This window comes from Pseudooceanicola nanhaiensis DSM 18065 (genome assembly GCF_000688295.1).
In the GTDB taxonomy this organism is placed as follows: domain Bacteria; phylum Pseudomonadota; class Alphaproteobacteria; order Rhodobacterales; family Rhodobacteraceae; genus Pseudooceanicola; species Pseudooceanicola nanhaiensis.
Map to the genome: position 1 here is coordinate 567,766 of NZ_JHZF01000013.1, position 55,498 is coordinate 623,263.

56 protein-coding genes (2 of these 56 running past the window's edge) are annotated in these 55,498 nt (G+C 69.8%); 35 read left to right on the plus strand and 21 right to left on the minus strand.

What is annotated here, in order from left to right; translation table 11 throughout:
- The 4 genes from Q344_RS0112740 to eutB form a co-directional block, all read right to left on the minus strand.
- Positions 1-1,017 carry the 5' portion of an NAD-dependent succinate-semialdehyde dehydrogenase gene (locus Q344_RS0112740; RefSeq protein WP_028287057.1) on the minus strand. 468 nt of this gene lie to the left of the window's left edge, so 1,017 of the gene's 1,485 nt are visible here — the first part of the coding sequence; it begins with the start codon at positions 1,015-1,017; the stop codon falls past the left edge of the window.
- Positions 1,018-1,147: 130 nt separating this feature from the next.
- Complete coding sequence (locus tag Q344_RS0112745; protein ID WP_028287058.1) at positions 1,148-1,642, minus strand: Lrp/AsnC family transcriptional regulator; 495 nt, start codon at positions 1,640-1,642, stop codon at positions 1,148-1,150.
- A complete protein-coding gene (locus Q344_RS0112750; protein WP_028287059.1) occupies positions 1,639-2,628 on the minus strand; it encodes a cyclodeaminase in 990 nt (329 codons plus the stop codon). The genes Q344_RS0112745 and Q344_RS0112750 overlap by 4 nt, the downstream gene beginning before the upstream one ends.
- Positions 2,618-3,598, minus strand: coding sequence for a hydroxyectoine utilization dehydratase EutB (gene eutB / locus Q344_RS0112755; RefSeq protein ID WP_036539189.1), 981 nt, complete (start codon positions 3,596-3,598; stop codon positions 2,618-2,620). Before eutB ends, Q344_RS0112750 begins: the two co-directional genes overlap by 11 nt.
- Before the next feature lie 182 nt (positions 3,599-3,780).
- Here eutB and Q344_RS0112760 point away from each other — a divergent pair, with 182 nt between their 5' ends.
- Genes Q344_RS0112760 through Q344_RS23900 form a run of 3 tightly spaced genes read left to right on the plus strand, consistent with a single transcriptional unit; the run spans position 3,781 to position 6,792 of the window.
- Complete coding sequence (locus Q344_RS0112760; RefSeq protein WP_028287061.1) at positions 3,781-4,965, plus strand: M24 family metallopeptidase; 1,185 nt, start codon at positions 3,781-3,783, stop codon at positions 4,963-4,965.
- Entirely contained in the window at positions 4,962-6,128 is a 1,167-nt protein-coding gene (gene argE / locus Q344_RS0112765) for an acetylornithine deacetylase (protein WP_028287062.1), read from the plus strand. Before Q344_RS0112760 ends, argE begins: the two co-directional genes overlap by 4 nt.
- Positions 6,121-6,792, plus strand: a complete 672-nt coding sequence (locus Q344_RS23900; protein ID WP_036539190.1) for a GntR family transcriptional regulator — start codon at positions 6,121-6,123, stop codon at positions 6,790-6,792. The genes argE and Q344_RS23900 overlap by 8 nt, the downstream gene beginning before the upstream one ends.
- Before the next feature lie 162 nt (positions 6,793-6,954).
- Here the strand turns inward: Q344_RS23900 and Q344_RS0112775 are convergent, their stop codons facing one another.
- The 4 genes from Q344_RS0112775 to Q344_RS0112790 form a co-directional block, all read right to left on the minus strand.
- Positions 6,955-7,476, minus strand: a complete 522-nt coding sequence (locus tag Q344_RS0112775; RefSeq protein WP_028287063.1) for a hypothetical protein — start codon at positions 7,474-7,476, stop codon at positions 6,955-6,957.
- Positions 7,473-8,003 carry a permease gene (locus tag Q344_RS23905; protein ID WP_036539191.1) on the minus strand — a complete coding sequence of 177 codons (531 nt, stop codon included), beginning with the start codon at positions 8,001-8,003 and terminating at the stop codon, positions 7,473-7,475. Before Q344_RS23905 ends, Q344_RS0112775 begins: the two co-directional genes overlap by 4 nt.
- 183 nt (positions 8,004-8,186) lie before the next feature.
- On the minus strand, positions 8,187-8,606 hold the full coding sequence (locus tag Q344_RS0112785) for an SHOCT domain-containing protein (protein WP_211249917.1): 420 nt from the start codon (positions 8,604-8,606) through the stop codon (positions 8,187-8,189).
- Positions 8,607-8,831: 225 nt separating this feature from the next.
- On the minus strand, positions 8,832-10,226 hold the full coding sequence (locus tag Q344_RS0112790) for an aspartate aminotransferase family protein (RefSeq protein WP_028287065.1): 1,395 nt from the start codon (positions 10,224-10,226) through the stop codon (positions 8,832-8,834).
- Between the two features lie 140 nt (positions 10,227-10,366).
- Here Q344_RS0112790 and Q344_RS0112795 point away from each other — a divergent pair, with 140 nt between their 5' ends.
- From Q344_RS0112795 to dxs, 9 genes are all read left to right on the plus strand, one after another.
- Complete coding sequence (locus tag Q344_RS0112795) at positions 10,367-11,452, plus strand: polyamine ABC transporter substrate-binding protein (RefSeq protein WP_028287066.1); 1,086 nt, start codon at positions 10,367-10,369, stop codon at positions 11,450-11,452.
- Between the two features lie 64 nt (positions 11,453-11,516).
- Positions 11,517-12,638 (plus strand): ABC transporter ATP-binding protein, encoded by a 1,122-nt coding sequence (locus tag Q344_RS0112800; protein WP_028287067.1) that lies wholly within the window; start codon positions 11,517-11,519, stop codon positions 12,636-12,638.
- Positions 12,639-12,702: 64 nt separating this feature from the next.
- Positions 12,703-13,596, plus strand: a complete 894-nt coding sequence (locus tag Q344_RS0112805; RefSeq protein ID WP_028287068.1) for an ABC transporter permease subunit — start codon at positions 12,703-12,705, stop codon at positions 13,594-13,596.
- A 316-nt stretch (positions 13,597-13,912) separates the two neighbouring features.
- Positions 13,913-14,728: an ABC transporter permease gene (locus Q344_RS0112810; protein ID WP_028287069.1), complete on the plus strand. Its 816-nt coding sequence runs from the start codon at positions 13,913-13,915 to the stop codon at positions 14,726-14,728.
- Complete coding sequence (locus Q344_RS0112815; protein WP_028287070.1) at positions 14,725-16,053, plus strand: NAD(P)/FAD-dependent oxidoreductase; 1,329 nt, start codon at positions 14,725-14,727, stop codon at positions 16,051-16,053. Before Q344_RS0112810 ends, Q344_RS0112815 begins: the two co-directional genes overlap by 4 nt.
- A 42-nt stretch (positions 16,054-16,095) precedes the next feature.
- Entirely contained in the window at positions 16,096-17,022 is a 927-nt protein-coding gene (locus Q344_RS0112820) for a histone deacetylase family protein (RefSeq protein ID WP_028287071.1), read from the plus strand.
- 249 nt (positions 17,023-17,271) lie between these two features.
- A complete protein-coding gene (locus tag Q344_RS0112825) occupies positions 17,272-17,517 on the plus strand; it encodes an exodeoxyribonuclease VII small subunit (protein WP_028287072.1) in 246 nt (81 codons plus the stop codon).
- A 10-nt stretch (positions 17,518-17,527) separates the two neighbouring features.
- Positions 17,528-18,391: a polyprenyl synthetase family protein gene (locus Q344_RS0112830; RefSeq protein WP_036539573.1), complete on the plus strand. Its 864-nt coding sequence runs from the start codon at positions 17,528-17,530 to the stop codon at positions 18,389-18,391.
- A 22-nt stretch (positions 18,392-18,413) separates the two neighbouring features.
- Entirely contained in the window at positions 18,414-20,342 is a 1,929-nt protein-coding gene (gene dxs / locus Q344_RS0112835; RefSeq protein WP_028287074.1) for a 1-deoxy-D-xylulose-5-phosphate synthase, read from the plus strand.
- 63 nt (positions 20,343-20,405) lie between these two features.
- Here the strand turns inward: dxs and Q344_RS23910 are convergent, their stop codons facing one another.
- Together Q344_RS23910 and Q344_RS0112845 are read right to left on the minus strand one after the other, a co-directional pair.
- Entirely contained in the window at positions 20,406-21,053 is a 648-nt protein-coding gene (locus Q344_RS23910) for an exopolysaccharide biosynthesis protein (RefSeq protein ID WP_084178400.1), read from the minus strand.
- Positions 21,054-21,096: 43 nt separating this feature from the next.
- Positions 21,097-21,963, minus strand: coding sequence for an SDR family oxidoreductase (locus Q344_RS0112845; RefSeq protein ID WP_028287075.1), 867 nt, complete (start codon positions 21,961-21,963; stop codon positions 21,097-21,099).
- A 96-nt stretch (positions 21,964-22,059) separates the two neighbouring features.
- On the opposite strand from Q344_RS0112845, the gene Q344_RS0112850 reads away from it, so the two are divergent.
- Positions 22,060-23,529 carry an AMP nucleosidase gene (locus Q344_RS0112850; protein ID WP_036539194.1) on the plus strand — a complete coding sequence of 490 codons (1,470 nt, stop codon included), beginning with the start codon at positions 22,060-22,062 and terminating at the stop codon, positions 23,527-23,529.
- A gap of 139 nt (positions 23,530-23,668) precedes the next feature.
- Entirely contained in the window at positions 23,669-23,956 is a 288-nt protein-coding gene (locus Q344_RS0112855) for an HU family DNA-binding protein (RefSeq protein ID WP_028287077.1), read from the plus strand.
- 75 nt (positions 23,957-24,031) lie between these two features.
- Here the strand turns inward: Q344_RS0112855 and cls are convergent, their stop codons facing one another.
- A complete protein-coding gene (gene cls / locus Q344_RS0112860) occupies positions 24,032-25,477 on the minus strand; it encodes a cardiolipin synthase (RefSeq protein ID WP_028287078.1) in 1,446 nt (481 codons plus the stop codon).
- Between the two features lie 160 nt (positions 25,478-25,637).
- On the opposite strand from cls, the gene Q344_RS0112865 reads away from it, so the two are divergent.
- Entirely contained in the window at positions 25,638-26,519 is an 882-nt protein-coding gene (locus Q344_RS0112865; RefSeq protein WP_028287079.1) for a DMT family transporter, read from the plus strand.
- A gap of 55 nt (positions 26,520-26,574) precedes the next feature.
- On the opposite strand, the gene Q344_RS0112870 is transcribed toward Q344_RS0112865, so the two are convergent.
- Positions 26,575-27,117: an acyl-CoA thioesterase gene (locus tag Q344_RS0112870; protein ID WP_028287080.1), complete on the minus strand. Its 543-nt coding sequence runs from the start codon at positions 27,115-27,117 to the stop codon at positions 26,575-26,577.
- A 124-nt stretch (positions 27,118-27,241) separates the two neighbouring features.
- Between Q344_RS0112870 and Q344_RS0112875 the strand changes: the two genes are divergently transcribed.
- The gene (locus Q344_RS0112875) at positions 27,242-27,529 is read left to right on the plus strand and encodes a YggT family protein (RefSeq protein WP_028287081.1); all 288 of its coding nucleotides are present in this window, start codon (positions 27,242-27,244) and stop codon (positions 27,527-27,529) included.
- A 171-nt stretch (positions 27,530-27,700) separates the two neighbouring features.
- On the opposite strand, the gene Q344_RS0112880 is transcribed toward Q344_RS0112875, so the two are convergent.
- On the minus strand, positions 27,701-28,351 hold the full coding sequence (locus Q344_RS0112880; protein ID WP_028287082.1) for a carbonic anhydrase: 651 nt from the start codon (positions 28,349-28,351) through the stop codon (positions 27,701-27,703).
- Positions 28,352-28,523: 172 nt separating this feature from the next.
- On the opposite strand from Q344_RS0112880, the gene Q344_RS0112885 reads away from it, so the two are divergent.
- The 3 genes from Q344_RS0112885 (at position 28,524) to Q344_RS0112895 (ending at position 31,224) form a co-directional block, all read left to right on the plus strand.
- Entirely contained in the window at positions 28,524-28,907 is a 384-nt protein-coding gene (locus tag Q344_RS0112885; protein WP_028287083.1) for a hypothetical protein, read from the plus strand.
- 110 nt (positions 28,908-29,017) lie between these two features.
- Positions 29,018-30,400: a leucyl aminopeptidase family protein gene (locus Q344_RS0112890; protein WP_028287084.1), complete on the plus strand. Its 1,383-nt coding sequence runs from the start codon at positions 29,018-29,020 to the stop codon at positions 30,398-30,400.
- The gene (locus Q344_RS0112895; protein WP_028287085.1) at positions 30,397-31,224 is read left to right on the plus strand and encodes a C40 family peptidase; all 828 of its coding nucleotides are present in this window, start codon (positions 30,397-30,399) and stop codon (positions 31,222-31,224) included. Before Q344_RS0112890 ends, Q344_RS0112895 begins: the two co-directional genes overlap by 4 nt.
- Positions 31,225-31,256: 32 nt before the next feature.
- Here the strand turns inward: Q344_RS0112895 and Q344_RS0112900 are convergent, their stop codons facing one another.
- Positions 31,257-31,604, minus strand: coding sequence for a DUF2794 domain-containing protein (locus Q344_RS0112900; protein ID WP_028287086.1), 348 nt, complete (start codon positions 31,602-31,604; stop codon positions 31,257-31,259).
- Between the two features lie 146 nt (positions 31,605-31,750).
- On the opposite strand from Q344_RS0112900, the gene pcaF reads away from it, so the two are divergent.
- The gene (gene pcaF / locus Q344_RS0112905; RefSeq protein ID WP_028287087.1) at positions 31,751-32,947 is read left to right on the plus strand and encodes a 3-oxoadipyl-CoA thiolase; all 1,197 of its coding nucleotides are present in this window, start codon (positions 31,751-31,753) and stop codon (positions 32,945-32,947) included.
- 363 nt (positions 32,948-33,310) lie between these two features.
- On the opposite strand, the gene Q344_RS0112910 is transcribed toward pcaF, so the two are convergent.
- Positions 33,311-34,486 carry an acyl-CoA dehydrogenase family protein gene (locus Q344_RS0112910; RefSeq protein WP_028287088.1) on the minus strand — a complete coding sequence of 392 codons (1,176 nt, stop codon included), beginning with the start codon at positions 34,484-34,486 and terminating at the stop codon, positions 33,311-33,313.
- A 73-nt stretch (positions 34,487-34,559) separates the two neighbouring features.
- Positions 34,560-36,158: a Y-family DNA polymerase gene (locus Q344_RS0112915; RefSeq protein ID WP_244881788.1), complete on the minus strand. Its 1,599-nt coding sequence runs from the start codon at positions 36,156-36,158 to the stop codon at positions 34,560-34,562.
- A gap of 190 nt (positions 36,159-36,348) precedes the next feature.
- Between Q344_RS0112915 and Q344_RS0112920 the strand changes: the two genes are divergently transcribed.
- The gene (locus Q344_RS0112920) at positions 36,349-37,005 is read left to right on the plus strand and encodes an SGNH/GDSL hydrolase family protein (RefSeq protein ID WP_028287090.1); all 657 of its coding nucleotides are present in this window, start codon (positions 36,349-36,351) and stop codon (positions 37,003-37,005) included.
- A gap of 12 nt (positions 37,006-37,017) precedes the next feature.
- Here Q344_RS0112920 and Q344_RS0112925 read toward each other — a convergent pair whose 3' ends face one another.
- Positions 37,018-37,764: a phosphodiester glycosidase family protein gene (locus Q344_RS0112925; RefSeq protein ID WP_028287091.1), complete on the minus strand. Its 747-nt coding sequence runs from the start codon at positions 37,762-37,764 to the stop codon at positions 37,018-37,020.
- Entirely contained in the window at positions 37,764-38,189 is a 426-nt protein-coding gene (gene rbfA / locus Q344_RS23915) for a 30S ribosome-binding factor RbfA (protein ID WP_036539198.1), read from the minus strand. Before rbfA ends, Q344_RS0112925 begins: the two co-directional genes overlap by 1 nt.
- Positions 38,190-38,316: 127 nt before the next feature.
- Here rbfA and dapB point away from each other — a divergent pair, with 127 nt between their 5' ends.
- Positions 38,317-39,123: a 4-hydroxy-tetrahydrodipicolinate reductase gene (gene dapB / locus Q344_RS0112935; protein WP_028287092.1), complete on the plus strand. Its 807-nt coding sequence runs from the start codon at positions 38,317-38,319 to the stop codon at positions 39,121-39,123.
- 56 nt (positions 39,124-39,179) lie between these two features.
- Positions 39,180-39,533 (plus strand): hypothetical protein, encoded by a 354-nt coding sequence (locus Q344_RS0112940; protein ID WP_028287093.1) that lies wholly within the window; start codon positions 39,180-39,182, stop codon positions 39,531-39,533.
- An 84-nt stretch (positions 39,534-39,617) separates the two neighbouring features.
- Here the strand turns inward: Q344_RS0112940 and Q344_RS0112945 are convergent, their stop codons facing one another.
- Positions 39,618-39,803 (minus strand): DUF1674 domain-containing protein, encoded by a 186-nt coding sequence (locus Q344_RS0112945; RefSeq protein ID WP_028287094.1) that lies wholly within the window; start codon positions 39,801-39,803, stop codon positions 39,618-39,620.
- Between the two features lie 717 nt (positions 39,804-40,520).
- On the opposite strand from Q344_RS0112945, the gene Q344_RS25560 reads away from it, so the two are divergent.
- From Q344_RS25560 to Q344_RS0112980, 7 genes are all read left to right on the plus strand, one after another.
- Entirely contained in the window at positions 40,521-41,789 is a 1,269-nt protein-coding gene (locus Q344_RS25560; protein WP_028287095.1) for an RsmB/NOP family class I SAM-dependent RNA methyltransferase, read from the plus strand.
- A 111-nt stretch (positions 41,790-41,900) separates the two neighbouring features.
- Complete coding sequence (locus tag Q344_RS0112955) at positions 41,901-43,655, plus strand: heparinase II/III family protein (protein WP_028287096.1); 1,755 nt, start codon at positions 41,901-41,903, stop codon at positions 43,653-43,655.
- A 17-nt stretch (positions 43,656-43,672) separates the two neighbouring features.
- The gene (gene purH / locus Q344_RS0112960; RefSeq protein ID WP_028287097.1) at positions 43,673-45,274 is read left to right on the plus strand and encodes a bifunctional phosphoribosylaminoimidazolecarboxamide formyltransferase/IMP cyclohydrolase; all 1,602 of its coding nucleotides are present in this window, start codon (positions 43,673-43,675) and stop codon (positions 45,272-45,274) included.
- A 10-nt stretch (positions 45,275-45,284) separates the two neighbouring features.
- Positions 45,285-45,755 carry a signal peptidase II gene (gene lspA, locus Q344_RS0112965; protein WP_028287098.1) on the plus strand — a complete coding sequence of 157 codons (471 nt, stop codon included), beginning with the start codon at positions 45,285-45,287 and terminating at the stop codon, positions 45,753-45,755.
- A gap of 52 nt (positions 45,756-45,807) precedes the next feature.
- Entirely contained in the window at positions 45,808-46,329 is a 522-nt protein-coding gene (locus Q344_RS0112970) for a DUF3035 domain-containing protein (protein ID WP_028287099.1), read from the plus strand.
- Between the two features lie 138 nt (positions 46,330-46,467).
- Positions 46,468-47,808 (plus strand): M16 family metallopeptidase, encoded by a 1,341-nt coding sequence (locus Q344_RS0112975; protein WP_028287100.1) that lies wholly within the window; start codon positions 46,468-46,470, stop codon positions 47,806-47,808.
- The gene (locus Q344_RS0112980; protein ID WP_028287101.1) at positions 47,805-49,121 is read left to right on the plus strand and encodes a M16 family metallopeptidase; all 1,317 of its coding nucleotides are present in this window, start codon (positions 47,805-47,807) and stop codon (positions 49,119-49,121) included. Before Q344_RS0112975 ends, Q344_RS0112980 begins: the two co-directional genes overlap by 4 nt.
- 11 nt (positions 49,122-49,132) lie before the next feature.
- On the opposite strand, the gene Q344_RS23920 is transcribed toward Q344_RS0112980, so the two are convergent.
- Positions 49,133-49,750, minus strand: coding sequence for an SH3 domain-containing protein (locus tag Q344_RS23920; RefSeq protein ID WP_051630610.1), 618 nt, complete (start codon positions 49,748-49,750; stop codon positions 49,133-49,135).
- Complete coding sequence (locus tag Q344_RS0112990; RefSeq protein ID WP_028287102.1) at positions 49,747-50,568, minus strand: ABC transporter permease; 822 nt, start codon at positions 50,566-50,568, stop codon at positions 49,747-49,749. Before Q344_RS0112990 ends, Q344_RS23920 begins: the two co-directional genes overlap by 4 nt.
- Positions 50,569-50,700: 132 nt before the next feature.
- Between Q344_RS0112990 and cysQ the strand changes: the two genes are divergently transcribed.
- From cysQ to Q344_RS0113015, 5 genes are all read left to right on the plus strand, one after another.
- Positions 50,701-51,498 (plus strand): 3'(2'),5'-bisphosphate nucleotidase CysQ, encoded by a 798-nt coding sequence (cysQ, locus tag Q344_RS0112995; protein ID WP_028287103.1) that lies wholly within the window; start codon positions 50,701-50,703, stop codon positions 51,496-51,498.
- A complete protein-coding gene (locus Q344_RS0113000; RefSeq protein ID WP_028287104.1) occupies positions 51,498-52,298 on the plus strand; it encodes a 3-deoxy-manno-octulosonate cytidylyltransferase in 801 nt (266 codons plus the stop codon). The genes cysQ and Q344_RS0113000 overlap by 1 nt, the downstream gene beginning before the upstream one ends.
- Positions 52,295-53,542: a glycosyltransferase family 2 protein gene (locus tag Q344_RS0113005; protein ID WP_028287105.1), complete on the plus strand. Its 1,248-nt coding sequence runs from the start codon at positions 52,295-52,297 to the stop codon at positions 53,540-53,542. The genes Q344_RS0113000 and Q344_RS0113005 overlap by 4 nt, the downstream gene beginning before the upstream one ends.
- A gap of 180 nt (positions 53,543-53,722) precedes the next feature.
- On the plus strand, positions 53,723-54,613 hold the full coding sequence (locus Q344_RS0113010; protein ID WP_028287106.1) for a UTP--glucose-1-phosphate uridylyltransferase: 891 nt from the start codon (positions 53,723-53,725) through the stop codon (positions 54,611-54,613).
- A gap of 23 nt (positions 54,614-54,636) precedes the next feature.
- Positions 54,637-55,498, plus strand: partial view of a glycosyltransferase family 4 protein gene (locus Q344_RS0113015; RefSeq protein WP_028287107.1) — the 5' portion only. Its footprint extends 365 nt past the window's final position; only the first 862 of its 1,227 coding nucleotides appear in the window; its start codon is at positions 54,637-54,639; its stop codon lies beyond the right edge, outside the window.

Sequence of the window (55,498 nt, forward strand, 5' to 3'; positions counted from 1 at the left end):
GATATCCGGATCGTCCATCCCGTGGCCGACCGTCAGCCGACCCGTCGCCTCGGCGAACCGCGCGCAGAAGTCGTCATAGACCGACCGCTCCACGTAGATCCGGTTCGCGCCGAGGCAGTCCTGCCCCGAGGTCGCCCATTTCGCCTTCATCGTCTCCTCGACGGCGTTGTCCATCTCGGCATCCGCGAAGACGATCACCGGGGCGTGGCCGCCCAGCTCCATCACCAGCGTCTTCACCGTCTCGGCGCTCTGCCGGTAGAGCAGACGCCCGACCTCGGTGGAGCCGGTGAAGGACAGCACCCGCACGCGGGCATCCTTCGTCCAGGGCTCCACGATCTCGGCCGGCTGGCCCGTCACCACGTTGAAGACGCCCGCCGGGATCCCCGCGCGTTCCGCCAGTTCCGCCAGCGCCAGCGCCGAGAACGGCGTCTCCTTCGACGGATGGCAGACCACCGTGCAGCCGGCCGCCAGCGCCGCCCCTGCCTTCCGCGTGAGCATCGCCGCCGGGAAGTTCCACGGGGTGATCAGCGCCGCGACCCCCACGGGTTCGCGCCAGAGCTCCACCTCGGCGTCCTCCAGATGCGAGGTCACGCCCTCGATGTTCGGCCGCTTGGCCTCCTCCGCGTAATATTCGAGGAAGTCCCCGGCATAATCGATCTCGCCCCGCGCCTCCGAGAGGGGCTTGCCCTGCTCCAGCACCATGATCCGGGCGAGGTCCTCGCGGTTCTCCTGCATCAGCCGGAACCACTTCCTGAGCATCGCGGAGCGCTCCTGCGGCAGGGTCATCGACCAGGACCGGAACGCCGCCTGCGCCGCATCGACCGCTTTCGCGCTGTCCGCCCCCGTCAGCTCCGCCACGTCGCCCAGCCAGGCGCCGTCGGCGGGGTTCGTCACCGAGAAGGTCGCGTTGGACGCCGCGCCGGTCCACTTGCCGCCGATGTAGGAGAAGGAGCGCACCAGCCGGGGATCCGAGACCTCGGCGAGGGGCGATTTGGGAAGAGCGTGGTGCAGGGACATGGACAGGGCCTCCATCACAGGGTTTGCCAGGAGTGGTTTCCCCGTGGTGATGCCATATTCCTCGCAGAGAAGGTGACCATAGTGCGGCGACTTGGCAGAGGATCCCTCTGCCGATCCCCGGCCGCGCCAGTCAATCCCTCTGCGGCAGTCCCAGAGCGGCCAGGGGCAGGGGGGCGGGGCCCTTCACCGGCTTCGTCACGATATAGGTGTAATAGCGCGCGAGCCCGATCTCCGAGGCGAGCATGCGGTCGATCAGCCTCTGGTAGGCGTCGATGTCCCTTGCCACGACCTGCAACAGGTAGTCGAACCCGCCGCCGAGCGCCCAGCAGGCGGTGACCTCCTCGATGTCCTGCACGGCGGTCTCGAAGGTCCTGAAGACATCGGTCGTGTGGTTCACCAGCTCCGCCGCCACGAAGACCGTCACGTGGGGCGCGAGCGCGCGCAGCGCGATCCGGGCGCCGTAGCCCTCGATGATCCCGGCCTCTTCCAGCCGTTTCAGCCGGTCCCAGCAGGGGCTGGGCGAGAGGTTGATCCGCTCCGCCAGCTCGGTCTTCGTGATCCGCCCCTCGCGTTCGAGGACCCGCAGGATCTCCACGTCCCGCGCATCCAGACGATAGCTGCTCATGCCCGGATCACCGTGCCCGTCGCCCCGCCCTGCAACAGCGCCGCGACGTGGGAGGCGATGGCCGTGTCCTGCGCCCCCGTCCCGGTCAGGTCGCAGATCGTCACCTGATCGCCGGAGGTCCGGCCCGCCGCCGCCCCGGTGACCACCTCGCCCAGCTCCGGCAGGAGACCCGTCATCAGCCCCTTCGCCCGGGCCGAGGCCAGCTCTCCGGCGGTCTCGCATTGCGCCACCCGGTCCGCGACATAGAGATCGGCGGCCACCAGCGCCTCGGCCGCGACCTCGTTCTTGCCCGCCTGGTCCGAGCCCATGGCGGTCACGTGCAGCCCCGGGTGCAGCATCTCGGCGGTGACGAGCGGCTCCCGCGCGGGCGTCGTCGTCACGACAAGCTGGCTCCGCGCCACCGCCTCTGCGGGGTCGCCGACGACCTCCGCCTCCACCCCGAGAGCTTCCTGCAGATCCGATGCGCAGGTCCCGGCCTTGTCGGCATCCCGTCCCCAGACCAGCACCCGCCCGAAGGGCCGTTCGAGATGCGCCGCCTGCATCTGCAGCCGCGCCTGCACCCCGGTGCCGAGGACCGCCGCCGTCTCGACCTCCTTCGGCGCGAGGTGCCGCGCGGCCACCGCCCCGGCGGCGGCGGTGCGGATGTCGGTCAGGTAGCCGTTGTCGAGAAACAGCGCCTCCACCAGCCCGGTCCTGGCCGAGAACAGGATCATCAGCCCGTTCAGCGAGGCGAGCCCCAGCTTCGGATTGTCGAAGAACCCCGGCGACACCTTGATCGCGAAACCGTCGAATCCCGGCAGGTAGGCCGTCTTCACGTCCACCTCGCCATTCGCCTCTTCCAGGGCCATCGACAGGATCGGCGGCATCACCACGCCCTCGCCGGCGAGCGCCGCGAAGGCCTTCTCGATCACGTCCACCAGCCCGCGGTCGAGGCCGATGACACGCCGCAATTCGGCTTCCGTCACGATCCGCACGTCATGCGCCATGGGGCACCCCCTTCACCGTCATCTCTCCGAGCGTCACGTCCTGCCCGGTCACCACCCGGGTGAACTGCGTCATGTCCACGTTGCGCCCGGTGAGGATCGTCGCCACCGGGCCGTCACAACGGACCTTGCCCGCCATCAAGGCGGCGAGGCCGACGACCGATCCGCCCTCGGCCACCAGCCGGTCGGTGTAATAGGTCTCCTGCATCGCGCGGTAGATCTCCTCTTCGGTGACCAGCACCGTATCATCCAGCAGATCCCGGCACATGGCAAAGCTCATCCGGTTCTCCATCCCGATCCCGCCGCCAAGGGAATCGGCCAGCGAGGCGACCTCCTCGACCTGCACCGGCGCCCCGGCCAGAAGGCTCTCGTGCATCGCCGCGCCGCGGTCCATGGAAACCCCGACGACCCGCACCGAGGGCTTCGCGCGCTTCGCCGCGAACGCCACCCCGGCGGCCAGCCCGCCGCCCGAGAGCGGCACCAGCAGCGTCTCGATCCCCGGCCTCTCGGCCATGATCTCCGCCCCGATGGTCGCCTGCCCGGCGATCACCAGGGAATCGTCGAAGGGCGAGATCCCCGTCAGCCCTTCCTCGCGCGTCAGCCGGTCGGCCTCCGCCTGCGCCTCGTCCTGGCTGCGCCCCTTGATGCGCACCTCCGCGCCCAGGGCCCGGATCCCCGCGACCTTCGCCTCGGGCACCAGTTCGGACATGCAGATCACCGCCCGCTTGCCCGCCTCGCGCGCCGCCCAGGCCACCCCGCGCCCGTGGTTGCCGGTCGAGCAGCAGACCACGTCGCCCGCTGCCGCCGCCACCGCGTTCAGCGCGCCGCGCAGCTTGAACGCCCCGATGGGCTGGCAGATCTCGAGCTTCAGCCAGAGGTCGGCCCCGGCGTAGAGCGAGGGCACCAGCGGCGTCCGGTCCGCCCGTCCGCGCAGCACCTCCGCCGCCCTCTCGACATCCGCCTCAACCAGCATGAAATCTCCATGTTGCATAGTAGTTGTGCACAACAAGGCCGCGAAGCCGCCCCCGTCAACACTGCAACGCGCCCTGACCCTTGTATTTCCTGAAAACGACTCGTCGTGTTCGTTTCCAGAGCGGCAGAGTTGTGCACAACCTGCCAAGGCGGAGGAAAGACCACCACCAGCGGGAGACCCCAATGATCCGCAAATCGATCCCCTTTTCCGAGGCCGAATATCAACGGCGCCTGCACAAGACCCGCACCGCCATGGAGGCCCGCGGGATCGAGGTTCTCTGCGTCACCGACCCCTCGAACATGGCCTGGCTGACGGGCTATGACGGCTGGAGCTTCTACGTCCACCAGGGCGTCGTCGTCTTCCTCGACCGCGACCCGTGGTGGTGGGGCCGGATGCAGGACCGGAACGGCGCTTTGCGGACGGTGTGGATGGAGGACAGCCGGATCCACGGCTACGTCGACAATTACGTGCAGTCGACCGAACGCCACCCGATGCAGGACCTCGCCGCCAACCTCGGCGCCATGGGGGTCGCGACGGCGCATATCGGGGTGGAGATGGAGAATTACTACTACTCCGCCAAGGCCCACGCCGTCCTCACCCACGAACTGCCCGACGCGACGTTCCACGACGCCACCGCCCTGGTGAACTGGTGCCGCACGGTGAAATCGGGCGAGGAGCTGGCGTTCATGCGCCGCGCCGCCCGGATCTCGGAAAAGATCGTCGACGGGCTGCTCGAACGCGTCGAACCCGGCATCCCGAAGAACGAGATCGTGGCCGAGATCTACCGCGACGCCATCACCGGGGTCGAGGACGGCTGGGGCGATTACGCCGCGATCCCGCCGCTCCTGCCGTCGGGCTCGGACGCCGCCGCGCCGCACCTCACGTGGAACGGCGAGCCCTTCCGGAAGGGCGAGGCGACCTTCTTCGAGATCTCCGGCTGCTACCGCCGCTACCACGCGCCATTCTGCCGGACGCTCTTCCTGGGCGAACCGTCCGACATCCTGAAGGCCGCCGAGGCCGCCCTGGTCGAGGGGCTGGAGGCCGGCATCGACGCCGCCCGCGCCGGCAACCGCGCCTGCGACGTGGCCAACGCCCTCGCCGCGCCCCTGGAACGCGCCAACATCACCCGGGGCGAGCGCTGCGGCTACCCGATCGGCCTGAGCTACCCGCCCGACTGGGGCGAGCGCACCATCTCCTTCCGGGCCGAGGACGAGACCGTGCTCGAACCCGGAATGACCTTCCACTTCATGCCCGGCCTCTGGATGGCCGACTGGGGGCTCGAGATCACGGAATCCATCCTCATCAAGGACGAGGGCCCGGCGGAATGCCTCTGCGACCGCCCCCGGCAGATGTTCGTGAAACCATGAGCGATCTGGAGACCACCCGCGAGATCCTGGGCAGCCTGATCTCTCATCCCACGGTGTCCTCCGAGAGCAACCTCGACCTGATGTGGGTGATGGCCGACCGGCTGGACCGGGCGGGCGCACGGGTCGAGGTCATGAAGGACGCGAGCGGCGCCAAGGCGAACCTCTTCGCCACCATCGGCCCGGACGAACCGGGGGGGCTGATGCTCTCGGGCCATTCCGACGTCGTGCCGGTGGAGGACCAGCCCTGGTCCGCCGATCCCTTCGCCATGTGGGAGGACGACGCCCGCCTCTTCGGCCGCGGCACCTGCGACATGAAGGGCTTCATCGCCGCCTGCATCGCCATGGCGCCGACCTTCGCGTCGCGCCAGCTGACAAGGCCGATCCACTTCGCCTTCACCCATGACGAGGAAATCGGCTGCCTCGGCGCGCAGACCCTGGCCCACATCCTGCGCGACCGCGAGGTCCGCCCCGGCCTCGCCATCGTCGGAGAGCCGACCTCGATGCGGATCATCGAGGGGCACAAGGGCTGCTGCGAATACCGCGTGACCTTCACCGGGCGCGAGGGGCACGGCTCGCGCCCGGACCTCGGCGTGAACGCCTCGGAATACGCCACCCGCTACGTGACGCGGCTGCTGGAGCTGCGCGAGGCGCTCAAGCACCGCGCGCCGCCGGGATCGCGGTTCGAACCGCCCTGGACCACGATCAACATCGGCCGGATGGCAGGCGGTCACGCGCCCAACATCATCTGCGGCCATGCCGAGGTGGAATGGGAGATGCGCCCCGTCCAGCAGACCGACGCCGATTTCGTGAAGCGCGCGATCCGGGATTACGTGGGCGACATCCTCCTGCCCGAGATGCAGGCGGGATTTCCCGAGGCGCTGATCTCGACCGAGGTGCTGGGCGAGGTCGCGGGGCTGGAGCCGATGGACCAGAACGCCGCGCGCTACCTCGTGTCCGAGCTGACAGGCGCGAACGGTGCCGACCTCGTTGCCTTCGGGACCGAGGCGGGGCTCTTCCAGGAGATCGGGATGGACGTCGTCGTCTGCGGCCCCGGCTCCATCGAGCAGGCGCACAAGCCCGACGAGTTCATCGAGATCGGCCAGCTCGCCTCCTGCCTCGACATGCTGCACGGGCTGGCCGACCGGTTCACCGCCCATGGCTGAGGACGCCCGCGACCGGCTGGCGCGGCTCCACGGCGAGATGCGCGAGCGGATCTGCCTGATGGACTGGGCGCCGGGCACCCGGCTCTCGGAAGAGGGAATCGCGGCGGAGTACGGCGTCTCGCGGACCCCGATCCGCCGCGTGCTCGCCCGGCTCGAGGACGAGGGGCTGGTGCAGTCGCTGCACGGGATCGGGACCATGGTCACCGACCCGGGCGCGGAGGAGCTGGCGCAAACCTATGCCCTGCGCGAGGAGCTGGCGGAGCTGGTCGGACGGCTGTCGCCGGTGGAGGTCGGCGCGGCACAGCGGGCCGAGATGGCCGGTTTCCGCGCGCAGGGCGAGGCGCTGGCGCAGGCGCCCGAGGCGCGCAGCTTCGCCCGGCTCAACATGGCCTATTTCGCCTTCGGCCTGTCGCTGACCGGGAACGCGGTGCTGCGCGAGGTGGCCGAGCGGCTCTATTACCGGACGGCGCGGGTCTGGCTGCGGCAGATCGCGGCGCTGGACCTGGCCGAGGAATGTGCGGTGTTCCTCGCCGAGCTGCGGGAGACCGAAAGGGCCTTGTCCGCGGGGGACGCGATGGCCGCGGCGCTGGTGCGGCGGGCGCATATCTCGATGTCGGTGCGGCGGTTGATGGCGGCCGGTGCGGCGGGGCGGGCGGTCGATTAACCTATTATGAACAATTGGTTGGGCGCGGTATAATCTTCGTGAAACCTTCCCCGTGGGGAAGGCCGCCCTGCGTGCGGGAGACGCGCCCTGCGGCCTCGGGAGAGACCATCGCGTCACGACACCGGGGGCGCCCGCCCGAGGGAGGGCGCGGCCCTTCGCGCTTCAGAGAAGCTGCAGATCCCCGAGCCCGAAGGCCAGCAGGATCGCCTCGGCGATCAGCCCGGCCAGCACGGGGAGCACGGCGCAGCTCGCCAGCCGCAGCCCGACGAAGCGCCAGCCCATGATCGGCGCCTCGTAGGCCAGCATCCGGTGCAGCGCGAAGACCGACCATCCGGCGATCAGCGCCACCATCTGCGGGATGCCCGCCCCGCCCTGCAGGAAGACGATCGCGATCGGGAACGAGGTCATCGGACCGCCCGGCAGCAGTCCTCCGATCAGCCCCGCCAGCACGATCCCCAACAGGCCGGAGGCGGGTCCGATCACGTGGCTCAGCGCGGCGACCGGCACGACCTGCACGAGGAAGCTCGCCGCCAGCAGGGCGAAGGGCAGGCGGAAGGCCAGCATCCGCCCGGTGCCGAGCGCGTCGCGCCCGGCGCCGGTCAGCCCGGCGGTGCCCGCGCGGCGCCAGACGAAGACGGCCAGCACCGCGACGACGGCCCAGATGAAGATCGCCGCCGCCGTCATTCGGCGGGCCGGTCCAGCCGGAGCACCGCGAAGCGGGTCATCCAGCGGGCGATCAGCCCGGCGACGATCGGCAGGGGCAGGCAGGCGAGGAAGCGGATGGCGGTGAACTCGACGCCCAGCAGGGGCAGCTCCCAGACGATCAGCCGGTTGAAGCCCAGAAGCGACCACGAGGCGATGAAGGTGATCAGCGCGCCCGCATCGGCCCCGGCGATCCAGAGCGCGTAGACCATCGGAAACGAGGTGAAGGGCCCGCCCGGCGTCAGCGCGCCCGCCAGTGTCGCCACCAGCAGCCTCCGGATCCCCGAGCTGCCGCCCAGCATCGCCGCCACCTTCTCGCGGCTGACCAGCCGGGTGACGAGTCCGCCGATCAGCAATCCGGCGGCCAGCTGCGGCAGGATCTGCAGGAACAGGATGCCCGCCTCCGCCGCCGAGGACAGCACCGCCTCGCCCCCGCGGCGCAGGTAGCAGAGCGTCCCCGTGCCGATGGCGAGACCCATGAAGACAAGGTCGGTTCTGGCAAGCTTCATCGGTGCGGGGATCCCTCGGCAGGTCGTCCGCCGCGCGGCGGCGCGGCGGCATCGGCCCGCAAGGTGGCCGAGCGCGGGGGGAAAATCAATGTCGGTGGCATGTATTCCTGCGGGTCGCGCCAGAGGCGTCCCGCACGGGGCGCAAGGGCCCGGCGCCGCGCGCCGGACCCGTGGCCGGCCAGGTCAGGCCAGCAGCTTCGCCTTCTGCGCGGCGAATTCCTCTTCGGTGAGGACGCCCTTGTCCTTCAGCGTGGCCAGCTTCTCGAGCTGTTCCGCCGTCGAGGCGCCTGCGCCGCCGCCGGTGCCCGCCACCGACATGATGTACTCCCGCTGGGCCTTTTCCATGCTGGCGACGGCTTCGCGGTTGTGTTCCTCCATCTTGCCGCCGCGGGCGATCAGGTAGACCAGCACGCCGAGCCAGGGGATGAGGATCACGAACATCACCCAGATCGCCTTGGCGAAGCCGCCGAGGTCCCTGGAGCGGAAGATATCGGCCACCACCGATATCAGCACCCAGAACCATGCGATCAGGAGAAAGAACCAGAACATAGACCAGATGAGGTCGAAGAAACCGAAACCGTCTTCCATGGGTCTGCCTTTCATTGCCGGCGCGTTCTGCGCCTGAGGGGTTCAAACAACCCTGACCCTACCCGATCCCGTCACTTCCGCCAGCAATACCTGACCCTGCGTCGCCCAGGCGCCCGATGGAATTGCAACCGTGAATTGTCTGCAACACCCGCCCGGCGTCGCGGACATGAAAAGGCCGGGCCCCCGCAGGGAGCCCGGCCGTGGTCCTGACCCGCAGGGGCCGCCTGCCGGAGGGCCGTGTCAGCCCGCGACCCAGAGCCCCGCATCCTTCACCGCGGCCATGCCCTCGTCCAGCGAGAGGCGGGCGCGGTCGATCAGCAGGTCGATCTCTTCCTTCGAGATCACCAGCGGCGGAGAGATGATCATCCGGTCGCCGACATGGCGCATGATGAGGTTGTTGGCGAAGCAGCGCTCGCGGACCATGTAGCCCACCGTGCCCGCCTCGGAGGCGAAGGTGGCCCGGCTGTCCTTGTGCGGGGTCAGGGCGAGCGAGCCCATCATGCCGACGATCTTCACCTCGCCCACCATCGGATGGTCCGCGAGGCTTTCGAACTTCTCCTTGAGGTAGGGGCCGGTCTCCTCGCGGACGCGGTCGATGATGCCTTCCTCCTCGAGGATGCGCAGGTTCTCGAGCGCGACGGCGCAGGCGACCGGGTGGCCGGAATAGGTGTAGCCGTGGTTGAACTCGCAGGCCGCCAGCACCCCGGCCACCTCGTCGCAGACGATCGAGCCGCCGATCGGCTGGTAGCCCGAGCTGAGGCCCTTCGCGATCGTCATGATGTGCGGCCGGATGCCCAGGGTCTGGGAGCCGAACCAGTTGCCGGTGCGCCCGAAGCCGCAGATCACCTCGTCCGCGATCAGGAGGATGCCGTACTTGTCCACGATGCGCTGGATCTCGGGCCAGTAGCTGTCGGGCGCCACGATCACGCCGCCCGCCCCCTGCACCGGCTCGGCGATGAAGGCGCCGACGCGCTCGGGGCCGATCTCGAGGATCTTCTCCTCCAGCTCCCGGGCGCGCATCAGGCCGAACTCCTCCTCGGACATGGAGCCGCCCTCGGCCCACCAGTTCGGCTGGCCGATGTGGTGGATGTCGGGAATCGGCAGGCCGCCCTGCGAATGGATGCCCACCATCCCGCCGAGAGAGCCCGATCCCATGGAGCTGCCGTGGTAGCCGTTCCACCGCGCCAGCAGCACGTTGCGCTCGGGCTGGCCCTTTTCTGCCCAATAAGTGCGCACCATCCGGATATTCGTGTCGTTCGCCTCGGACCCGGATCCGGCGTAGAAGACGTGGTTCAGATCGCCCGGCGCCAGCTCGGCCAGCTTGGCCGCCAGCGCGATGGCCGGAATGTGCGTCGTCATGAAGAAGGTGTTGTAATACGGCAGTTCCTTCATCTGCCGCGCCGCCGCCTCGGCCAGCTCCTCGCGGCCGTAGCCGATGTTCACGCACCACAGGCCCGCCATGGCATCGAGGATCTCCGCGCCCTCGCTGTCACGCAGGAAACAGCCGTTCGCCTGGGTGATGACCCGCGCGCCGCGCGCGGCCAGATCGTTCTGGGTCGAGAAGGGATGCATGTGGTGCGCGGCATCGAGCGCTTGCAGCTCGGCCGTCGGCATGTGGTTCGTGATGACGTTCATGATCTCACCTCGGAATTGCCAGTTTCGCAGGACGCTACGCCGGGTCAGCCGGAAACGCCATATTGCGTCGCCACGTAAGGTTTGATTGGATCGCATTCACTGGGCGCTATCTGCAACAGAGTCCAACGGGAGAGACACTTATGAAGAAGACCCTCATCACGACGACGGCCCTCATCGCCCTCGGCACCGCCGCCGCGGCAGAGGAAGTGCACGTCTACAACTGGTCCGACTACATCGACGAAGAGCTGCTGACGAAGTTCGAGGAAGAGACCGGCATCGACCTGGTCTACGACGTCTTCGACAGCAACGAACTGCTCGAGACCAAGATGCTGGCCGGCGGCTCGGGCTATGACGTGGTCGTGCCGACCGGCACCTTCCTGCAGCGCCAGATCGCGGCCGGCGCGTTCCAGAAGCTCGACAAGTCGCAGCTGCCCAACATCGAGAACATGTGGGACGTGATCTCGGAACGGACCGAGGTCTACGATCCCGGCTCGGAATATTCGGTCAACTACATGTGGGGCACCACCGGCCTCGGCGTGAACACCGCCAAGGTGGCCGAGGTGCTGGGCGAGGATGCGCCCGTCGACAGCCTGTCGCTGATCTTCGATCCGGCCAACATCGAGAAGCTCAGCGAATGCGGCGTGCAGGTGCTGGACGCCCCGACCGAGATGATCCCCGCCGCGCTGACCTATGCCGGCTGGGAGGACCCCGACGACCATTCGCAGGAAGCGCTCGACAAGGCCGAAGAGGTGCTGTCGGCGATCCGTCCGCATGTGCAGAAGTTCCATTCCTCGGAATACATCAACGCGCTGGCCAACGGTGACATCTGCGTGGCCTTCGGCTGGTCCGGCGACATCCTGCAGGCCCGCGACCGCGCGGCCGAGGCCGACAACGGCGTCGAGGTGGAATACCACATTCCCAAGGAAGGCGCGCTGATGTGGTTCGACCAGATGGCGATCCCGACCGACGCGCCGAACCCGGAAGCCGCGCACAAGTTCCTGAACTTCATCATGGATGCGCAGAACATGGCGGCGGCGTCGAACTACGTCTACTACGCCAACGGCAACAAGGCCTCGCAGGAATTCCTGGCCGAGGACGTGATCGGCGACCCGGCGATCTACCCGGACGAGGAGACGCTGGACAACCTCTACACCGTGACGCCCTTCGGTCCGAAGGAACAGCGGCTGCTGACCCGGATGTGGACCCGCGTGAAGTCGGGCACCTGACCCACGCCACATGAGACTGGCCCGCGCGGCTGATCGCGCGGGCCTGCCCTTTTCCGGAGCCTCCATGCCGCAGACCGTCTTCGCCCCCTGGGACGACCCGAACGAGAAACCCCTGATCTCCTTCCAGCGCGTCACCAAGCGGTTCGGTGATTTCACCGCCATCGACGACATCAGCCTCGACATCTTCTCGCGCGAGTTCTTCGCCCTGCTCGGCCCGTCCGGCTGCGGCAAGACCACGCTGATGCGGATGCTCGCCGGCTTCGAGACGCCGACCGAGGGCAAGATCTTCCTCGCCGGGCAGGACATCGCGCCGGTGCCGCCGAACAAGCGGGCGGTGAACATGATGTTCCAGAGCTACGCACTGTTCCCGCACCTGACGGTCTGGGACAACATCGCCTTCGGCCTGAAGCGCGAGGGCAAGGACAAGGACGCGATCGAGGCCCGCGTGAACGAGATGCTCAAGCTGACCCGGCTGGAGAAGTTCAAGTCGCGCAAGCCGCACCAGATCTCGGGCGGCCAGCGGCAGCGCGTCGCGCTCGCCCGCTCGCTGGCCAAGGCGCCGAAGCTGCTGCTGCTGGACGAACCGCTCGGCGCGCTCGACGCGAAGCTCCGGCAGGACACCCAGTTCGAGCTGGTGGACATCCAGGAAAAGACCGGCACCACCTTCGTGATCGTCACCCACGACCAGGAAGAGGCGATGACCGTCGCCTCCCGCGTGGCGGTGATGGACGAGGGCAAGCTGATGCAGGTCTCGACCCCCGACCGGATCTACGAGAGCCCGGATTCGGTCTACGTGGCCGATTTCATCGGCGACGTGAACATCATCGAGGGCAGGGCGCACCAGACCGGCGACAACGTGCAGGTGATCTGGGCCGAGGGCCAGCCGCCGCTGATGGCCAAGACGCAGAAGGATTTCTCGCTCGACCAGCAGTGCTGGCTGGCGATCCGCCCCGAGAAGGTGGCGATCTCGGCCGAGCGGCCGCAGGCGCCGAACACGCTGCGGGGCCGGATCCTCGACATCGCCTACCTCGGCAACATCTCGACCTACCATGTCGAGCTGCCGACCGGGCATGTCATCAAGGCGCAGGAGGCCAACACCCGCCGCATCGCCCGCCGCAGCTTCACGTGGGAGGACGAGGTCTGGCTGAGCTGGACCGATACCGCGGGGGTTCTGCTGGACCGATGAGCGCGCCCGACCTGCATCCTTCCGGACAGACCGTGCCGGTCCCGCACCGGGACGGGGGGCTCTGATGCGCCGTCTCGTCCTGATCCTCGTGCCCTATCTGTGGCTGCTCTGCCTCTTCCTGATCCCCTTCGTGATCGTGATGAAGATCTCGCTGAGCGACGTCGCCCTCTCGATCCCGCCCTATACGCCGCAGCTCGATCTTTCGGCCGGGTGGCAGGGCATCCGGGATTTCTTCGCCGAGCTCGATTTCGAGAACTTCGCCTTCCTGACCACGGACGACCTCTACTGGAAGGCCTATCTCTCCTCGCTCCAGATCGCCGCGATCTCGACCGTGCTGACGCTGCTGGTGGGCTTCCCGATCGCCTATGCGATGGCGCAGTCACCGGACGAATGGCGGCCGACGCTGATGATGCTGGTAATCCTGCCGTTCTGGACCTCGTTCCTGATCCGGGTCTATTCGTGGATGGGGATCCTCGCGAACGAGGGGGTGCTGAACCAGGTGCTGCTCTGGCTCGGGATCATCGACAGCCCGCTGCAGATCCTGAACACCAAGACGGCGGTCTACATCGGCATCGTCTACACCTACCTGCCGTTCATGATCCTGCCGATCTACGCCGCGCTCGAACGGCTGGATGGCTCGCTTCTGGAAGCGGCCGAGGACCTCGGCTGTTCGCGCATCTCGGCCTTCTGGCTGGTGACGGTGCCGCTGTCCAAGAACGGCGTGATCGCGGGCTGCTTCCTGGTCTTCATCCCGGCGGTCGGCGAATTCGTGATCCCCTCGCTTTTGGGCGGGTCCAAGACCCTGATGATCGGCAAGGTGCTGTGGGAGGAGTTCTTCTCCAACCGCGACTGGCCGGTGGCCTCGGCCGTGGCGGTGATCCTGCTGCTGATCCTCGTGATCCCGATCGTGCTGTTCCAGCGGCAGGAGCAGAAGCAGCGCGAAGCGGAGGGGACGTGATGGCGGAGATGGGTCCTTTGCGCGGGGTGGCGTTTGTCGGTGCCCGGCATGAGCCGGTCGTTGGCGCTCCGTTCGCGCCCGTCGGCCCGGCGGCACGCCGGGCCGCGCCCTCCCTCCCGGCCGGGAGGGCGCAGTGTCGCCGTCCCGCGCCGCGCCATTGGCTTGCGCGTGACGGGGGTGCAGCGACCGGGACTGTCGGAGCGCCCCCCAGAGGAAGGGCGCGGCCCTTCGCGCCCGTGACCGGCCCGCGGTGCCCGGCTGCCGTGGCGCCCGAACGGGGCCGCGGGGCGGATGCGGTCGCGACGGAGGCCCGCGCATGAGACGTCTTTCCTGGTTCAACGTCACCTCGCTGACGATCGGCTTCGCGTTCCTCTACCTGCCGATGGTCCTGCTGATCATCTACAGCTTCAACGCCTCGAAGCTGGTCACCGTCTGGGCCGGGTTCTCGACCCGGTGGTACGGCGAGCTGTTCCGGAACGAGGCCTTCCTCGACGCGGCATGGGTCACGCTGAAGGTGGCCTTCTTCTCGTCCTCGATCGCGACGATCCTCGGCACCATGGCGGCCTACGTGCTTGTGCGGGCCGGGCGGTTCCACGGCAGAACCCTGTTCTCCGGCATGATCTACGCGCCGCTCGTCATGCCCGAGGTCATCACCGGCCTGTCGCTCCTGCTGCTCTTCATCGGCATCGGGCTCGACCGGGGGATCTTCACCATCGTGCTCGCCCATACGACCTTCGCGATGTGCTACGTGTCGGTGGTGGTCTCCTCGCGGCTCGTGACCTTCGACCGCTCGCTGGAAGAGGCGGCGCTCGATCTCGGCTGCACGCCCTTCACGGCCTTCCGGCTGGTGACGTTGCCGATCATCCTGCCCGCCGTCATCTCGGGCTGGCTGCTGGCCTTCACCCTGTCGCTGGACGACCTCGTCATCGCGAGCTTCACCGCCGGGCCCTCGGCGACGACGCTGCCGATGAAGATCTGGTCCTCGGTGCGGCTTGGCGTGGATCCGCAGATCAACGCGCTCTCCACGATCATGATCGCCATCGTGACCGTGGGCGTGCTGATCGCCTCGTTCGCCTCGAAACGGGCCGCGACGCGCCGCGAAGAAGACGAGCGGGCCGCGGGCCGGACATGAAAAGACCCTTCGGCGACTACGCCTATTCCCAAGGACCGATCGAGGGCTGCTTCTGGGCGGATGCCGTGCCGCGCGCGGCGCTCCACCGCTCCGCCGCGCAGGGCGAGATCGACACCGATTACGCGGTGATCGGCGGCGGCTACACCGGGCTCAACGCCGCCCTGGCGCTGGCCGAGGCGGGCGAGCAGGTGGCGGTCTTCGACGCCGAATTCCCGGGCTTCGGCGCCTCGGGCCGGAACGGCGGGTTCTGCTGCCTCGGAGGCACGCGGGCCGCGGACGAGACGCTGGAGCGCCGCTTCGGCGCCGGCGCGGCCGCGGAGGTCCGGCAGGCCGAGCTCGCATCGGTCGAACATGTCGCCGGGCTGATCGACCGCCTCGGGCTCGACGTGGACCGCCATTCCGAGGGCGAGACGATCCTCGCCCATTCCGAGGCGAAGATGGCCGCGCTCCGCCGCGAAAGGGCGGAATACGACGCCGCCTACGGCGTGAGCTCCACGCTGGTCGAGAAGGCCGACCTGCGCGCCCATGGGCTGAACGGCACTTTCCACGGCGCGCTCACCGTGCCCGTGGGCTTCGCGCTGCATCCGCGGAAATACCTCGCCGGGCTGGCCGCCGCGGCGCAGGCCGCCGGTGCGCGGATCCATGGCGGCAGCCCGGTGACGGGCATCGAGCGCAAGAGCTACGGCTACCGGCTTGCCACCCCCGCCGCGCGGATCCGGGCCAAGCGGGTGATCGTGGCGACCAACGGCTATGGGTCGGAGGAGGTGCCGGGCTGGATGCGCGCGCGCTTCCTGCCGGCGCAAAGTTCCGTCATCGCGACCCGGCCGATGACCGATGCGGAGCTCGAGGCGCAGGGCTGGACCGCGCTTCAGATGGCCTACGAGGACCGGCGGCTGCTGCACTACTTCCACCTGACGCCGGACAAGCGGATGGTCTTCGGCCAGCGCGGCGGGCTGATCTGCACGCCGGCGAACGAGAAGCGCATAAGGGCCCGGGTCCGGCGGGATTTCGACCGTCTCTTCCCCGAATGGACGCATGTCGAGACGCCGCATTACTGGTCCGGCATGGTCTGCCTGACGGCGAGCCTCACCCCCTTCTGCGGCGAGGTGCCCGAGCTGCCGGGCGTCTTCGCCGCCTTCGGCTATCACGGCAACGGCGTGGCCATGGGCTCCTATTGCGGACGCATGGTCGGCGACCTGGCCCGCGGGGCCGAGGCGCCCGTGCCGCGGGCCTTCGCGAAGCCGCCGATGCGCTTCCCGCTGGGGCCGGCGCGGCGCTTCTGGCTGGGGGCGGAATACACCTGGGCGCGGGTCACGAATGCCTGACGCCGCTGGACGGCGCCCCGGCCGCGGCATAGCTTCGCCCGCATGACCACCGCGCTTCTCACCCACCCCGACTGCCTCAATCACCTCACGCCCGAGGGCCATCCCGAGCGGGTCGCCCGGCTCGAGGCGCTGCTGCCCCGGCTCGAGGGCAAGGACCTGCTGCGCGTCCGCGCGCCGCTCGCCGCGGATGACGACCTGCTGCTGGCGCATCCGCAGGATCACCTCGACGCGATCAAGGCGGCGGAGCCCGAGCGGGGGATCCGCCAGCTCGACCCTGACACGTGGATGTCGCCGGGATCGCTGCAGGCCGCCCTGCGCGCCGCGGGTGGCGCGGTGCGGGCCGTGGACATGGTGCTCTCGGGCGAGGCGGACAACGCCTTCGTCGCCTGCCGCCCGCCGGGCCACCACGCCGAGACCCGCGCGCCGATGGGCTTCTGCCTGTTCGGGACCGTCGCCATCGCGGCGAAACACGCGCTGGAGCGGCACGGGCTGGAGCGGGTGGCGATCGTGGATTTCGACGTGCATCACGGCAACGGGACGCAGGACCTCGTGCAGTCCGACGGGCGCATCCTCTTCGTCTCGACCCACCAGATGCCGCTCTATCCCGGAACGGGCGCGCCGTCCGAGACCGGGCCCGCGGGGACCGTGCTCAACATTGCGCTGGACGAGGGGACCACCGGAGAGGTCTACCGGCGCATCCTGACCGACACGATCCTGCCGCGGCTGAGGGCGTTCCGGCCAGAGCTGCTGATCCTGTCGGCCGGGTTCGACGCGCATGCGAACGACCCGCTGGCGGGACTCTCGCTGGAGACCGCGGATTTCGCCTTCGTGACGGAGGAGCTCTGCCGGATGGCGGCGGAGGTCTGCGAGGGCCGCGTCGTCTCCTGCCTGGAGGGCGGCTACGACCTCGACGCGCTGGCGGAGAGCGGGGAGGCGCATGTCGATGCGCTGATCGCGGCGGCGCGGTAGGGACGTCCGAGCCTCCCTCACCGCCCATGCGCCGATCTGCCCCTGGCAGATCGGATCGCGCCTGGACCCGCCCCCCAGGCCGGGCGCGATCCGGTCGCGCCGCCGACACCGTCATCCTCGGGCTCGACCCGGGGATCTCCACCGCGATCGTCCTCCGGTCAGGCCGGATGCCCGCCGGTCCCCGCTTCCCCTTTGCACCTGCCCGTGGCCGCGGATAAGGTGCCGCCACCTGAAAGAGCGGAGGCGTGAATGTCCGACCAGCAGCCCGTGGACCAGATGAGTTTCGAGGACGCGATGAAGGAGCTCGAGGGCGTCGTCTCGCAGCTCGAACGCGGCGATGTGCCGCTCGACCAGTCCATCGCGCTCTATGAACGCGGCGCCAGGCTGAAGGCCCGGTGCGAGCAGAAGCTCAAGGAGGCCGAGGAGAAGGTCGCCGCGATCACGCTCGACGCGCAGGGTCAGCCCACGGGCACGACTCCTGTCGACCCGCAGTGACTTGCGCCCCGTGAGTTTCGACGCCGCCCTCGCGGCCGCGGCCGAGGCGGTCGGCCGCGGGCTGGACAGCCTTCTCGCGGACATGCCCGGAGAGGTCGGCGCCGCGATGCGCCATGCCGCGGGCGGCGGCAAGCGCCTGCGCGCCTTCCTGGTGCTGGAAAGCGCCCGGCTGCACGGCGTCGATCCGGCGCAGGCGCTCTGGCCCGCCATGGCGATCGAGGCGATGCACGCCTATTCGCTGGTCCATGACGACCTGCCCGCGATGGACGACGACGACCTGCGCCGGGGCCTGCCCACGGTGCATGTGAAATGGGACGAGGCGACGGCGATCCTTGCGGGCGACGCGCTCCAGTCGCTGGCCTTCGAATGCGCGGCGCATCCGGAGCTCGCCCCGGCGACGCGGGCCGACCTTGCCCTGACGCTGGCCCAGGCCGCGGGCGCCCGGGGCATGGTGCTGGGCCAGGCGATGGACATCGCGGCCGAAACCGCCGAGACCCCGCTCACGATCGACCAGATCACCGCCCTGCAGGCGGGCAAGACCGGCGCGCTCTTCGAATGGTCCGCGATGGCCGGTCCCCGGATGGCGGGCGCGGATCCGGACCCGCTCCGGCGTTACGCGCAGGCCTTCGGCCTTGCCTTCCAGATCGCGGACGACATCTTGGACGTGGAGGGCGACGAGGCCCGCGCGGGCAAGCGGCTCAAGAAGGACGGCGCCGCCGGCAAGGCGACCTTCGTGTCGCTGCTCGGGCTGGAACCGGCCCGGGCGCGGGCGGCGGAGCTGGCCGAGGCGGCTTGTGACGCGCTCTCTCCCTACGGCGCGGGGGCCGGGAACTTGCAGGACGCGGCCCGCTTCGCTATCTCGCGCCGAAGCTGAACGCCAGCCCGGAGGGGCAGCCATGACGATGAAACCCGAGACCCCGCTGCTGGACCGCATCCGGTCGCCGCAGGACATGAAGCGGCTGAGCGACGCGGAGCTGCGCCGCCTTGCCGACGAATTGCGGGCCGAGACGATCGCGGCCGTGTCCGAGACGGGCGGCCACCTGGGCGCCGGCCTGGGCGTGGTCGAGCTGACGGTCGCGCTGCATGCGATCTTCGACACGCCGCGGGACAAGCTGATCTGGGACGTCTCGCACCAGGCCTATCCGCACAAGATCCTCACCGGCCGGCGCGACCGGATGAAGACCCTCCGCCAGGAGGGCGGGCTCTCGGGCTTCACCAAGCGCAGCGAAAGCCCCTATGACCCGTTCGGCGCGGCGCACAGCTCGACCTCGATCTCGGCGGCGCTCGGCTTTGCCGTGGCACGGGACCTCGGCGGCACCACGCCCGAAGGGGTGGGCGACGCCATCGCGGTGATCGGCGACGGCGCGATGAGCGCGGGCATGGCCTTCGAGGCGATGAACAACGCGGGCGCATTGGGCAAGCGGCTGATCGTGATCCTCAACGACAACGAGATGTCCATCGCGCCGCCCGTGGGGGCGTTCTCGTCCTACCTCTCGCGGCTCTACGCGGGCGCGCCGTTCCAGGAGTTCAAGGCGGCGGCCAAGGGGGCGGTCTCGCTCCTGCCCGGCCCGTTCCAGGAGGGCGCCAAGCGCGCCAAGGAGCTGCTGAAATCGGTGGCCGTCGGCGGCACGCTGTTCGAGGAGCTGGGGTTCTCCTACGTCGGGCCGCTGGACGGGCACGACATGGAGCAGCTTCTGCCGGTGCTGCGCACGGTGAAGGCGCGGGCGACCGGGCCGATGCTGATCCACGTGATCACCAAGAAGGGCAAGGGCTTCGCCCCCGCCGAGCGCGCCCGGGACGGCGGCCATGCGACCGGCAAGTTCGACCCCGCGACCGGCGAGCAGAAGAAGGCGGCATCGAATGCGCCGTCCTACACCAACGTCTTCGGCGAGACCCTCGTGAAGCTCGCCGAATCCGACAGCCGGATCTGCGCGGTGACCGCGGCGATGCCGGACGGGACGGGGCTGAAGCTCTTCGACGGGCGCTTCCCCTCGCGCTGCTTCGATGTCGGCATCGCCGAGCAGCACGCGGTGACCTTCGCCGCGGGGCTGGCCGCCGGCGGGATGCGGCCCTTCTGCGCGATCTATTCGACCTTCCTGCAGCGCGGCTATGACCAGGTGGTGCACGACGTCGCGATCCAGCGTCTGCCGGTGCGCTTCGCCATCGACCGGGCGGGACTCGTCGGCGCCGACGGGGCGACCCATGCCGGCAGTTTCGACACCGCCTTCCTGGCCAACCTGCCCGGCTTCGTCGTCATGGCGGCGGCGGACGAGGCGGAGCTGAAGCACATGGTCGCCACCGCGGCGGCGCATGACGACGGGCCGATCGCCTTCCGCTACCCGCGGGGCGAGGGCGTCGGCGTGCCGCTGCCCGAGGACGGCACGCCGCTCGAGATCGGCAAGGGCCGGATGATCCAGGAGGGCAAGGGCGTCGCGATCCTGTCCTTCGGCACCCGCTTGGCGGAGGTCGAGAAGGCCTGCGAGGCGCTCGGCGCCCGGGGCATCACGCCGAGCGTGGCGGATGCGCGCTTTGCCAAGCCGCTGGACCGGGACCTGATCCTGAAGCTCGCGGCAGGGCACGACGCCCTGATCACCATCGAGGAGGGGGCCGTCGGCGGCTTCGGGTCCCATGTCGCCCAGTTGCTGGCCGACGAGGGGGTCTTCGATCACGGGCTGAAGTTCCGCTCCATGGTGCTGCCGGACGTGTTCATCGACCAGGCCTCGCCGGAGGCGATGTACCGGGTGGCAAAGCTCGGCGCGGAGGATATCGAGGCGAAGGTGCTGGACGTTCTCGGCGTGACCCGTCTGGCCGAGCGGAAAGCCTGACGGCCAGGGGCGCGGGGCAGGCCGCGCTCCGGCTTCGTGCGCCGCAGGCGGCCCGGCACACGCTCAGGTCGCCGCGGTCACCAGCCACCACAGCATCGCCGCGGCCAGCCCCGTCCAGCCATAGCCGATCAGCGTGAACATCCCGTCCCGCGCCATCAGGCCGATGGCGAAGAAGGTGATGCCGGTGGCGAACACCGATGTCACCATCGGCAGGATCTCGAGGAACGGCAGCAAGGCGCAGATCGCCGCGATCACGACAAGGGTCAGGATATTGGCCCCCCGGCTCACCAGAAGGGCCATCCGCCGCTGCGTGCGCCCGTCGATCCACGCCGCCGGCCGCCGCAGCCACGCGGTCGCGCGGGCGAGCCGTTCGGAGCGGATGCAGCGCGCCTTGAGCCAGCGGGGCAGCCAGACATGGGGACGGCCCATGAGCTTCTGCGTCACCACAAGCAGCATGAAGAGCGCGCCGATCGTCGGCACCCCGGGGATCCCCGACAGCGGCGAGACGAGGATCATCGCCGGGATCAGGATCAGCGGCGAGAAGGACCTCACCCCGATCTCCCGCAGCACGTCCCCGACCGACACGTCGCCGCCGCGTGCCGCATCGTCGAGCGCGTCGAGGATGTCGACGAGGCCGCGGAGCGGGCGGCCGCCGATCGTCTGCGGCAGGCGCTCGGCGAGGGGCGGCGGGGGGATCAGGGCGTGGCTCATTCGCCTTAACGCCGATGGGTCGGAAAGGTTGCCGGGGCGCGGATCAATCCGGCGCGTCCTCTTCCGCCGCGTCCAGCAGCGCGGCGAGCCCCTCGCGATAGGTGGGATGGAACAGCCTCACCCCCAGCTCGTCCTTGATCCGGTCGTTCCGCACGCGCTTGCTCTCGGCATAGAAGCTGCGGGCCATGGGCGTCATCTCGGCCTCGGCGAAATCCTCCTCGGGCGGGAGGGGGAGGCTCAGGAGCTGCGCGGCATGGGCGATGACGTCCTGCGGCGGGGCCGGGTCGTCGTCGCAGAGATTGTAGACCGCGCCCGGGTTCGGGCGGCGGATCGAGGCCTCGAGCACCTGCGCGATGTCCTCGACGTGGATGCGAGAGAACACCTGTCCGGGTTTCACGATCCGGCGGGCCTTGCCGGAGCGGACCTTCGAGAACGGCCCGCGGCCGGGGCCGTAGATCCCGGCGAGGCGGAAGATGTGCAGCGGCAGGCCGGGGATCGCCTGCCATTCGGCCTCGGCCGCGACGCGCCACCTGCCGCGGCGGGTGGAGGGGGTGAGCGGGGTCGCCTCGTCGACCCAGCCGCCGGCGTGATCGCCGTAGACGCCGGTGGTCGAGAGATAGCCCGCCCAGTCGAGCGCCCCGGCCCGGGCGGAGATGGCGTCGCCCAGTTCGCGCAGCATCGGATCGCCCGCCTCGTCCGGCCCGGCCGAGACCAGAAGATGCGTCGCCTCGCCGAGCGCGGCGGACAGGTCCTCGCCCGGAAAGACATGCGGGATCACGCCTTCGGCCTTCAGGGCCTCGGCCTTTTCGGCCGAGCGGGTCGTTGCGTGGATCCGCCAGCCCTGCGGAACCAGGCGGCGGGCGAGGGCGCGGGCGGAATAGCCGTGGCCGAGGGAAAGCAGTGTCGTCATCCCCCTGCAATGCGACGCGCAGAGGATTCCCGCAAGGGGTCGGGCCTTGCCGCGGCGCCGGATCCCGTGGATACAGGGAAAAAGAAGGAGAAGAAAATGGAGCAGGACGTCCGCACCCCGCCGATCGCCCCGCCGCAGGAATTCACCGATCCCGCCGCCGCCGTGGACAGGCTGATCGCGCTCTACGAGGAAGCCACCGCCTTCCTGCAGGACGAATTCCGCAAGACCCTCTCTAAAGGCCCCGACGGCCGTCGCGTCCGCGCCTATTATCCCGAGATCCGGATCACCACGACCTCCTACGGGCACATCGACAGCCGGCTGTCCTTCGGCCATGTGCCCGACCCCGGGACCTATGCCGCGACGATCACCCGGCCGCGGCTGTTTGCCAATTACCTGCGCCAGCAGCTGGGCCTTCTGCTCGGCAACCACGGGGTGCCGGTCACGGTCGGCGTCTCGAACACGCCGATGCCGCTGCATTTCGCCGTCGCATCGGATGCCGAGGTCTCGATCCCGCAGGAGGGCGCGGCGAATTTCCCGCTGCGCGATGTCTTCGACGTGCCGGATCTGACGACGACCAACGACGACATCGTCAACGGCACCCATGTCACCCCGCCGGGCGAGCCGATGCCGCTGGCGCCCTTCACCGCGCAGCGGGTCGACTACTCGCTCGCGCGGCTCGCGCATTACACCGCGACGGATCCCGAGCACTTCCAGAACCACGTCCTGTTCACCAACTACCAGTTCTACGTCTCCGAGTTCGAGAGCTTCGCGCGCCGGATGCTCGCCGACCCGGACAGCGGCTACACCAGCTTCGTGACCACCGGGAACGCCGAGATCACCGGCCCGCTCGGCGATCTCCCGACGCCTTCGAAGATGCCGCAGATGCCGACCTATCACCTCAAGCGCGACAATTCGGCCGGGGTCACGCTGGTCAACATCGGCGTGGGGCCATCGAACGCGAAGACGGCGACGGACCACATCGCGGTGCTCCGCCCGCACGCATGGATCATGGTCGGCCATTGCGCGGGGCTGCGGAACACGCAGAGCCTTGGCGATTTCGTGCTGGCCCACGCCTACCTGCGCGAGGACAAGGTGCTGGACGACGACCTGCCGGTCTGGGTCCCGATCCCGGCGCTGGCCGAGATCCAGGTGGCGCTGGAACAGGCGGTCGCCGACGTGACCGAGCTGGAGGGCTACGACCTCAAGCGGATCATGCGGACGGGCACCGTCGCCACGCTCGACAATCGCAACTGGGAGTTGCGCGATCAGCAGGGCCCGGTCCAGCGGCTCAGCCAGTCCCGGGCCGTGGCGCTCGACATGGAGAGCGCGACGATCGCCGCCAACGGCTTCCGCTTCCGGGTGCCCTACGGCACGCTGCTCTGCATCAGCGACAAACCGCTGCACGGAGAGCTGAAGCTGCCCGGCATGGCCAGCGACTTCTACAAGACGCAGGTTTCCAGGCACCTGATGATCGGGATCCGGGCGATGGAAACCTTGCGCGACATGCCGCTGGAACGTATCCACAGCCGGAAATTGCGGGCGTTCGACGAAACCGCCTTCCTCTGACCAAGGGTCACCCGTGACACCTGTGCCAGACTCGGCGGATTTCCCTTGTTTTGTTGCACTAATTGTTGTGTTGATCCCCAATATCCGGTTAACTCCGGAAATCGTGGCCCAAGACATCGGGCAGTAAAGGAGACCAGAAATGGCAAAACCGTTGACCAAGACCCAATTGGTGGCCGCACTGGCCGAAGAAATGGGCCAGGACAAGAAAGCCGCATCGGCGGCCCTGGACGCGATCACCAACGTGATCACCAAGGAAGTGTCCGCGGGCGGCGCGGTGACCCTGCCGGGCGTCGGCAAGATCTACTGCCGTGAGCGCCCCGAGCGGATGGTCCGCAACCCCGCCACCGGCGACCAGTTCAAGAAAGAAGCCGACAAGGTGGTCAAGATGACCATCGCGAAGGCTCTGAAGGACAGCGTGAACGGCTGATCCCGGCTGATGCCGATCGAGGGGGCCGCCCGGTTGGGCGGCTCTTTTCTTTTGCGATGACAGAGGCTTGGCGGTTCAGAGGACCGGGCCCATCATGGCGATGCTGTTGTACCAGAGCCGCCGCCAGACGCTCCAGTTCCGGACGTCCTCCAGCGTGATCTCGTGGCTGTCGGCGATGTATTCCTCCTGCCGGGCCAGAAGCGCCGCGCTCAGGGCCTTGTCGTAGAACAGGATGTTGTTCTCGTAGTTCAACTCGAAGCTGCGCCGGTCGAGGTTGGCCGAGCCGATCATCGACACGTCGCCGTCCAGCGTGAGCGACTTCGTGTGCAGCAGCCCCTTGGGATATTCGAAGATCCGCACGCCCGCCTTGAGCAGGTCGTAGTAATAGCTCTTGGCGGCCGCGTCGACGACGCGGGAATCATTGCGCTTCGGCAGGACGAAACGCACCTCCACGCCGCGGTAGGCGGCGGCGCAGATCGCCGATTGCATCGCCTCGGTCGGCACGAAATAGGGTGTCGTGATCGTGAGCCGCCGCCGCGCGCCGTGCAGCAGCGCCTCGAACATCTCGGGCATGGCCGAGGCGCGCACGGTCGGGCCGGTGCCGTTCACCTGCGCCACCACGGGGCCGCGGTCGGGTTCGGCGGGGGCGCGGGTCGGCAGGTCGGAAAGGTCCTCGTCCACGTGGGTCATCCAGTCCTGCACGAAGAGCCACTGGTTCTGCCGCGCGACCGGGCCCTCGAAGCGGATCAGAAGGTCGACCCAGGGTGCGAACTTCGGCTTCACGAGGAACTCGGCATCGGCGCAGTTCTGGCTGCCGCAATAGGTGATCGCGTTGTCGATGACGACGATCTTGCGGTGGTTCCTCAGATCGACGCGGCCGCGGATCGGATGGAGGAGCGGATTGCCGATCGGCAGGGCGCGGCCGAGGTTCACACCCGCCGCCGCCATCGCGCGCCAGTGCTCGGACTTGATGAGCCGGCGGGAGCCGAGATCGTCGGCCATGGCGCGCACCGTCACCCCGCGCCCGGCCGCCCGCTTCAGCGCCTCGACCACGCGCAGGCCGGTGACGTCCTCGAGCCAGATGTAGAACATGATGTGGACGTGGTCCTGCGCGGCGTCGATGTCCGCGACCATCCGGTCGATGGCCGAAACGGAATCCCGCATCAGCTCGGCCGCGTTGCCGCCGACCGGAAGGAAGCCGCTGATCGACTGGCCGGTGCGGAAGATCTGTCCGTGCGGCGAGGGAATGTTGGAATAGGGGTCGGGGCTGGGATGGGTGTCGGTGTAGCGCCCGATCGTGCCCGAGGTCTCCTTGTACTTCGCCGCGCGCTTCCGCCCGATGTTCGTCTCGCCGAAGAAGATGTAGGCGACGATGCCCCCGATCGGGACCATCAGCATGACCAGCACCCAGGCCATCCGGGACGACGGCTCGCGGTGCGGGCGCAGCAGCGCGCGGGCAATGAAGGCGAGGTGGATCGCGATGTAGCCGACCACGAAGCAGAAGGCGAGAAAACCCGTCATGCGTCAATACCTTGCCCTGAGCGGGCGGGGGAAGCCCGGTGGCCAGTATTCGTGCAAGCCGCGCTTGCGTCAATCGCCCTGCGGCGCTGTGGACGGCGGGGTTTCCCCTGCCGCGCCGATGTGCTTCTGTCCGCCCCGTAGAGGCAGGGAGCGCAGGCGCATGAACTTGAGGGCGGTGGTACTTGGGCTCTTCTTCGCCCTTTTCTGGTCGTCGGCCTTCACCTCGGCCCGGGTGATCGTGGCGCATGCGCCGCCGATGGCCTCGCTCTCGCTGCGGTTCCTCGTCTCGGGCCTGATCGGCGTGGCGCTGGCGCGCGCGCTCGGGGAAAGCTGGAACCTGACGCGCGGCCAGTGGCGGGCGACGGTGATCTTCGGGGTCTGCCAGAACGCGCTCTACCTCGGGCTCTTCTTCGTGGCGATGCAGACGGTGGAGGCGGGGCTGGCGTCGATCATGGCCTCGGCGATGCCGCTGATCGTGGCGCTGGCGAACCGGGTGATCTTCCGCGAGCGCCTGGCGCCGATGGCGGTGGTGGGCCTCGGGCTGGGGTTCGGCGGGGTGCTCATCATCATGTCCTCGCGGATCTCGGGCGGGGCCGATCCCTTCGGGCTGATGCTCTGCATCGTGGGCACGCTGGCGCTGGCGGTCGCGACCCTGTCGGCGCGCGGGGCCTCATCCGGCGGGAACGTCCTGATGGTCGTGGGCCTCCAGATGCTGATCGGGGCGGTCTGCCTTGCCGTCGCCTCGCTTGCGCTCGAGGAGCTGTGGGTCGACATCACCACCGGGCTCGTCGTCGCCTTCGTCTACACGACACTGGTGCCGGGGCTGCTGGCGACCTGGATCTGGTTCACGCTGGTGAACGAGATCGGGGCGATCCGCGCCTCGGTCTTCCACTTCCTGAACCCGTTCTTCGGGGTGCTGGTGGCGGCCGTGGTGCTGGGAGAGGCGATCGGCCCCAACGACATGATCGGCGTCGCCATCGTCGCGGCGGGGATCCTGATGGTGCAATTGTCGAAGGCGCGGAAGGTGGCGGCGCCGGTGTGAGACGGGGTCGTTCCGCGGCCTGAGCGCGGCGGACAGGCCCACGACCATGGGCGGATCACCTCTCCGGGGGCCAGGGCCTTGCGTTCTCGGCCGCCGCCCAATGCCGGATCCAGTCCGGGAGCTCGGGGCGCGCGTCGGCGGTGGCGGGGGTGTCCAGCAGCGGAAGGACCTCATCCTCGATCCCGACCATCCTGCCGCGCCGCACCACCGCCGAGCGGAAGACCCCCTGGCCGGCGCAGGTGTCGGGATCGAGCCAGAGGCTCTGGTCGAAATAGAGGAACCGCGCATCCCAGCCGGCGATCCGGGTGCGCTGTTCCAGCCGCTGGCCGAGCGTGATCCGCTTGCGGTAGCGCAGCGCGCTGCCCGCGATGGTGAAGCTCAGCCCGTTGGCCCGGAAGCGGTCCCACATGCCGATCCTGAGCGAGAAGGGGATGCGGCCCATGTCGTAGAAGGTCAGGGTGAGCCCGTTGTTGAGCTCGTTCATCATGTCGAGGTCCCACGGCAGGACCCGGTGATGCGAGACATGGGTGTCCCAGGGCGACAGCGGCCTGGACCGGTGGCGCAGGCATTGCGCGAAGATGCGGACGAATGGATACATGGGGCGACCTCCACCCCGGACCCTGCCGCCTGGTCTCGCGCCGTCAACCGCGACCTCGCGTCCGACTTGCGCGACGCCTCCGCGATCCTTAGGTAAAACCCGGACAATCCAAAGGAGTGCCCCGGTGCTGAGCCTGTTCCAGATCCTGATGCTGATCCTCGACGTGGTGTGGTTCATCATCATCGTCCACGTCATCATGTCGTGGCTGATCAACTTCCAGGTTCTGAACCTGAACCAGCAGCTGGTCGCCCAGATCTGGTACGGGCTGAACCGGCTGGTGGAACCGCTCTATCGGCCGGTGCGGAAGATCCTGCCGCCGATGTCGGGGCTCGACCTCGCGCCGCTGGTGGTGCTGATCGGGGTCTACGCGCTGCGGATCATCCTGGCCAACAACATCGGCTACTTCGTCTGACGCCCCTGCCCCGGGCTTGCCGGGGACCGATCCGGCGGAGCGCGGGCCAGGGGCCCGCGCACGTCATGTTTGGGAGGAGGGGGCTGTCTGCCCCCTCTTGCACGCCGGGGGCGTGCAATTCACCCCCGAGGATACGGAACCAGAGGAAGCAGGCCGGGCCCGCGTCCGGGATCAGACGGGGTGGAAGGCGTTGGTGTCCGGGTCGTATTGCTCGATCCCGCCCGAGCCGATGTCGTTCCAGAGCCCGTGCAGGGTGAGCGTGCCGGCTGCGACCGCCTCCTTCACGAAGGGGAAGGTCATCAGGTTCTCGAGGCTGACGAGGATCGCTTCCTTCTCGAGCGCGCGGCGCTGGCTGTCGTGGTCCGGAAGGTCCTTGATCCGATCGTAGCCGGGGCGGAGGATGTCCATCCAGCGGCCCACGAAGCTCGACTTCTGCTCGAGCTCGGGGGCGTGGCCCGAGCACATGTCGAGGCAGCCCTGCACGCCGCCGCAATTGGAATGGCCGACGACCACGACATGGGCGACCTTGAGCGCCGTCACCGCGTATTCGACCGCCGCCGAGGTGCCGTGCTGGTTGCCGTCGGGTTCATAGGGCGGCACGAGGTTGGCGATGTTGCGGTGGATGAAGAATTCGCCCTGGTCGGCGCCGAAGATCGCGGTGACATGCACGCGCGAGTCGCAGCAGGAGATGATCATGGCGCGGGGATGCTGGCCCTGTTCGGCGAGATGGCGGTACCAGGCCTTGTTCTCCGCGAAGCTGGTGGCCTTCCAGCCGTGGTAGCGTTTCACGAGGTAGGCGGGAAGCGGGCTGGCAAAGTCCATCACGTGTCCTTCGTTCTCTGCTGGGCGGTCTGCCGGTCTGCATAGCGCGGGCCGGGCGTCGATGAAACGTATTCGATCGGATTCTTCGGAATTTTGTCTCTTGACCTCAACCGGATGGGAAGGATGCGGCGCTAGGGAGGGCGCCGGATGGGAACAGGTGGATGAGGGTGCGATGAGCGACCATGTGGCGGTCCTTCCGCGGGAGGAACCGGTGCGGCTCGACCGTGCGCGGCTGGAGGAGCTCTGCGCGCGGATGGGCGAGGCCGAGGCGGAGGAGCTCGTCTGCCGCGCGATGGAGGAGCTGGCGGTGCGGCTCTCGTTCACGGAGCGGCAGTTCCGGCATGGCAAGTGGTCCGAGATGCGGCAGAGCGCGCGGGCGCTGGCCACCATCGCGGACCGGATCGGGATGCCGGCGCTGGCGCGGGTGGCGGGGGACGTGATCGGCTGCGCCGACCGCCGGGACGAGATCGCCGCCGCGGCGGTCGTCGCCCGGCTGGTGCGTGTCGGCGAGCGGTCGCTGTCGGCGATCTGGGACATGCAGGACATCCGCCTGTGACGCGGGATCCGGGGCCGCCGGCGCGGGCGCGGCCCGCGTTCCGGCGCGGCAGGCCTTGCAGGCGGCGGCGCGGGGCGTAGGTTGACCTGAGCAACAGACCGAGGTGCCCCATGCCGCTGACCTTCGCCCCTGACACGCCCGATGCCCTGCCGCTGACGCTGCTCAGCCCCGAGACGCTGGACGGCTGGATCGACAGGCAGGAGGACGCGGTCAAGGCCTGGGTGCTCGGCAACGGCTTCCGGGCGGGCTCCGGCAAGGTCCTGCTCCTGCCGGGGGCCCATGGTGCGCCGGGCGGCGCGCTCATCGGGCTTGGCGACGGGGCCGACCGGAGCCGCGAGCGTTTCGCGCTGGCCAGTGCGGCGGGCGCGCTGCCCGAGGGGGACTGGCGGCTCGACGGCACCCTGTCCGGGGCGGAGCTGGAGGAGGCGGCGCTCGGCTGGCTCTTTGCGGGCTATGCCTTCGGCCGGTATCGCAAAAAATCCGGCGCCAGGGCGCGGCTGGTGGCGCCCGAGGGCGTGGATGCCGCGCGGCTCGAGGCGATCGCGGCGGGCGAGGCGCTGGTGCGCGACCTCATCAACACCCCGGCCTCGGACATGGGCCCCTCGGCCCTGGCCGCCGCGGCCGAGGCGGTGGCGCAGGGCTTCGGGGCGACGTTCAGGGTCGTCACGGGCGAGGAGCTCCTGGCGCAGAACTTCCCGATGATCCACGCGGTCGGCCGGGCGGCCGAGGACGCGCCGCGGCTGATCGAGATGACCTGGGGCGAGGAGGGCCCGGCGCTGACGCTGGTCGGCAAGGGGGTCTGTTTCGACACCGGCGGGCTCGACATCAAGCCGGCCGCCGGGATGGGTCTGATGAAGAAGGACATGGGCGGCGCGGCGAACGTGCTGGGGCTCGCCCGGACGATCATGGCGCTCGGCGTGAAGGTGCGGCTCCGGGTGCTGATCCCGGCGGTCGAGAACGCGATCGCGGGCAATGCCTTCCGGCCGGGGGACATCCTGACCTCGCGCAAGGGGCTGACGGTCGAGGTCAACAACACCGACGCCGAGGGGCGGCTGGTGCTGGCCGACGCGCTGGCCTACGGGGCCGAGGGCGCGCCGGATCTGATGATCTCGATGGCGACGCTGACCGGGGCTGCGCGGGTCGCCGTGGGGCCGGACCTCGCGCCGTTCTACAGCGATGACGAGGGCTTTGCCGCGGGGCTGGCCGCGGCGGCGCAGGAGGTGGCGGACCCGGTGTGGCGCCTGCCGTTCTGGGCGCCCTACGAGGCGATGATCGAACCCGGCATCGCCGATCTGGACAATGCGCCGAAGGGCGGTTTCGCGGGCTCGATCACCGCGGCGCTCTTCCTGCGCCGCTTCGCGGGGGGCGTGAACTACGCGCATTTCGACATCTACGGATGGCAGCCCTCGGCGGCGCCGGGGCGGCCGCAGGGCGGCGTGGGGCAGGGCTGGCGCGCGATCCTCGCGGCGCTGCCCGAGGTGCTGAAGGCATGAGCGACCGGCGCCGCTGGCCCTGCAACGGGCACGTCGCCGCACGGCGGCTGGAGGGGCAGGCCGAGGCCGAGCGCTTCGTCGCGCCCGAGCGGCGGTCCGTGGGCGTCCCGCTGGCCGACCTGCTGACCGGGCCCGGGGGGCGGCGCGACCGCCAGGTGGTCTTCGGCGAGGCGCTGGACCTGCTGGAGGTCCGCGACGGTTTCGCCTTCGTCGAGGCGCTGAAGGACGGCTACACCGGATATGTCGAGGAGAGCGTGCTGGCGGGGGCGGTCGAACCGACCCACGTGGTGCGCGCGCCTTCGACCCATGTCTACCCCGAACGCAGCATCAAGGTGTTCGAGCGGCACTGGCTGACGCTCGGTGCCCGGGTGCGGGTGACGGCGATGGACGACAGCTTCGCCGAGACACCGCAGGGCTTCATCCCGGCGCCGCATCTGGCGCCGGTGGATGCGGTCGAGCGCGACCCGGTCGCGGTGGCGGAACGGTTGCTGGGCACGCCCTACCTCTGGGGCGGGAATTCCCGGATGGGGATCGATTGCTCGGGCCTGGTGCAGGTCGCCTGCGTCGCCTGCGGGATCCCCTGTCCGGGCGACAGCGACATGCAGGAACGCGAGCTGGGCACGGCGCTGCCGGCCGATGCGGCGCTGCGGCGCGGGGATCTGGTATTCTGGAAGGGCCATGTGGTCTGGGTCGTCGATGCGGACGTCATCCTGCATGCGAACGGACATGACATGGCGGTGGCCTACGAGGGGCTCGGGGCTGCGATCGCCCGGATCGAGGCGCAGGGCGAGGGGTTGCCAACGGGGCGGCGCCGGCTGGGCTGAGGCGCGCTCCGGGGTGCGGGCCCCGCGGCGGCTCAGTCGAGGTCGACCGACCGGATCAGCTTCTTCTCGAGCACGCGCAGCACCATCTTGAGGTCGTGCCCGCGCCGCAGGATCCGGCCGTCCATGCCGACGACGGAATACATTCCCTGCCGGTCGCGCAACTTGGGCCGTTTCTCGATCCGGTAGAGCGGCTGCTCCGAAGCGCGGCGGAACACCGAGAAGACGGCGACCTCGCTCAGGAAGGAGATGGCGTAGTCGCGCCATTCCCCGGCCGCGACCATGCGACCGTAGAGGCCCACGATCTCGCGCAGCTCTGTCTTGTGGAACGTCACCTGGTCCGGCGTCGGCCGACCCTGGGACGGAGGAGCGACGAAGTTCATGTGGAAAGAGTTGCGAAGCCGCGGTCCGAAATCAAGGGGCAAGCCGCTTCCGTCATATGGAAAGCGTCCCCGCCGCCTTGACCGCTGGCGGGGTTTTGCGCAGGTTGCGCGCGACCTGGCTCACGCCACATTGGAGGATTACGACCATGGCCGAAGCATATCTCTGCGACGGGCTGCGCACGCCGATCGGGCGATACGGCGGCTCTCTCAGCTCGGTGCGCCCGGACGACATGCTGGCGCATGTGATGAAGGACCTGCTGGCCCGCAACCCGGGGCTCAAGATCGACGACGTCTACGTCGGCTGCGCCAACCAGGCGGGCGAGGACAACCGCAACGTGGCCCGCATGGCCGCGCTGCTGGCGGGCCTCGGCGAGGACGTGCCGGGCGCGACGATCAACCGGCTCTGCGGGTCGGGGCTGGATGCCGTCGGCACCGCCGCGCGTGCCGTGAAGGCGGGCGAGATGGAGGTGCTGATCGCGGGCGGCGTCGAGTCGATGTCGCGCGCGCCGCTGGTCATGCCGAAGGCCGACAGCGCCTTCTCGCGCAAGGCCGAGATCTATGACACCACCATCGGCTGGCGCTTCGTGAACAAGGCGATGCACAAGCATTTCGGCACGGATTCCATGCCCGAGACCGCCGAGAACGTGGCCGAGCAGTTCCAGGTGAGCCGCGAGGACCAGGACGCCTTCGCCTACCGCTCGCAGGAACGCGCCGCAGCCGCCATCGAGTCGGGCCGCATGGCCGAAGAGATCACGCCGGTCTCGATCCGGCAGCGCAAGGGCGATCCGATCGTCGTGGACACCGACGAACACCCCCGCAAGACCTCGATGGAGAAGCTGGGCGCGCTGCCCACGCCGTTCCGCGCGGAGGGCGGTTCGGTGACCGCGGGCAACGCGAGCGGCGTGAACGACGGCGCGGCGGCGGTGATCGTCGCCTCCGAGGCGGCGGTCGAGAAATACGGCCTGACGCCCCGCGCGCGGATCGTCTCGATGGCGACGGCGGGCGTGCCGCCGCGGATCATGGGGATCGGGCCGGCCCCGGCGACCGAGAAGCTGCTGGCGCAGACCGGGTATTCGATCGGTGACATCGACCTGATCGAGCTGAACGAGGCCTTCGCGGCGCAGGGTCTTGCCGTGACCCGGCAGCTCGGGATCGCGGATGACGCGGACTGGGTGAACCCGAACGGCGGCGCGATCGCGCTCGGCCATCCGCTGGGCATGTCGGGCACGCGGCTTGCGCTGACGGCGGGGATCTCGATGGGCAAGATGGGCGCCAAGCGCGCCGTCTGCACCATGTGCATCGGCGTCGGGCAGGGCATCGCCCTGATGCTCGAAGCGGTGTGAGGCCGGAGGGCTTGCCGGGCTGAAGCCCGGCCGACGCAAGTGGGAGCCGTCCTTCGGGGCGGCTCTTTCCTTTGGTGGTGCCGGGTCCCGGGCCGGGGACCCAGACCGGAGGCCGCCGGGCAGGTGCCGGGCGGTGAGGAGGGTCAGCAAAAGGTCCGGGGGACCTTCTGCCCGACGAACGCGGGCTGGCGCCTTGGTGACGCAAGCGCCTCGTGTCGGCATGGGCGCTACCACGGTTGGCATAAAGCGCGAGGTTCAAAGGTCGCGAAGCGCCATCCCACGGGCCGGCGCTTGCCCGGCTTGCGCGGGGTGGCGGGGTTCGGATGAGTGGCTCAGGCCGCGGGCTTCAGCCCGGCCGCCCGCTCACAGCCCGACGATCCGGTCCTGCAGCGCGTGCCTTGCGATCAGCATCCGGTGCACCTCGCTCGGGCCTTCGTAGATGCGCTGCACCCGGATCTGGTTCGCCATCATCTGCAGCGGCAATTCCTTGGTCATGCCCATGGCGCCGTAGGCCTGCATCGCCTTGTCGAGCGTGTCCCACGCCAGTTCGGTGCCCTTCAGCTTGACCATGGAGCACTCGGTCCGGGCCTGCGCGCCGCCGTCGATCTTGGCGGCGGTGTTGTAGACCATCAGCCGGAGCGCGTGCAGCTCCATCTCGGCGTCGGCGATCCACCACTGGATCGCCTGCCGGTTCGCCAGGAGGTCGCCGAAGGTCTTGCGCTCCTTCACCCAGGCCTTCATCTCGTCCAGCGCGCGGCGGGTGGTGCCGATGCAGCGGGCGGCCATCTCGACCCGCCGCCGCGAGAGCCGCAGCTGCATCGGGCCGAAGCCGTTGCCAAGCTCGCCCAGCAGGGCGGAGCCGGGGAGTCTCAGGTCGTCGATGGCGATCTCGTAGGTCACGCGGCCGCCGATCATCGGGATCTTGCGGGCCACCTCGTAGCCGGGCGTGTCCCGGTCGACGAGGAAGGCCGAGATGCCGCCGCGGGCGCCCTTGCCGGGATCGGTCACCGCCATGAGGATGGTGAAATCCGCCTCGGGCGCGCGGCTGATCCAGATCTTGCGTCCGTTGATGCGCCAGCCGTTCCCGTCGGGCTCGGCCCGGGTGATCATCGCGGCCGGATCGCCGCCGCCGTTCGGCTCCGAGATCGCGATGGCGCTGATCTTGTCGCCCCGCGCATAGGGTTCGAGGTACTTCGCCCTCTGCTCCTCGTTGCAGGTCTGCAGCAGCATGTGCAGGTTCGGGCTGTCGGGCGGGAAGTAATAGTCGATGCAGGTGCGGCCCAGCTCCTCGAAGACGCCGACCATGGTCACCGTGTCGAGGTTCGAGCCGCCGAATTCCTCGGGCGATTCCAGCGCATAGAGCCCGAGCTCCCTGGCCCGCGCGTCGATGCGTTCGCGGTCGGCGGCCGGGATCGCCTTGTCCTCGCCCTCGGCTTCGCGGGCCAGCACGGCGGGCTCCAGCGGGATCAGGTTGTCGCGCACGAAGCGGGCGACGAGGTCGCGCAGCATCTGCTGTTCTTCGCTCAGGGTGAAATCCATCGGGGCCTCCTTGTCGCGCGCAGTGAACGCCGCGGGCGGGCGGCTGTCACGCCCATTCCCCCGCCGGACACACTCATGCAAACCGGCCTTGGCAGAACCAGCCCGAGGACATCGTCCCCCCGTGGGCGTAGTAGAGCCAGAGCCGTTCGCCCCCCTCGACCGTCACCCGCCAGTAATCCCGCACGCCCGAGCGCCACTCCGGATCGTCGAGCCACCATTCCGGCGCGATCCGCTCCGGTCCCCTTGCCGAAAGCGGGCGGAGGGTGCGGCCGCGCCAGCGGAAGGTCTCGGGGCGATGCGGCGTGTCGGGGGCCTGCACCGGCTCGGGCCGCCAGAGCAGGAGCGGACGCCGGAGCGGCAGGAGCGGCCAGTCTCCCGCGGGTTCGGACCAGGCGGCGGCAAGCGTGATGGCGCCCTTCTCGGGGATGTGGGACGAGGCCGGGTGCAGCCGCGTCACCGCCTCCATCCCGACACGGCCGCCGATCCGGGCGATCAGGTCGTCGAGCGCGTAATCGCCCTTGAGCCGCTCTGTCACCGCCTCTCCGGCGGCCAGGTGGCCGCGGGTCTGGACCTTGTGCACCGGCTCCGCCTGCACCGCCTCGAGCCGCAGCATGTCGATGCCGAAACCGGCGTCGATCTCGGGCACCTTCATGGCGAGCAGGGGGCGCACCCGCTCGGGGTCGTGGCTCGGCCGGGCGAGCCCCGCGGTGATCCACTGCATCGAGCCATCGGTGCGATAGACCTGCAGCCGGGCGGTGCGGATGCCCATCCCCTTGGCTTCGAGCGTGGTGCAGAGCCGGTCGAGCAGGCGGTCGAGCCCGGCGAGGATGTCGCTTTCCAGCCCGATCGGCTCGGGCAGGGTCATCCGCACGGCGTCGGGCCGGTCGGCCTTTGCGGGCGAGACGGGTTCCGGCACATGGCCGAGGGCCTGATCGATGCGGAGCGGGAGCTGCCGACCGAAGCGCCGGGCAAGCGGGGCGCGGGGCTGGTTCAGCAGGTCCTCCACCCGCCGCAACCCGAGGCGGGCGAGCTGTTCGAGGGTCTGGGGATCGAGCCGAAGCGCCGCCACCGGCAGCGGCGCGATCGCGCTGCGGGTCTGGCCCGGCGCGGCGATCCGGGCGGTCGGCGCGGGTTCGGAGGCGCGGGCGGGACCGGGGCCGCCCTTGACCCAGTGGCGCCGCGCGGCGCGCGACCGGGTCGAGGGCGCCTCGGCATCCACCGCGTCGCCGGTGCGGTGGTGCTCCGCCGCGCGGCCGGCGTAGCGCGCAAGCGCCCATGCGGCGCCGGGCGTGTCGGCGATCCCCGCCAGGTGCGTCAGGCCGAGGCGGGCGCAATCGGTGGCGAGGTGTTCCAGCAGCGGCGCCTCGCCGCCGAAGAGATGGGCGCAGCCCGAGATGTCGATCAGAAGGGATTCGGGCGCCACCTCGGCGACCCAGGGGGAATATTTCCCGGCCCAGCGTCGGAGGACCGTCAGGAAGGCGGCCTCGCGCTGCGGATTCCTGAGCCGGGTGATCAGCTCGGGGCACATCGCATGGGCATCCCTGAGCGGCTGGCCGCGGCTGAGCCCCGCCGCCGAGGCCGCGGCGGAGAGCGAATGCAGGGTCTGGAGGTTGCCGCTCTCTTCCACCACGGCGAGGGGCTGGCCATGGTCGCCCCCCTGCGCACGCAGCATCCGCTCCGCGCCGAGGCGGGGGAACCAGACGGAGAGGATGCGTCGGGACGGGGCAGGCATGGGATTCGGAAGTTCGCTGTTTGTTCCGTTTTACCGGAAGGGTGGGCGGCGAGTCGAGTCCGCGCCGAGGCCCAGGGCGATTGATCCCGGGGCGATTGATCCCGGGGCAGGGCGCGTTACGTCGCCCGGGATGAGAGCCCTGATCGTCCTGAGCCTGATCCTGACCACCGGACTGCTGGCGGCCTGCGCCCGCGGCGTGCCCGGCGACGCGCGCGTCGTCGTGGCGGGGGATTCCGTGATGGCCTGGAACCGGGGGCAGGGCGGCTCGGTCGCGGACGGGCTGCGCGCCCGGCTGGGCGAGCCGGTCGGCGACGTCTCCTTCCCGGGAGCGCAGGTCGCGGGCGGCGGCGGCCCGTTGAACATTCCCCGCCAGCTTGACGGCGTGGCCACGCAATGGGTGGTGGTCAACGGCGGCGCGAACGACCTCGGCCGGAACTGCAACTGTTCCGACTGCGGGGCGGTGCTGGACCGGCTGATCTCGGACGACGGGGCGCGCGGGGCCATCCCGGCGCTGGTGACGGAGCTGCGCGGGCGCGGCGCGCGGGTGATCTGGGCGGATTACTACACCTCGCCGCGCTTCGCGGGCACGACCTGCGAGCGTCCCTACCGCGTGCTCGAGACGCGGCTGCGCCGGATGGCGGCGGCGGATCCGGGGGTCACGCTGGTGGACATGGACGATGTCTTCCGGCCGGACGACCTGACGCTCTTCGCGGCGGACCGCACCCATCCGTCGGTGAAGGGCTCGCAGCGGATCGCGGACCTCGTGGCGGCGCAGATCGGGCGCTGAGGCGCCCGGCCCTCACTCCGCCGGCGCGACCACCCCGACGACGGGTCCCATCCGGCGGCCGCCGTCGCTGCGCCCGATCGAGGGCGCGTGCAGGCGCGAGATGTTGCCGTCGAAATAGAGCGCCTGCGGCAGGCCGAGCGCGTCGCGGAAGAACGATCCGAATTCGTGGAAGGTGACCGCGTTGCGCGAGATCACGAAGACCACGCGCTGCCCGTCGGAACTGGTGCCGACCCCGTTGCGCAGGTAGCGCCAGGTGCTGTCGGGCAGGAAGCGGGGATGCAGCTCTCCGTCGATGACCAGCATCGGGCCCGACTGGGTGGCGAAGCGGCACTGACCTTCCAGCGTCTTCTGGTACTTCAGCGTCTCGACCACGTCGGCCCGGCCGTCGCGGATGCAGAACACGCCGTTGGGCAGCATCCCGAAATTGCCGGGCCCCGCGTTCGGGACCACCCGCATGACCTCTTCGCCGTTCTCGACGTAATGGCCGACCGGCGCGCGGTCCTCGTGGTACATCCCGGCGTTCATCCCGAAGGCGAGGCGCTTGCCCTCGCCCAGCGACTGGTCGACCGCATCGAACTGGCCGTAGGGTTCGCCCTTGTCGTCATAGAGGAAGAGCCGGATGTCCTCGGTCGCGGGCGCGACCTCGCAGACCACGTAGGTGTTGCCCTTGTAGTCCTGCTCGGTGCACTGGGTGGCCCAGGCCGGAGCGGCGACGGCGCCGAACCCGAGGGCCAGCGCGAGTTTCAGACCCAGGCGGATCACGTGTCGTCACCCTCGTCGTCGGTGGCGGGCGCCTCGACGTCGCGGCGGACCTGCTCCTGGCTGAACAGGCGCCGGGTCTCGTCCATCCGGTCGAAGGTGTCGTCGATCCGGAACCGCAGGTCGGGGGTGAAGCGCAGCTCGGTCTTGCGGCCGAGCAGGCGGCGCAGTTCGCCCTTGTTCTTCGCCAGCAGCGCGATCGCCTCGTCCTGATGCTGCCCGCCGAGGGGCAGGACATAGGCGGTGGCGATCTTCATGTCGGGGGTCACGCGGACCTCGCCCACGGTGATCGACAGGCGGTTCAGGTCGGGATCGTGGATCTCGCCCTGCATCAGGGCTTCGGACAGGGTCCGGCGGATCAGTTCGCCGACGCGAAGCTGGCGTTGCGACGGGCCGCGGCCCCCTGTGGCGGATGCATTGCTCATGTCTCCGCATCTACGCGCTCGCGCGGGCTTTGCCAAGGAGCGGCGCAGGCGGTAAGCAGGCCTCCGGGGCGAAACCGGATCAAAAACGCCTGATCCGCCGTGACCCGCCGAACATGAGGGACCTGTGATGAGCGAATTGCCGAACATTGTCGTGACCGGCGCCTCCGGCCGGATGGGCCAGATGCTGATCCGCACCGTCGAGGCCTCGGGCAAGGCCCGCGTCTCGGCCGCGGTGGAGCGGTCCGGCCACGCCTGGGTCGGCCAGGACCTGGGCGAGGTCATGGGCGTTGCGAAGGGCGTGGTGGTGACCGACGACCCGCTGGAGGCCTTCGCCACCGCGCAGGCGGTGCTGGACTTCACCGCCCCCGCAGCGACGGTGGAATTCGCGGCGCTGGCGGCGCAGGCCCGGCTCGTGCACGTGATCGGGACCACGGGGATGGAGGCCGAGCATCTGGCGAGGCTGGAGCCCGCGGCGCGGCACGCGGTCATCGTGCGGGCGGGCAACATGAGCCTTGGCGTGAACCTGCTGGTCGAGCTGACGCGCAAGGTCGCGCAGGCGCTCGACGCCGACTGGGACGTCGAGGTGATCGAGGCGCATCACCGGCACAAGGTCGACGCCCCCTCGGGCACCGCGCTGATGCTGGGCGAGGCCGCGGCCGAGGGGCGCGGCGTGTCGCTGGCCGAGGTGTCGGATCGCGGACGGGACGGCATCACCGGCGCGCGGGACCGCGGGCACATCGGCTTCTCGGCGATCCGCGGCGGGGACATCGTGGGCGAGCACGACGTGCTTTTCGCGGGCGAGGGCGAGCGGGTGATCCTGCGCCATGTCGCCACCGACCGCGCGATCTTTGCCCGCGGCGCGCTGAAGGCGGCGCTCTGGGGGCAGGGCAAGGCGCCGGGGGAATATTCCATGGCGGATGTGCTGGGCTTCTGAGTGATCCGGTTCCGCCCGTCCCGCGTAATGCGGAACACCGGAACAGGAGACCAGCCATGCGCCCGATCCTCGCCGCGCTCGCCATGCTCATCGCCACGCCCGTCCTCGCGCAGGGCGCCAGACCGATCACGGACCGGTCGGAATTCGTGCAGCTCGTCCAGGGCCGGAACCTCACCCGGCTGGGCATCTCGCTGAACGTGACCGGCGACGGCCGGATCACCGGCTCCGCCATGGGGCGGGATGTCTCGGGGACGTGGGAATGGAACGGCGGCTATTTCTGCCGGGTCCTGAAATGGGGCGGCAAGGTGATCGACAGCTACAATTGCCAGGCGGTCCAGCTCGAGGGTGCCGCGCTGCGGTTCACCTCGGACAAGGGGGCGGGCGATACCGCGAAGCTGCGGCTGCAGTGATCCGATGCTCCGGCGCGGGGGACCGGCCGGGCGCATTGGCCAGGTGCGGAGAGCCTCGGCATCGGTGGGTCGGAGGCGGCCGCCTCAGAAGTCGACCGCGAGCCCCTTCTTCTCCCAATCGCCGTAGCGCACGGGCTCGGGGCCGTCGCGGCCGCCGAGCTCCTTCGGCAGCCTGAACTCGCCGGCCTTGCGACGACGTTCCTCGGCCTCGGCCAGCGCCCGCTGGGCGGCGGGGGGCAGATCGGGGCGGTCTTGCGCGGTATCGTTCATCTCGGCTTCCTTCCGGGTCACGAGGTTGATATACGCCGCGCCCTGCGCTGTGCAAGGAGTCGCCCTATGGCCAAAGACCCGAAATCCCCGACCTCCGGCCCCCGCGAGGGCGACGGAGAGCGCCGGTCCGGCGGCCGTGGAGGCCCCGCAGGCAAGGGCCCCCGGCGCGATGGCGACCGGCCCGCGGGCAAGGGCCCGCGGCGCGAAGGGGGTGACAAGCCCTACGGCAAGGGCCCGCGGCGGGAAGGCGGATCGGATCGGCCGTCCTACGCCAAGGGTCCCCGGCGCGACGGCGACCGGCCCGCGGGCAAGGGCCCGCGGCGCGAGGCGGGCGACAAGCCCTACGGCAAGGGCCCGCGGCGGGAAGGCGGGTCGGATCGGCCGTCCTACGCCAAGGGTCCCCGGCGCGAGGGCGACCGGCCCGAGGGCAAGGGCCCGCGGCGCGAGGCGGGCGACAAGCCCTACGGCAAGGGCCCGCGGCGGGAAGGTGGATCGGATCGGCCGCCCTACGCCAAGGGTCCCCGGCGCGATGGCGACCGGCCCGAGGGCAAGGGCCCGCGGCGCGAGGCGGGCGTCAGGCCCCACGGCAAGGGGCCGCGCGGCGACGGGGCGGGCAGGCCGCAGGGCCGGGGCGGCAAGCGTCCGGCGGACCGTCAGGATTCCGATCACCGCGACGGACCCCGACGGTCGGACGGGCCGCGCTCGGACCGGCAGCCTCTGCCGCAGACGGCGCGGGGCGGCGCGGTGGCGCTGCTCGACGGCGTGATCGGGCGCGAGAAGCTCCTGTCCGAACTCACCGGCCCCGGCGGGCCGCTCGACCGGCTCTCGCCCTCGGACAAGGCGCGGGCGCAGCGGCTCGCGACCGAGACCCTCCGCGGCCTCGAACGGGTCGACCGGCTGCTGCAGCGGCACATGACGAAATACCCGCCGCTCACCACCCGCAACATCCTGCGGCTCGGCACGTGGGAGCTCTGCACCGGCGGCGCGGCGCATGGCGTGGTGAACGATTGCGTCGACCTCGCCGCGAAGGTGCCCAACAGCGAGGCGCTGAAGGGCCTCGTCAACGCCGTGCTGCGCAAGATCGCCGATACCGGCCCCGCCGCATGGGAGACGCTGCGCGTGCCGCGCCTGCCGAAATGGCTGCGCGAGCCGCTGGCCGAGGCCTGGGGCAACCCGGCCGTCACCGCGATGGAAGAGGTGCATTTCCTTGCCCCGCCGCTCGACCTCACCCCGCGCGAGCCCGCGCAGGCCGAGGTGCTGGCGGGCGAGATGGGGGCCGAGTTGCTGCCGACCGGATCGCTCCGGCTGACCGAGTCGGTGCAGGTCTCGGCCCTTCCGGGGTTCGAACAGGGCGCCTGGTGGGTGCAGGACGCCGCCGCGGCGCTGCCCGCGAAGCTGCTCGCGCCGCAGAAGGGCGAGAAAGTGCTCGACCTCTGCGCCGCGCCGGGCGGCAAGACGCTGCAGCTGGCGGCGGCCGGGGCGGATGTGACGGCGCTCGACATCTCGCAGCGGCGGATGGCCCGGGTGAAGGAGAACCTCGAACGGACGGGCCTGACCGCCACCTGCCTCACCGGCGACGCGCTGGACCATGCGGGCGGGCCCTATGACGCGATCCTGCTGGACGCGCCCTGTTCGGCCACCGGCACGATCCGCCGGCACCCGGATCTGCCGGTCGCCAAGGACGGCAGCGAATTCGGTGCGCTGATCGAGCTGCAGGCGCAGATGATCGACCACGCGCTGACCCTGCTGGCGCCGGGCGGCCGGCTGGTGTTCTGCACCTGCTCGCTGCTGCCCGACGAGGGCGAGGTGCAGGTCGAGGAGGCGCTGGAGCGTCACCCGGGCCTGCGCATCGACACCGAGGCGCGCGCCCTGCCGGGCATCCCCGAGGCGTGGTTCAGCGAAGAGGGCGGCCTGCGGATCCGCCCCGACCACTGGGCCGGGCAGGGCGGGATCGACGGCTTCTACATCGCCGTCCTGCGGCAGTGACGCCGCGCCCGGCGCGCCATCGGGGGCGCCGGGCCATTCCCTCATGACTTTCGACCCTTCGGGCGATAGACTCGGCGGAAAGACGCCAGCACGGCGCATGAGGCAGGTCGGATGTCACGTCCCGAAAAAGGTTCGGCACGGCGCGGTCGTTTTCTCGACCGTGTGCACGCACGTCTGAGCGTGCTGTCGCGGCCGGCCACCGGCTTTGTCTCGCAGCCCGAACCGCGCACGATCGGCAGTTTCGCCAAGGGCCGGCAGCTCATGGTCGGCAATTTCCTCTTCGCCGGCAGCCTCGTCGAGGCGCCGGGCCACGCGATCTGGGACCTGCCGATGCCCGACCCGTGGTTCGAGGACGAGCTGCACGGCTTCGCCTGGCTCGACGACCTCGCCGCGGTCGGGGACCGGGCGGCGCGGGACCTCGCCCAGCAATGGACCTGGGGCTGGATCGACCGCTACGGGCGCGGCGGCGGGCCGGGCTGGGCGCCCGACCTCGCCGGACGGCGGCTGATCCGGTGGATCAACCACGCGCTCTTCCTGCTGCGGTCCCGGGACACCCCGCAGAGCCGCGCCTTCCACCGTTCGCTCGGGCAGCAGACGGTCTTCCTCTCGCGGCGCTGGAAAAGCGCGGCGACCGGCATTGCCCGGTTCGAGGCGCTGACCGGGCTGATCTATGCGGGGCTCGCGCTCGAGGGGATGGAGACGCTCGCCGAACCCGCGATCAGGGCCCTGGGGCGCGAATGCGCCGACCAGATCGACAGCCAGGGCGGCCTGCCGACCCGGAACCCGGAAGAGCTGCTCGACGTCTTCACCCTGCTCACCTGGGCCGCCGCGGCGCTTGGCGCCGTCGGGCGGACCCCGGGGCGCGAGCATCTCGATGCGATCGAGCGGATCGCGCCCACGCTGCGCACCCTGCGCCATTCGGACGGCGGGCTGGCCCGGTTCCACGGCGGCGGCCGGGGGGCGGAGGGGCGGCTCGACCACGCGCTCGCGGCGAGCGCGGTGAAGGGGCGCCATTCCGACGGGCTCGCCATGGGCTTCGCGCGGCTGAGCGCGGGGCGGACCAGCGTCATCATCGACGCCAGCCGTCCGCCCGAAGGGAAGGCCAGCGGCAATGCCCATGCCTCGACGCTGGCGTTCGAGCTGACCTCGGGGCGGCGGCCCGTGGTGGTGAATTGCGGCTCGGGCATCAGTTTCGGGCGCGACTGGCGGCGGGCCGGACGGGCCACGCCCAGCCATTCGACGCTGTGCCTCGACGCCACCTCGACCGGGCGGCTGGCCCCGGGCAAGGGCGGCGATTCGCTCGAATGGCTGGTCGAGGCGCCGCGCCGGGTGCCGATCCAGATCAGCCACGCCAGCGACGGCATCCGGTTCGAGGGCGGCCATGACGCATATGTGAAGGGCTACGGCCTGACCCATGCGCGGCTGCTGGAGATGACCTTCGACGGGCGCGGCATGGCGGGCGAGGACATGCTGCTGGCGCTGGAGGAGGGCGACAAGCGCCGGTTCGACAAGGCGATGGACGCGGTCCGGCTGGCCGGCATCCCGTGGCAGATCCGGTTCCACCTGCATCCGGAGGCGGATGCCGAGATCGACCTGGGCGGCGCCGCGGTCTCGATTGCGCTCAGATCCGGCGAGATCTGGATCTTCCGGCACGACGGCCGCGCAGAAATGCGGCTTGACGCCTCGGTCTACCTGGAAAAGAACCGGCTCAAGCCGCGTGCGACCAAACAGATCGTGTTGTCCGGGCGCGCAATGGAGTATGCGACCCGCATCCGCTGGTCCCTGTCCAAGGCGCAGGAGACGCCGATCTCGATCCGGGATCTGGCCCGGGACGACGCGGAGACGAGCGCCCTAGACGAACAGTAACGGAACGACCGAGCCCCATGACTGACCAAGACCCCGGCCTGCAGCCCCTGCGCCGCGCCCTTCTTTCCGTGTCCGACAAGAGCGGACTGGTCGAGCTGGCGGAAGCCCTCGCCGAACGCGGGATCGAACTGCTCTCGACCGGGGGGACCGCGAAGGCCCTGCGCGATGCCGGGCTGGACGTCATCGACGTCTCCGAGGTCACCAGGTTCCCCGAGATGATGGACGGCCGGGTCAAGACGCTGCATCCCAAGGTGCATGGCGGGCTTCTGGCGCTGCGCAACGACGACGGCCACGTCGCCTCGATGCTGGAGCACGATATCCCGGCGATCGACCTTCTGGTGGTGAACCTCTACCCGTTCGAGGCGACGGTCGCCAAGGGCGCCGATTACGACACCTGCATCGAGAACATCGACATCGGCGGGCCCGCGATGATCCGCGCGGCGGCGAAGAACCACGCCTTCGTCAACGTGGTCACGGATGTCGAGGATTACGCGGGCCTGCTGGCCGAGCTGGAAGAGAACGGCGGGCGCACCACCTACGCCTTCCGGCAGCGGCTGGCGTTGACCGCCTATTCCCGCACCGCCGCCTATGACGCCGCCGTCTCGGGATGGATGGCCGGCGCGCTCGAGGACGCCGCCCCCCGCCGCCGCGCCTTCGCGGGCGAGCTGGCGCAGACCCTGCGCTACGGCGAGAACCCGCACCAGTCGGCAGCCTTCTACCGCGACGGCTCCTCCCGCCCCGGTGTCGCCACCGCGCGGCAGCTTCAGGGCAAGGAGCTGAGCTACAACAACATCAACGACACCGACGCGGCCTTCGAGCTGGTCTCGGAGTTCCGGCCCGAGGACGGCCCGGCGGTGGCGATCATCAAGCACGCCAACCCCTGCGGCGTGGCCCGGGGTGCGACCCTGGCGGAGGCCTACGGGCGCGCCTTCGACTGCGACCGCACCTCGGCCTTCGGGGGCATCATCGCGCTGAACGGCGCGCTGGACGTGGCGACGGCCGAGGAGATCTCGAAGATCTTCACCGAGGTCATCATCGCCCCCGGCGCCGATGACGCGGCGGTGGAGCTGCTGGCGAAGAAGAAGAACCTGCGCCTGCTGCTGACCGACGGGCTGGCCGACCCGGCCGCGCCGGGCGTTGCCTGGCGGCAGGTGTCGGGCGGGCTGCTGGTGCAGGACCGCGACAGCGGGCGGATCACGGCGGAGGATCTGAAGGTCGTTACCAGGCGGGCGCCGAGCGATCAGGAGCTGAAGGATCTGCTCTTCGCCTGGACCGTCGCCAAGCACGTGAAGTCGAACGCGATCGTCTACGTCAAGGACGGCGCGACCGTGGGCGTCGGCGCGGGGCAGATGTCGCGCGTGGACAGCTCGACCATCGCCGCGCTGAAGGCGCGGCGCATGGCCGAGGAGGTGGGCCTCTCCGAGACGCCCGCCAAGGGATCGGTCGTGGCCTCCGACGCCTTCTTCCCCTTCGCCGACGGGCTTCTGGCCGCGGCCGAGGCGGGCGCCACGGCGGTGATCCAGCCCGGCGGTTCGATGCGCGACGACGAGGTCATCGCGGCGGCGGACGAGGCGGGGCTCGCCATGGTCCTCACCGGCATGCGCCACTTCCGGCACTGAGGGCATCGGAGTGCGCCTGACCCTCATCACGGCCCTGATCACGCTGGTCGTGGACCAGCTGACCAAACTGCTCGTGGTGCACGGGCTGAACCTGCGCGCGCGGGGCGAGATCGACGTCTTCCCGCCCTATCTCAACTTCCGCATGGCGTGGAACGAGGGGATCAACTTCGGTCTCCTCTCGCGCCAGGACGACCTGATGAAGTGGATCCTCGTCGCCATCGCCCTCGCCATCAGCGCCGCGGTGCTGTGGTGGGTGCACCGCGAGCGGCCGCGCACGGCGGGGATGATCGCGGCGGGCCTGCTGGTCGGCGGCGCCATCGGCAATGTCATCGACCGTCTGGTCTATGGCGCGGTGGCGGACTTCCTGAACATGTCCTGCTGCGGGATCGAGAATCCCTATGCTTTCAACGTCGCGGATATCGCGATATTCCTCGGCGCGGCGGCGCTCGTCCTCATCCCGGCCGACAAAAAGGCCGGGTGACGGGCGTGGCACGATGCGGTAGACACTGGGTCCAATGAGGACGGAGCGAGCGATGAGAAGCTTTCGGGCATTGATCCTTCTGGCACTTCCCGCACTGGCGGCCTGCGGGTCGGACCGGGACATCACGCTGCGCAGCTTCCAGAGCGGATCGGGCGGGCCCGAGGAATTCGCGGTCCTGCCGAACAAGCCGCTCGAACAGCCGCAGAGCTACAATGCCCTGCCGGCGCCGACGCCCGGCGGCAGCAACCGCACCGACCTCACGCCCAATGCCGATGCCGTCGCGGCGCTCGGCGGTCGGCCCTCCGCGCTGCAGCCCTCGGGCATCCCGGCCAGCGAAGGCGGGCTCGTGACCTATGCCGCACGCAACGGGACCGATCCGGCGATCCGCCAGACGCTGGCGCAGGAGGACGAGGCGTTCCGCCGCCGCCAGTCGTTCCTGACCAAGTTCCGGCTCTTCCAGGTGGACCGCTACTACCAAGCCTACCGCGGCCAGACGCTCGATTCCCAGGCCACCGCGGCCCGGTGGCGTCGCGCCGGCGCGCCCACCCCGACGGCCCCGCCCGCGTCGCGCTGACAGCGGGCGCCCCTCCGGTCGCCGCACCGCACACGACCGCGTCACATCGGCGTCAGGCCGGTTGCAGCCCGCCCCCTTCGGCGTATCTTGGCGCGCAGGGCGCCCTGCCCGTACTGGCCTGATCGGAAAGGAGCGCCGATGAAACGGCTCGCCGCTGCCGCGTTTACACTCGCCTCGCTTGCCCTGCCGCTGAAGGCGGCCGAACTCAAGGACATGGTCACCGACTTCACCCTGTCGAACGGCATGGAGGTCGTGGTGATCGAGGATCACCGCGCGCCGGTCGTCGTGCACATGGTGTGGTATCGCGCCGGGGCCGCCGACGAGACGCCGGGCGTCTCGGGCGTCGCCCATTTCCTGGAACACCTGCTGTTCAAGGGCACCGACAAGCTGGCGCCGGGCGAGTTCTCGAAGACCGTGGCGGACAACGGGGGCACCGACAACGCCTTCACCACGCATGATTACACCGGCTATTTCCAGCGCGTCGCCGCCGACCGGCTGGAACTGATGATGGAGATGGAGAGCGACCGGATGGTCAATCTCAACCTCACCGAGGACGCCATCGCGACCGAGCGCGAGGTGATCATCGAGGAACGCAACCAGCGGACCGAGAACAACGCCGGCGCGCTCTACAACGAACAGGCCCGCGCGGCGCAGTACCTCAACCACCGCTACGGCGTGCCGGTGATCGGCTGGAAGCACGAGATGGAGACGCTGTCGCGGGGCGACGCGGTCGAATTCTACCAGCGCTACTACACGCCGAACAACGCGGTGCTCGTTGTGGCGGGCGACGTCACGCCGGACGAGGTGAAGACGCTGGCCGAGAAGTATTACGGCGCCATCCCGCCGAACCTGTCGCTGCCCGAACGGTCCCGCCCGCAGGAGCCGCCGCAGACCGCACCGCGCCGCCTGACCTTCGCCGACCCGCGCGTGGCCCAGCCCTATGTCAGCCGCTCCTACCTCGCGCCGGAGCGCGACAGCGGCGACCAGGAGACCGCCGCGGCGCTGACCATGCTGGCCGAGATCCTCGGCGGCGGGCAGACCTCGGTGCTGAGCGAGAAGCTCCAGTTCGGCAACAAGAAGGCGCTCTATGCCTCGGCCTATTACTCGGGCCAGTCGCTCGATGACACGACCTTCGGGATCTACATCGTGCCCGCCGACGGGGTGAGCCTGGAGGAAGGCGAGGCGGCGCTCGATCAGGCGATCGCCGAGTTCATGGAAGAGGGCGTCGATCCCGAACAGCTCGAGCGGATCAAGATGCAGCTCAAGGCGGGCCAGATCTACATGCGCGACGACGTGGACGCGATCGCGCGGCAATACGGTTCGGCCCTCACGCAGGGGCTGACGGTGGAGGACGTGCAGGCCTGGCCCGACATCCTCGCCGCCGTCACCGAAGAGGACATCATGGCCGCCGCGCGCGAGGTCTTCGACCCCAGGAAATCCGTCACCGGCTGGCTGATGACGCAGGAGATGACCCAATGATCCGTTTCGCCGCCGCCATCGTGCTGAGCCTTGCCGCCGCGCTGCCCGCGCGGGCCGAGGTGGAGATCCAGGAAGTGACCTCGGACGGCGGCATCACCGCCTGGCTGGTCGAGGAACATTCGATCCCCTTCACTGCGCTGGAGCTGCGCTTCCGGGGCGGCACCTCGCTGGACGCGCCGGGCAAGCGCGGGGCCACCTACCTGATGGCCGGGCTGCTGGAGGAAGGCGCCGGAGAGCTCGATTCCCGCGGCTTCGCGAAAGCCGCCGAGGAGCTTGCCGCCTCGTTCGACTACGACGCCTACGACGACACCTTCACCGTCTCGGCCAAGTTCCTGTCCGAGAACCGGGACGCCGCGGTGGATCTGCTGCGTTCGTCGCTGATCGAGCCGACCTTCCCCGACGAGGCGGTCGAACGGGTGCGCGCGCAGGTGCTCTCGATCATCCGGTCGAGCCTGTCCGACCCCGACGACATCGCCGGCGAGGCCTTCGCCAAGGCGATCTACGGCGATCACCCCTACGCCACCGCGGGGGAGGGCACGCTCGAGAGCGTCGCGGCCCTGACCCGCGACGACATCGTCGAGGCGTGGCAGAACGCGCTGGTGAAGGACCGGCTCTATATCGGCGTGGTGGGTGACATCACGGCGGAGGAGCTGAAGGTTCTGCTCGACGACCTGCTGGGCGACATGCCCCAGAGCGGGCCGGAGCTGCCGGAGCTGGCCGAGCTGACCTTTGACGGCGGCACGCATGTGGTCGAGTTCGACACGCCGCAGTCGGTCGCGATCTTCGGCCAGCCGGGGATGGCGCAGGACGATCCGGACTTCTTCGCGGCCTATCTGCTGAACACGATCATCGGCGGCGGCGGCTTCGAGAGCGTCCTCATGAAGGAGGTCCGCGAGAAGCGGGGCCTGACCTACGGCACCTATTCCTATCTGATGGACAAGGACGGGGCGAATGTCTGGATGGGCTCCGTCGCCTCCGCGAACGACCGGGTGGCCGAGGCGATCGAGGTGATCCGCGCCGAATGGGCCCGCATCGCCGAAGAGGGCGTGACGGAGGAACAGCTCGACGCCGCCAAGAAGTACATGACCGGCGCCTATCCGCTGCGCTTCGACGGCAACGGGCCGATCGCCAACATCATCGCGGGGATGCAGATCCAGGGGATGCCGATCGACTATGCCGCGACCCGCAACGACAAGGTCGAGGCGGTGACGCTCGAACAGGTGAACCGGGTGGCGAAGGAGCTGATGCAGCCGGACGAACTGACCTTCGTCGTCGCCGGCAAGCCCGAGGGGCTGGTCGAGACCTCGAACTGAAGGCGCCCGGGCTAGGGCTGCAGCGTGCAGCAGCCGGAATAGAGGGCGGGTCCATCGGGCCCGCCTTCGAGTATCAGGTCGATGCCGAGCCCGTAGTGCCGGTCGGACATCCCGTCGGAACACGCGCCGTAGGAGATCACCGCCGTCGCCTCCGCCGTCCGTCCGGTCAGCATCAGCGCATGCCGGTCCCTGCGGCCGAGCGACGATCCCCGCCAGCTTTCCGTGAAGCCGAGGCGCGGACCGCCAGGTGCCGAGAAGTCGTAGATGCCGGCCGCCTGGTCGAGGCCCCAGAACGGTTCGGTCCCGGCGCAGCGCGCGATCTCGGGGAAGGCGCCCATGAACTGCCCCGGGTGGCGCCGCATGAAGCGCAGCGAGACCCAGCCCGAGCGGCCGTCGACGTTCACCCGGCCCCAGTCGGCGCGGGGGGCAAGCTCCACCACCTCGATGTCGCGGGCGTTCCACGGCAGGGCGCCGATGATCTCGGCCCCCGCACGGGGTTCGGCCCGGACGTTCAGCACATCGTCCGAGGCGACGTCCTGCACGCTGTAGAGCGCCGGGAAGGCGTCCTGCGTGGCCATCGCGGGCGCGGCGGCGAGCGCGGCGCAGAGGGCGAGGACCGCCGCCCTCATCGCCGGGCCCCCCAGCTGACCGAGGCGTGCTTGCGCGTGTAGAATTCGGCCATCATGCCCACCATCAGAAGCGTCATCCCGACATACATCGGATAGGCGAGGTTCGTGTAGCGCGGGAAGTAGTTGATGAAGATGAAGCCCCGCGCCTGGTCGATGCAGTGGAACAGCGGGTTCCAGTCGAACATCGCCAGCATGTAGCCCGGCAGCGAGTTGGCCAGGAACATCTTGCCCGACGCGATCATGTTCGCCCGCTGGTAGACCGTGGTGAAGATGCCGACGAAGCGCGGGAACCACGGCTTGATCGACAGCAGCAGCACCCCGAGCGCCGCGCCGGTGAACCACGCGATCAGCAGGCAGCCGAAGGCCGCGATCGGCTGCTCGATGGTGATCTGGGTGAAGAGCGTGTGGTAGATGAACAGGATCACCACCATCGACAGCACCTGGATGTAGAGCGTGCCGAGCGCGGCCGAGGCGATGGCGACCAGCGTGTTCATCGGCGCATGCTTCATCATCGGAGAGGCCGGCCCCTCCGAGGCGACCACCGCGCCCAGCGTCTTGGTATGCGTCATGAAGAGGAAGATCCCCGACATGATGTAGAGCAGGAAGTCCCCCCGCACGGCCGAGCTGCGCAGGCCGAGGATCGTGAACATCACGTAGAACGAGATCACGAACATCGCCGCCTGGAGCATGTTCAGCAGGATCGACAGGAAGGCGTTGCCGTGGCTCTTGCGGATGTCGCGGACGATCGAGTGATAGATCAGCTCGAGGTGCTGCACGCCCGACTGGAAGGTGGTCCTGGGGGTATTCTGCTCGAACATGTCGCCGGCTCCGCACAGATCCGACCGAATGGCAGCGAAATGTTGCCGTTTGGTTGAGGCTTGACCATAACTTGGCCCGCGCGGAGTTTCAAACGGGCCGCCGTGCCCGGCTGGCCGGAAAAGGAGTTTCTTTTGGACCATGACAAACTTGTCACCGTGATGCGCAGGCTGGCTCTCGAGGCCGGGGCGAAGATCATGGAGATCTACGAATCCGACAGTTTCGAGGTGAAGGTGAAGTCGGACGCGAGCCCGGTGACCGAGGCGGACGAGGCCGCGGACGCGCTGATCTCGGCCGGGCTGCGCGAGGCCTTTCCCGGCACCATCCTGATCACCGAGGAGCAGGCGGCGACGCACGAGAAGCGGGCCGAGACCTTCCTGATCGTCGATCCGCTGGACGGGACGAAGGAATTCGTCAACCGGCGCGGCGATTTCACCGTCAACATCGCCTATGTCGAGAACGGCGCGCCGATCCGCGGCGTCGTCTATGCGCCGGCCCGGGGCCGGATGTTCTATACCCTCGCCGACGGCAGCGCGGTCGAGGAGGCGGGGCCTTTCGATCTGGACGCGCCGGGCCAGACCTCTCCGATCCGGGTCTCCGATCCGGACAACGGGGCGCTGATGGTGGTGGCCTCGAAAAGCCATCGGGACCAGGCGACGGACGATTACATCGGCAAATACGCCGTGAAGGACATGAAGAGCGCGGGGTCCTCGCTGAAGTTCTGCCTCGTGGCGACCGGAGAGGCCGATCTCTATCCCCGCGTCGGGCGGACGATGGAATGGGACACCGCCGCGGGCCACGCCGTGCTGGCAGGCGCGGGCGGCCGGGTCGTGCGGTTCGACGATCACCAGCCGCTGGTCTACGGCAAGGAGGGCTTCGCCAATCCCTTCTTCATCGCCTATGCGCCCAAGGTCGAGCTGAAGCCCGCCTGATGTCCGTCCTCGTCGTCATCCCCGCGCGCTATGCCTCGCAGCGCTTCCCCGGCAAGCCGCTCGTCACCCTGACCGGACCGGACGGCATCGCCAAGAGCCTGGTGTGCCGCTCGTGGGAGGCCGCGACGGGCGCACCCGGGGTGGACCGCGTGGTGGTGGCGACCGACGATGACCGCATCGCCGCGGCGGTGCGGGGGTTCGGCGGCGAGGTGGTGATGACCTCATCCGGCTGCCGCAACGGGACCGAGCGGGTGGCCGAGGCGCACGCGGCGCTCGGCGGCGGGTTCGAGGTGGTGGTGAACTTCCAGGGCGACGCGCCCCTGACGCCGCCGTGGTTCGTGCCCGACCTGGTCGCGGGGCTGAACGCCGATCCCGACGCCGGAATGGCGACCCCGGTGCTGCGCTGCGACGGCGCGGCGCTGAACGGCTTTCTCGAGGATCGCCGGGCGGGCCGCGTGGGCGGCACCACGGCGGTCTTCGACGATCGCCGCAGGGCGCTCTATTTCTCGAAGGAGGTCATCCCCCACACCGCGGGCCGCTACGCGCCGTCCGATCCGACCCCGGTCTTTCACCATGTCGGGGTCTATGCCTACCGCCCGCAGGCCCTGGCCGCCTATCCGGGCTGGACGCCCGGGCCGCTGGAGGGGCTGGAGGGGCTGGAACAGCTCCGCTTCCTCGAACACGGCCACCGGGTGCTCTGCGTCGAGGTCGAGGCGCGGGGCCGCGCCTTCTGGGAGGTCAACAACCCCGAGGACGTGAGCCGGGTCGAGGCGATGATGGCGGCCGCGGCGCTGACATGAGCCCGGCCCCGACGGTCAGCGTCGTGGTGGTGAGCCGGGGGCGTCCCGGGCCGCTCCGGCTCTGCCTCGCGGGGCTGTCGCGGCTGCTCTACCCCGCCTACGAGATCGTCGTCGTCACCGACCCGGAGGGCGCGGGCGCGGTCCGGGCCTCGGGGCTCGGGGACGAGGTGAAGGTCGTCGATTTCGACGCGGCCAACATCTCGGCCGCGCGCAACGCGGGGATCGCCGAGGCGGCGGGCGAGATCGTGGCCTTCATCGACGACGACGCGGTGCCCGAGCCGGGCTGGCTCGCGCATCTCGTGCAGGGCTTCACGTGGCCCGAGGCGGCGGCGGCCGGCGGCTTCGTCCGGGGCCGCAACGGGATCTCGTTCCAGTGGCGGGCGCGCAGCGTCGCGCCCTCCGGCGTGGCGCGGGACCTGCCCCTCGCCAGCGACCGCCCGGTCCTGCTGACCCCGGCACCGGGCCGCGCGATCAAGACCGAGGGCACCAACATGGCCGTCCGCCGCGACCTGCTGGCCGGCATGGGCGGCTTCGATCCGGCGTTCCGCTTCTACCTCGACGAGACGGACCTGAACCTGCGGCTGGCGCAGGCCGGTCACGCCACCGCCATCGTGCCGCTGGCCGAGGTGCACCACGCCTATGCCGAAAGCCCCCGCCGCGCGCGCAACCGGGGCCCGCGCGACCTGTTCGACGTGGGCGCCAGCACCATGGTCTTCCTGCGCAAGCACTGCCCCGAACACGAGCACGGGCCGGTGCTGACCGCGCTCCGCGCGGACCAGCGCCGGGCGCTGCTGGCGCATATGGTCGCCGGCCGGATCGAACCGCGCGACGTCCGTCGCCTGATGCGCCGGCTCGAGGCGGGGCTGGCCGAGGGCGCCGCGCGCCCCGTCCGGCCGATGCCGGCGCTGCCCCACGCCCGGCACTGGTTCCTGCCGTTCGAGACCCGCGCGACCGGCGCGCAGCGCTTCATCGCCGGGCGCCGCCTCTTCGCCGCCCGCCACCGGGCCGCGGCCCGCGCCGCGGCCGGAGCGGGCGAGACGGTCACGCTGCTGCTGATGTCGCCAACGATGCGCGCGCACCGGGTGCGCTTCGATCCGTCCGGCGTGTGGGAACAGACCGGCGGGCTCTGGGGTCGGAGCCTGCGGGAGGGCCCCCGCCGGCGCTGGAAGCGGTTTTCCGCCCGGGCGCGGGAAGAACGCGAGCGTGCTGCATTGCAGCGATCCCCGCCGGCGGGTAGGCCTTGAGCAAGCGGAATTCCGGATGGATCTGCCGTCGAAATATGCAGGTATGACCATCCGAAAGGCACAAATAGCGGTCCGTGTGCAACCAGAGGGCGGGATTGACGTTTAGCCTCTGACTGCCCGATGCTAGGATCGTGACTGACAAGGGCGTCCGAGGCGCCCCCGATTGAAGGACGAAGCGACATGCGCACGAAGATTACCAAGGCGGTCTTCCCGGTGGCAGGGCTGGGGACGCGGTTTCTTCCCGCGACCAAGTCCGTTCCGAAAGAAATCATGACCCTCGTCGACCGGCCGCTGATCCAGTACGCGATCGACGAGGCACGGGCGGCGGGGATCAAGGAATTCATCTTCGTCACCTCGCGCGGCAAGAGCGCGCTGGAGGATTACTTCGACCATTCCCCGCAGCTCGAGGCCGAGCTGAAGGAGAAGGGCAAGACCGAGCTGCTCGAGGCGCTCGAGGCCACCAACATGGACAGCGGCGCGATCGCCTACATCCGCCAGCACAAGGCGCTCGGCCTGGGCCATGCCGTGTGGTGCGCCCGGCGGCTGATCGGCGACGAGCCCTTCGCGGTGATCCTGCCCGACGACGTGATCGCGGCCGAGAAGCCCTGCCTGCAGCAGATGGTCGAGGCCTTCGAGGACTCCCCCGGCAACATGGTCGCCGCGATGGAAGTGCCGCTCAGCAAGGCCAAGAGCTACGGGATGCTCGACGTCTCGGAGGACCACGGCAACCTCGTCTCGGTCAAGGGCATGGTCGAGAAGCCCGAGAAGGATCCGCCGTCGAACCTCGCCGTGATCGGGCGCTACCTGCTGACGCCGCAGGTGCTGAAGAACCTCAACCGCAAGTCCACCGGCGCGGGCGGGGAAATCCAGCTGACCGACGCGATCGCGCAGGAGATCACCGAGGGCCGCAAGGTCTATGGCTACCGCTTCCAGGGCCAGCGCTTCGACTGCGGGTCCAAGGCCGGCTTCCTGCAGGCGACCGTGGCCTTCGGCCTCGCACGGGAAGAACTGCGCGACGAGCTGTCGGATTACCTCCACGAGATCGTCAACTTCAGCAAGGCCGCGCAGTAAGCCGCCTCCGCCCGAGCCCCTGAATGACCCAGCCCCCCGCCGCGCGCCTGCTCGACGTCACGCGACTCGTCAGCCGTGCCGGGCGGGGGCTGACCGGCGTCGACCGGGTCGAACGCGCCTATCTCGTGCATCTGCTGTCGCTCGACACGCCGCTCTACGGGCTGGCGCGGACGGTGGCGGGCTATGCGCTGCTGGACCGCGAGGGGCTGACGGGGCTCCTGCGCCGGATCGACGGGCGGCGTGACTGGGGCGCGCCGGACCTGATCGCCCGGCTCGGGCGGCGGCTGACCCCGATGCAGAGGCGGGCCGATACGGACATCCGCCGGCTCGCCTGCGCCCGGTCCAGCCGCGTCGGGTTGCGCTGGCTGCTGCGGCGCCGGATGCCCGAGGGGCTGGCCTATCTCAACATCGGCCATTCCAACCTGACCTCCCGCGTGCTGAAGGCGGTCAGGGGCGTGCGCGGCGCCCGGATCGCCGTGATGATCCACGACACGATCCCGCTCGATTACCCGCAGTTCCAGCGCGAGGGCACTGTGTCCCGCTTCCGCGCGGCGCTGCAGAGGACCGGCCGGCATGCCGACCTGCTGATCTTCAACTCGGCCCGCACCAAGGGCGATGTGGAGCGCGTCCTGAACCGCTGGAACCTGAGCGTGAAGGGCGTGGTGGCCCACCTGGGGGTCGCGGCGCCGCGCCCCGATCCGGCGCTGCTGCCGCCCGGTCTGCCGCCCGAGGCGCCCTATTTCGTCACCCTCGGCACGATCGAGCCCCGCAAGAACCACGCGCTGCTGCTCGACACCTGGGAGGACCTCGCCGCCGGGCCCGACCCGGTGCCGCGGCTGGTGATCTGCGGCGCGCGGGGCTGGCGGAACGAGGCCGTCTTCGCCC

Coding starts and splice junctions, on each gene's coding strand:
- Q344_RS0112745 (WP_028287058.1), bottom strand. CDS start 1,642: ATGAGCAGCTATCGTCTGGATGCGCGGGACGTGGAGATCCTGCGGGTC.
- Q344_RS0112750 (WP_028287059.1), bottom strand. CDS start 2,628: ATGGCGCATGACGTGCGGATCGTGACGGAAGCCGAATTGCGGCGTGTC.
- eutB (WP_036539189.1), bottom strand. CDS start 3,598: ATGCTGGTTGAGGCGGATGTCGAGAGGGCGGCGGAGGTGCTGCGCGGA.
- Q344_RS0112760 (WP_028287061.1), top strand. CDS start 3,781: ATGATCCGCAAATCGATCCCCTTTTCCGAGGCCGAATATCAACGGCGC.
- argE (WP_028287062.1), top strand. CDS start 4,962: ATGAGCGATCTGGAGACCACCCGCGAGATCCTGGGCAGCCTGATCTCT.
- Q344_RS23900 (WP_036539190.1), top strand. CDS start 6,121: ATGGCTGAGGACGCCCGCGACCGGCTGGCGCGGCTCCACGGCGAGATG.
- Q344_RS0112775 (WP_028287063.1), bottom strand. CDS start 7,476: ATGACGGCGGCGGCGATCTTCATCTGGGCCGTCGTCGCGGTGCTGGCC.
- Q344_RS23905 (WP_036539191.1), bottom strand. CDS start 8,003: ATGAAGCTTGCCAGAACCGACCTTGTCTTCATGGGTCTCGCCATCGGC.
- Q344_RS0112785 (WP_211249917.1), bottom strand. CDS start 8,606: ATGAAAGGCAGACCCATGGAAGACGGTTTCGGTTTCTTCGACCTCATC.
- Q344_RS0112790 (WP_028287065.1), bottom strand. CDS start 10,226: ATGAACGTCATCACGAACCACATGCCGACGGCCGAGCTGCAAGCGCTC.
- Q344_RS0112795 (WP_028287066.1), top strand. CDS start 10,367: ATGAAGAAGACCCTCATCACGACGACGGCCCTCATCGCCCTCGGCACC.
- Q344_RS0112800 (WP_028287067.1), top strand. CDS start 11,517: ATGCCGCAGACCGTCTTCGCCCCCTGGGACGACCCGAACGAGAAACCC.
- Q344_RS0112805 (WP_028287068.1), top strand. CDS start 12,703: ATGCGCCGTCTCGTCCTGATCCTCGTGCCCTATCTGTGGCTGCTCTGC.
- Q344_RS0112810 (WP_028287069.1), top strand. CDS start 13,913: ATGAGACGTCTTTCCTGGTTCAACGTCACCTCGCTGACGATCGGCTTC.
- Q344_RS0112815 (WP_028287070.1), top strand. CDS start 14,725: ATGAAAAGACCCTTCGGCGACTACGCCTATTCCCAAGGACCGATCGAG.
- Q344_RS0112820 (WP_028287071.1), top strand. CDS start 16,096: ATGACCACCGCGCTTCTCACCCACCCCGACTGCCTCAATCACCTCACG.
- Q344_RS0112825 (WP_028287072.1), top strand. CDS start 17,272: ATGTCCGACCAGCAGCCCGTGGACCAGATGAGTTTCGAGGACGCGATG.
- dxs (WP_028287074.1), top strand. CDS start 18,414: ATGACGATGAAACCCGAGACCCCGCTGCTGGACCGCATCCGGTCGCCG.
- Q344_RS23910 (WP_084178400.1), bottom strand. CDS start 21,053: ATGAGCCACGCCCTGATCCCCCCGCCGCCCCTCGCCGAGCGCCTGCCG.
- Q344_RS0112845 (WP_028287075.1), bottom strand. CDS start 21,963: ATGACGACACTGCTTTCCCTCGGCCACGGCTATTCCGCCCGCGCCCTC.
- Q344_RS0112850 (WP_036539194.1), top strand. CDS start 22,060: ATGGAGCAGGACGTCCGCACCCCGCCGATCGCCCCGCCGCAGGAATTC.
- Q344_RS0112855 (WP_028287077.1), top strand. CDS start 23,669: ATGGCAAAACCGTTGACCAAGACCCAATTGGTGGCCGCACTGGCCGAA.
- cls (WP_028287078.1), bottom strand. CDS start 25,477: ATGACGGGTTTTCTCGCCTTCTGCTTCGTGGTCGGCTACATCGCGATC.
- Q344_RS0112865 (WP_028287079.1), top strand. CDS start 25,638: ATGAACTTGAGGGCGGTGGTACTTGGGCTCTTCTTCGCCCTTTTCTGG.
- Q344_RS0112870 (WP_028287080.1), bottom strand. CDS start 27,117: ATGTATCCATTCGTCCGCATCTTCGCGCAATGCCTGCGCCACCGGTCC.
- Q344_RS0112880 (WP_028287082.1), bottom strand. CDS start 28,351: ATGGACTTTGCCAGCCCGCTTCCCGCCTACCTCGTGAAACGCTACCAC.
- Q344_RS0112885 (WP_028287083.1), top strand. CDS start 28,524: ATGAGCGACCATGTGGCGGTCCTTCCGCGGGAGGAACCGGTGCGGCTC.
- Q344_RS0112890 (WP_028287084.1), top strand. CDS start 29,018: ATGCCGCTGACCTTCGCCCCTGACACGCCCGATGCCCTGCCGCTGACG.
- Q344_RS0112895 (WP_028287085.1), top strand. CDS start 30,397: ATGAGCGACCGGCGCCGCTGGCCCTGCAACGGGCACGTCGCCGCACGG.
- Q344_RS0112900 (WP_028287086.1), bottom strand. CDS start 31,604: ATGAACTTCGTCGCTCCTCCGTCCCAGGGTCGGCCGACGCCGGACCAG.
- pcaF (WP_028287087.1), top strand. CDS start 31,751: ATGGCCGAAGCATATCTCTGCGACGGGCTGCGCACGCCGATCGGGCGA.
- Q344_RS0112910 (WP_028287088.1), bottom strand. CDS start 34,486: ATGGATTTCACCCTGAGCGAAGAACAGCAGATGCTGCGCGACCTCGTC.
- Q344_RS0112915 (WP_244881788.1), bottom strand. CDS start 36,158: ATGCTGCGTGCGCAGGGGGGCGACCATGGCCAGCCCCTCGCCGTGGTG.
- Q344_RS0112920 (WP_028287090.1), top strand. CDS start 36,349: ATGAGAGCCCTGATCGTCCTGAGCCTGATCCTGACCACCGGACTGCTG.
- rbfA (WP_036539198.1), bottom strand. CDS start 38,189: ATGAGCAATGCATCCGCCACAGGGGGCCGCGGCCCGTCGCAACGCCAG.
- dapB (WP_028287092.1), top strand. CDS start 38,317: ATGAGCGAATTGCCGAACATTGTCGTGACCGGCGCCTCCGGCCGGATG.
- Q344_RS0112940 (WP_028287093.1), top strand. CDS start 39,180: ATGCGCCCGATCCTCGCCGCGCTCGCCATGCTCATCGCCACGCCCGTC.
- Q344_RS0112945 (WP_028287094.1), bottom strand. CDS start 39,803: ATGAACGATACCGCGCAAGACCGCCCCGATCTGCCCCCCGCCGCCCAG.
- Q344_RS0112955 (WP_028287096.1), top strand. CDS start 41,901: ATGTCACGTCCCGAAAAAGGTTCGGCACGGCGCGGTCGTTTTCTCGAC.
- purH (WP_028287097.1), top strand. CDS start 43,673: ATGACTGACCAAGACCCCGGCCTGCAGCCCCTGCGCCGCGCCCTTCTT.
- Q344_RS0112970 (WP_028287099.1), top strand. CDS start 45,808: ATGAGAAGCTTTCGGGCATTGATCCTTCTGGCACTTCCCGCACTGGCG.
- Q344_RS0112975 (WP_028287100.1), top strand. CDS start 46,468: ATGAAACGGCTCGCCGCTGCCGCGTTTACACTCGCCTCGCTTGCCCTG.
- Q344_RS0112980 (WP_028287101.1), top strand. CDS start 47,805: ATGATCCGTTTCGCCGCCGCCATCGTGCTGAGCCTTGCCGCCGCGCTG.
- Q344_RS23920 (WP_051630610.1), bottom strand. CDS start 49,750: ATGAGGGCGGCGGTCCTCGCCCTCTGCGCCGCGCTCGCCGCCGCGCCC.
- Q344_RS0112990 (WP_028287102.1), bottom strand. CDS start 50,568: ATGTTCGAGCAGAATACCCCCAGGACCACCTTCCAGTCGGGCGTGCAG.
- Q344_RS0113000 (WP_028287104.1), top strand. CDS start 51,498: ATGTCCGTCCTCGTCGTCATCCCCGCGCGCTATGCCTCGCAGCGCTTC.
- Q344_RS0113005 (WP_028287105.1), top strand. CDS start 52,295: ATGAGCCCGGCCCCGACGGTCAGCGTCGTGGTGGTGAGCCGGGGGCGT.
- Q344_RS0113010 (WP_028287106.1), top strand. CDS start 53,723: ATGCGCACGAAGATTACCAAGGCGGTCTTCCCGGTGGCAGGGCTGGGG.